This is a genomic window from Kitasatospora sp. NPDC097605 (genome assembly GCF_040302725.1).
GTDB lineage: Bacteria > Actinomycetota > Actinomycetes > Streptomycetales > Streptomycetaceae > Kitasatospora.
Genome location: NZ_JBEOSF010000008.1, coordinates 111,407 through 169,077, shown reverse-complemented (window position 1 = coordinate 169,077; position 57,671 = coordinate 111,407). Strand labels below are relative to the sequence as shown.

Below are 57,671 nucleotides of genomic sequence, written 5' to 3'. Positions count from 1 at the left end.
ATCATCGCCGCGTCCACGCCGTCGAAGGCGCCCGCGTCCAGCAGCAGCGCCTTGCCGGCCCCGCGCTCCTCGGCCGGTGCGCCGATCACCCGCAGGCTGAGCCCGAGCCGCTCCGCGTAGGGAGCGAGGCCGAGCGCGGCGCCGAGCCCGGCGGCGGCGATGAGGTTGTGCCCGCAGGCGTGGCCGAGGCCGGGCAGTGCGTCGTACTCGCAGACCACGGCGACGGTGGCCGGGCCGGTGCCGAGGCGCGCGTCGAAGGCGGTGGGCAGACCGTGCGCGCCCGGCGTGACGGCGTAGCCGTGGGAGCGCAGCAGTTCGGCGCACCACTCGGCGGCCCGGTGCTCCTCGAACGCCGTCTCCGGGTGGGCGTGGATGCGCCGGCTGAGCGCGAGCAGCTCGTCCCGGTGGGCGAGCACGCGCTCGCGCACCGCCTCCTTCAGCCCGGGGTCGGCCGAGGCCGGTTCGCTCATGGCCGGCTCGCTCGCGTTCAGGGGGGACATCGGCGCCTCCGGGGGCGTCAGGGCCTGCCTCCCGGCAGGCTGTTGACCAGACGATATGCAGATAGCTTAGGCTAACCTAAGTAGGCAGTAGCGTTCCGTTGCGCCGGACCCGAGGAGCTCTCAGAACCATGCGTCGCCACCAGGCCGCGTCCGACCCCGTCGCCGTCCCCGCCGACGTGCCGCTGCTCGCCACCCAGGCGGCGATCTGGTACGCCCAGGCGCTCGACCCCGACAGCCCGGTCTACAACACCGGCGACGCCGTCGAGATCACCGGCTCGCTCGACGCCGCGCTCTTCGAGACCGCCCTGCGCCGCGCCGTCGACGAGGCCGACGCGCTCAGCGCCGTCGTCGTCGCCAGAGGCGGCGGCGAAGCCCCGCACCAGCGCCTCACCCCCGGCCGCGGCTGGCCCCTGCACCACCTCGACCTGCGCGCCGACGCCGACCCCGAGGCCACCGCCGAGGCCTGGATGCGCGCCGACCTCGCCCGCCCCGTCGACCTCGCCGAGGGCCCGCTGTTCACCCAGGCCCTGATCCGCCTCACCGACGAACGCCACTGGTGGTACCAGCGCGTCCACCACCTCGCCGTCGACGCCTACGCCCTCACCCTCCTCACCGGCCGGGTCGCCGAGCTCTACACCGCGCTCACCACCGGCACCCGCCCCAGCGACCGCACCTTCGCCACCCCCGCCGAGGTCGCCGCCGAGGAGGCCGCCTACCGGGCCGGCCAGGAACACACCGCCGACCGGGAGTTCTGGCGCGAGCGGCTGGCCGGCGCCGACGCCCCGGCCACCCTCCCCGGCGGCACCCCCGCCGGTCCCGCCGGACTGCCCCGCCTCACCGCCGCCCTGCCCGCCGGCACCCTGCCCCGCCTGGAGGCCGCCGCCAAGGCCGCCCGCGCCACCTGGGCCGAGCTCGTCATCGCCGCCACCGCCGGCTACCTCCACCGCCTCGCCGGCACCGAGGACGTCGTGCTCGGCCTGCCGCTCGCCAACCGCCGCGGCCCCGCCGCCCTGCGCACCCCCATCGCCACCGCCAACGTCCTGCCGCTGCGCCTCGCCGTCCGCCCCCGCGACACCGCCGCCGAACTGCTGCGCCGCGTCGTCCTGGAGGTCCGCGACGTGCGCCGCCACCAGCGCTACCCGCTGGAGGACCTGCGCCGCGACCTCGCCCTCACCGGCACCCGCCGAGCCCTGTTCGGCCCGATGGTCAACATCAAGGCCTTCGAGGGCGACCTCGACCTCGCCGGCCTGCCCGCCACCGTCCGCAACCTCGCCGCCGGCCCCGTCGACGACCTCGCCCTCGCCGTCTCGCCCGGCCCCGACGGAGCCCTGCGGATCGGCCTCGAAGCCCACCCCGACCACTACGGCGCCGACGCCCTCGCCGCCCACCGCGACGGCCTGCTGCGCTACCTCGACGGCCTCACCGCCCTGCTGCTCGACGACCCGCACACCCCGATCGCCCGGATCGACCTGCTCGACGAGGACTCCCTGCGCCGCGCCACCGCCGGCCGCACCGAGCCCCCCGCCACCCGCACCGTGCCCGAACTGCTCGCCGAGCAGGCCGCCCGCACCCCGCACGCCATCGCCCTGCGCAGCGGCGCCACCACCCTCACCTTCGCCGAACTCGACGCCGCCGCCACCCGCCTGGCACACCGCCTCACCGCCCTCGGCGCGGGCGCCGGCACCCCGGTCGCGCTCGCCATGCCGCGCGGCGCCGACACCCTGGTCGCCATGTTCGCCGTGCTCAGGGCCGGCGGCGCCTGCCTCTCCCTCGACCTCGCCCACCCCCGGCAGCGGATCGCCGACATCCTCGACGACACCCGCCCCGTCTGCGCCGTCGGCACCGCCGAGGCCCTCGCCGCCCTCCCCGGCGCCGCCGACCGCCCCGCCGTCGCCCTCGACGACCCGGCCGTACGCGCCGAACTCGCCGCGCAGAGCACCGAACCGCTGCCCGCGCCCGAACTCGCGCACACCGCCTACCTGCTGCACACCTCCGGCTCCACCGGCCGCCCCAAGGGCGTCGTCGTCACCCACGCCTCGCTCGCCAACCTGCACGCCGGCCACGGCGAGGACCACATCGCCCCCGCCGTCGCCCGCACCGGCCGCGCCCACCTGCGCGTCGCCCACAGCGCCTCCTTCGCCTTCGACGCCTCCTGGGACCCGGTGCTGTGGATGCTCCACGGCCACGAACTCCACCTGCTCGACGACGACACCTACCGCGACCCGGCCGCCCTCGCCGCCCACGTCCACCACGAGCGGATCGACTACCTCGACGTCACCCCCTCCTACCTCGACGTCCTGCTCGCCGAGGGCCTGCTGGCCGAGGACCGGCACCGCCCCGCCGTGATCGCCGTCGGCGGCGAGGCCACCCCCGACCCGCTCTGGCGCCGCCTCGCCGCCGTCGACGGCCTCGCCCCCGTCAACCTCTACGGCCCCACCGAGACCACCGTCGACGCCTACTCCTGGACCCCCGGCCCGGACGGCGCCCCCGTCGGCCGCGTCGTGCGCGGCTCGCGCGCCTACGTCCTCGACGGCTCGCTGCGCCCCGCCCCCGACGGCGCCACCGGCGAGCTGTACGTGGCCGGCGCCTGTCTGGCCCGCGGCTACCTCGGCCGCCCCGACCTCACCGCCGAGCGTTTCCTCGCCGACCCCTACGGCCCGCCCGGCGGCCGGATGTACCGCACCGGCGACCTCGCCCGCCGCCGCCCCGACGGCACCCTGGAGTTCCTCGGCCGCGCCGACGACCAGGTGAAGATCCGCGGCTTCCGGATCGAACCCGGCGAGATCGCCGCCGTGCTCGGCGAACTCCCCGGCGTGGACCGGGCCGTGGTCATCGCCCGCCCCGGCCCGAACGGCAAGCGCCTGCTCGGCTACGCCGTCCCCACCGCCGGCGCCGTCCTCGACCCGGCCGCGCTGCGCTCCGCCCTCGCCGCCCGGCTGCCCGAGCACATGGTGCCCGCCGCCGTCCTCGTCCTCGACGACCTGCCGCGCACCGGCAACGACAAGCTCGACCACCGCGCCCTGCCCGAACCCGAGGCCACCGGGCCGCAGAGCGGCGCCGCGCCCGCCACCCCGCAGGAGGAGATCATCTGCGGGCTCTTCGCCGACCTCCTGGAGAACGGCGAACTCCCCTCCCGCGACGCCGACTTCTTCGGCCTCGGCGGCCACTCCCTGCTGGCCGGCCGGCTCGCCGCCCGGCTGCGCGAGAGCCTCGGGGCGGCCATCGGCTTCGCCGACGTCTTCCGCAACCCCACCCCCGCCGCCCTCGCCGCCCTGCTGCGCGAGCGCTCCGCCCCCGAACCGCGCCCCGCCCTGGTCCCGGTCGCGCGCACCGGCCACCTGCCGCTCTCCCCGGCCCAGCGCGGCCTCTGGTTCCACTACCGGCTCGAAGGCCCCAGCCCCACCTACAACATCCCGCTCGCCCTCACCCTCACCGGCCCGCTCGACCACGACGCCCTCGCGCTCGCCGTCACCGACCTCGCGGCCCGCCACGAGACCCTGCGCACCGTCTACGGCGAGTCCGCCGACGGCGAGCCGTACCAGCGGATCCTGCCGCCCGCCCCGGTCGAGCTGCACACCGGCACCGGCCCCCTCGCCGACGCCGTGCGGCACTCGTTCGACCTCGGCGCCGAACCCCCGCTGCGGGCCACCCTGTTCACCCCCGCCGAGGGCGAGGCGGGCGGCGCCCACACTCTCCTGCTGCTGCTCCACCACATCGCCGGCGACGGCGCGTCCACCACCCCGCTGGCCCGAGACCTCGCCACCGCCTACGCCGCCCGCCTGGCCGGCCAAGCCCCCGAACTGCCCGACCTCGACGTCCAGTTCGCCGACCACGTGGCCTGGCAGGCGCGGCTGCTCGGCACCGCCGACGCGCCCAGCCCGCTCGCCGTGCGCCAACTCGACCACTGGCGCAAGACCCTGGCCGGCCTGCCCGACCAGCTCGACCTGCCCACCGACCGCCCCCGGCCCGCCGTCGCCGCCCACCACGGTGCCACCGTGCCGTTCCGCCTCGACGCCGACGCCCACGCCGCCCTCGCCGCCCTCGCCCGCGCCACCGGCACCAGCGTGTTCACCGCCGTCCAGGCCGGCCTCGCCGCGCTGCTCACCCGGCACGGCTGCGGCACCGACATCCCGATCGGCACCCCCGTCGCCGGCCGCGACTCCGACGAGACCGCCGCCCTGGTGGGCTACTTCGTCAACTCCGTGGTCCTGCGCACCGACACCTCCGGCGAGCCGACCTTCCGCGAGCTGCTCGGCCGCGCCCGCACCGCCGTGCTCGGCGCCCACGACCACGCCGACCTGCCCTTCGACCGCCTGGTCGAGGAGCTCAACCCGCCCCGCTCGCTCGCCCGCCACCCGCTGTTCCAGGTCATGCTCGCCTGGCAGTCCGTCCCCGACCGGGAGTTCGAGCTCGGCGGCGGCCTCACCGCCACCATCGCCGCGATCCCCTCCGGCACCGCCAAGTTCGACCTCACCCTCAACGCGGGCGAACTGCGCGAGGGCGGCATCGCCGGCTTCCTGGAGTACCGCACCGACCTCTTCGACGAGGCCACCGTCCGGGCACTGGCCGAACGCCTGGCCCGGCTGCTCACCGCCGCCGCCACCGCGCCCGACACCGCCGTCGGCCTGCTCCCGCTGATCGGCGAACAGGAACGCCACCGCGCCCTGGTCGAGTGGAACGGCGCCCCCGTCGCCTCCGTGCCCGGCGCCACCCTTCCCGAACTCTTCGAGGCCGCCGCCCTCGCCGACCCCGAGGCCGACGCCGCCGGCTATGAGGGCGAGACCCTCACGTACGCCGAACTCGCCGCCCGAGCAGACCGGTTGGCCCGCCTGCTGGCCGCCCGCGGCATCGGCCCCGGCACCATCGTCGCACTCGCCCTGCCGCGCTCCCTCGACCTCGTCGTCGGCCTGCTCGCGGTCGCCAAGTCCGGTGCCGCCTACCTGCCGCTCGACCCCGAGTACCCGGCCGACCGGCTCGCCTACATGCTCGCCGACGCCGCCCCCGCCGCCCTGCTCACCGACACCGCCACCGCGCCCCGGATGCCCGAGCACCGGGTGCCGCAACTCCTCGTCGACGGCGGCGAGTCGGACGCCCTCCCGGCCGTCCCGCTGGCCCAGCACGAACGCACCCGGCCGCTGCGCGCCGAGGACACCGCCTACGTCATCTACACCTCCGGCTCCACCGGCCGTCCCAAGGGCGTGCCGGTCACCCACCACAACGTGGTCCGGCTGTTCTCCGCCACCGACCACTGGTTCGGCTTCGGCGCCGACGACGTCTGGACCCTCTTCCACTCCTACGCCTTCGACTTCTCGGTCTGGGAGCTGTGGGGCGCCCTGCTGCACGGCGGACGGCTCGTCGTCGTCCCGCACCTGGTCAGCCGCGACCCGGCGGCCTTCCTCGACCTGCTCGCCCGCGAACGGGTGACCGTCCTCAACCAGACGCCGTCCGCCTTCTACCAGCTCAGCGCCGCCGACCGGGAACGCCCCGGCAGCGAACTTGCCCTGCGCTACGTGGTGTTCGGCGGCGAGGCACTCGAACTCGGCCGCCTCGACGACTGGTACGAGCGGCACGCCGACAACGCGCCCACCCTGGTCAACATGTACGGCATCACCGAGACCACCGTGCACGTCTCCCACATCGCCCTCGACCGGGCGAGCGCCGCCGCCGGCACCAGCAGCACCATCGGCGTCAACATCCCCGACCTGCGGGTCTACGTCCTCGACCGGTACCTCCAGCCCGTCCCGCCCGGCGTCACCGGCGAGATGTACGTGGCCGGTGCCGGCCTCGCCCGCGGCTACCTCGGCCGCCCCGCGCTCAGCTCCGAGCGCTTCGTCGCCGACCCCCACGCCGAGCTCTTCGGCGAGCGCGGCACCCGGATGTACCGCTCCGGCGACCTCGCCCGCCGCCGCGCCGACGGCGTCCTGGAGTACTTCGGCCGGGCCGACCAGCAGGTCAAGATCCGCGGCTTCCGGATCGAACTCGGCGAGATCGAGGCCGTGTTGGCCGCCCACCCGGCCGTCGCCGACGCCGCCGTGATCGTCCGCGAGGACGTCCCCGGCGACAAGCGCCTGGTCGGCTACGCCGTCCTCGCCCCCGGTGCGGAGCAGGTGACGGCCGAGGAACTGCGCGCCCGCACCGCCGCCGACCTGCCCGTCCACATGGTCCCGTCCGCCGTCGTCCTGCTGGAGCGCCTGCCGCTCACCGCCAACGGCAAGCTCGACCGGCGCGCCCTGCCCGCCCCCGACGCGCCCGAGGCCGGCGCCGGGCGGCCCCCGCGCAACCCGCGCGAGCAGCAGCTCCGCGAGCTGTTCGCCGAGGTCCTGGGCGTCCCCGCGGTCGGCGTCGAGGACGACTTCTTCGCGCTCGGCGGCCACTCCCTGCTGGTCGTCCGGCTCGCCGGGCGGATCCACGCCGTGCTCGGCCTGGAGGTCGGCATCGGCACGCTGTTCCAGGCGCCCACCGTCGCCGCGCTGGACGCCGCGCTCGCCGCCGACGCCCCCGGCGCCGACGCGCTGGACGTCCTGCTGCCGCTGCGGCCCACCGCCCCCGGCCGGCGCCACCCGCTGTTCGCCGTCCACCCGGCCGGCGGCCTCAGCTGGTGCTACACCGGCCTGATCCGCAACCTGCCGGCCGACGTGCCGATCTACGGCCTCCAGGCGCAGGGCGTCGGCGCCGCCACCGCCGGCGAACCGCTGCCGGCCACGATGGAGGAGCTGGCCGCGCACTACGTCGACCGGCTGCGCGAGGTCCAGCCCGAGGGCCCGTACCGGCTGCTCGGCTGGTCCACCGGCGGCATCATCGCCCACGCGATGGCCGCCCGGCTGCAGGAACTCGGCTGCGCTGTCGAGCTGTTGGCGGTGCTCGACGCCTACCCGGCCGAGGGCTTCCGCGAGCTGCCCGTCCCGGACCAGGCCGAGGCCCTGGAGGCGCTGCTCACCATGGGCGGCTACGGACCGGCGGACCTCGACGGCCGACCGCTCGAACTCGCCCACGTCACCGAGCTGCTGCGCCGCGAGGGCAGCCCGCTGGCCGGCCTGGACGACGCCACCGTGGAGGCGCTGAACCGGATCTACCTCCACATCAACCACCTGGTGCGCGGCTACGACCACCGCCGCTTCGAGGGCGATGTGCTGTTCTTCCGCGCCACCGTCGACACCATCGACGAGACCCTGGTGCCCGAGCTGTGGACGCCGTACGTGTCGGGGCGGATCGAGAACACCGATGTCGCCTGCTCGCACAAGGACATGACGCTGCCCGAGCCGATCGCGCACATCGCGGGCGTCGTCGCGGAGCACCTCGCCGCGCTCGACTCCCGGCGCCTGACGAGTGACGACTGACAGCTGACAGATGACAGATTTCAGATAACAGATGACAGCTGACAGATTTTGAAATCTGTCAGCTGTCATCCGTCAGCCGCCGCCCCACCGACCCCACCGCCCGCACCGACCCGACCGTCTGGAGAACCCACCCCATGAGTGACGCCCCCGCCAACCCCTTCGACGGCGACGGCGAGTTCCTCGCGCTCGTCAACGACCAGGGCCAGCACTCGCTCTGGCCGGCCTTCGCCGCCGTCCCGGCCGGCTGGACCGTCGCCCACGGGCCGTGCGAGCGCGCCGCCGCCCTCGACTGGATCACCGCCCACTGGACCGACCTCGACCCGGCCCGATGAGCCGGCCGGACACCCAGCCCGGCGCCACTCCCGTTCCCGCGCCCGCCCCCGCCCCCGGCAAGCCCGCCGCCCCGGCCCGCCCGCTGTTCGCCGGGCGCCTCGCCGTGGTGCTCGTCTACACGGCCGCGATGTGCATGAACGGCCTGGACTCGACGATCGTCAACCCGGCCCTGTTCACCATCGCCGGGGACTTCGGCCGCCCGGTCTCCGCCGCCAACGCGGTGGAGACGGCCTTCCTGGTCGGCCTCGCCGTAGGCCTCCCGGTGGCCGGCTGGCTCGGCGACCGGTTCGGCGTGCGCCGGGTCTTCCTCGGCTCGCTCGCCGTGTTCACCCTGGCCAGCGCGCTCTGCGCGGCCGCGCCCGGCCTCGGCGCGCTCACCGCCGCCCGCGCGGTGCAGGGCGTGGCGGGCGGCCTGCTCACCCCGGTCGGCATGACCCTGCTGTTCCGGGCCTTCGAACCGCACGAGCGGGCCGGCCTCGGCAAGGTACTGATCGTGCCGACCGCGCTGATGCCCGCGCTCGGCCCGCCGCTCGGCGGCTTCCTCACCGAACACCTCTCCTGGCCCTGGCTGTTCCTGGTCAACGTTCCGATCGGGGCGGCGGCCGTGCTCACCGGCCTGTTCGGGCTGCGCGACCAGGAGGAGCCGCCGGCCGGCCGCTTCGACACCACCGGCTTCCTGCTCGCCACCCCCGGCCTCGGCCTGCTCACCTACGCGCTCGGCTTCGGCCCCGCGCACGGTTGGGGCTCCCCGGCGGTGGTGGCGTCCGGGGTGCTCGGTGTGCTGCTGCTCGGCCTCGCCGTCCGCCACCAACTGCGCGCCGAGGAGCCGCTGGTGGACCTGCGGCTGCTCGCCGACCGGGTCTTCGGCGCGGCGAGCTGGCTGGCCCTGCTGACCGCCGCCGGACTGATGGGCGCGCTGTTCGCCTTCCCGCTGCTCCACCAGGCGGCGCTCGGCGGCTCGGCACTGGACGCGGGCCTGAGCGTCTTCCCCGAGGCGATCGGCCTGATGGCCGCCTCCCAGGTGGTCGACCGGCTGCTGCCCAGGCTCGGCCCACGCCTGCTGGCGGTGCCCGCGCTGCTGCTGGCGGCCGTGGTGCTGGCCGCGCTGGCCGTGCCCGGCGTCGGCGAGAACGCCTGGGCCGTGCGGGCGCTGATGTTCGGCGTCGGCCTGATCCTGGGCACCGCCGTGCTGACCGTGCAGATCGCCGGGTTCGCGGACGTGGCGCCGCCGGCGATGGGACGCGCGATGGGCCTGTTCACCATCGTCCGCACCCTCGGCGGCGCCTTCGGCATCGCCGGCGCGGCAGCCCTGATCGGCGCCCTCTCGGAGAACGGCGCCGACGGCGTCCACGGCGCCGAGCCCGCCCCCTACCGGTTCGCCCTGCTGGCCACGGCCGCCGCCGTCGCCCTCGGCACCCTGGTCGCGGCCCGCCTCCCGAAGGAGCCCCCGGGCCCGCCACCGATGGACTGACCGCGCTGGACTGACCGAACTGGACTGACCGCACTGGACTGACACCCTGGAGCGACCGACGGCCCGCCCGGCTTCCCGGCCCGGCGGGCCGGGGCTTCCTCGGGGCCGGACTCACTCGGGCCGCGGCAGCTGGATCCTCTCCCGCCTGGTCGCGCCGATCACCTCGATGCCCCTGGTGCCCGTGATGCCGTCCAGCGGCAGCGCCTCGGTGTACGGCGCGGTGACGGGCAGCAGGAAGCCGGAGGGCAGCGAGCCGGTCACCTCGATGCCCCAGTACTCCGGCTGCCTGATGTAGACCAGCGGGACGAGGCGGACCGTCATGCTCTCGTAGGGCTTCTCGCCGCTGACGATCAGGATGAAGGTGCCCGGAACGATCCCCGGGACGGCCTTCGCCTCCTCGAAGTCGATCAGGCGCACGGACTCCGGCGCCGGTCGCTGACTGAAGTCCTCCGTCATGGTGACTCCTTTCGTCGCAGAGTGTCATGAATTGATCACTCGTTGACGCAGGGTAGTCGAGGATCGCCCGCGAACCATGTCTCCAACACGCCGTCCCGCGGGGTCGGAGCGGACCTCAGAACTCCTTGACCAGCCGTCGGTGCCCCGGCCCCCAGCGGTATCCCAGGGCCGTGTTCACCGCGACCATCGGCACGTTCCCGACCTCGACCTCGGTGTGCGCGGTCCGCACCCCGTGTCCGGCGAGGTGCCGGGCGGCGTGGAGCTTGAGCGCCCGCGCCAGGCCGCGGCCCCGCCACGGCCGCAGCACCCCGGTGTAGTCGATGCGGCAGGCCCGCGGGTCGGGGCGGGGGTGCACGACCGTCGCGCCGACGATCCGCTCCCCGCACTCGGCGGTGAACACCCAGTCGGGCCGGCCGTCGGTGCCGCCCAGGGCCTCGGCGCGCCACTGCTCGAAGTCCGGGAGGGCGTCGGCGAACCCCGGATTGTCGCGCAGGGTCTCCCGGTAGAGGCGGTGGAGCTGGCGCTCAGGCTCGGGCGCGACGGAGGTGGCGAGGGTGGCCAGGTGCAGGCCAGGCGGCGGCTGCGGGGCGGGCAGGTGGGGCCCGAGCGCCGCCACGGCCGACCGGATGTGGGCGTCCACTCGGTAGCCCCGGCCGAGCAGCAGGGCGGTCACGTCCGAGGGGCACGTCCCCCGGTTGTGCCCCGGCTCCCCGTACCCGTCCGGGAATTCGCCGAGCAGCCGGGAGGCGCCGGCCCCGCGCGCCCACTGCTCCAGCCCCTCGTAGAGCGGCAGCAGCCAGGCCGGGGCGCGTCCGGGGGCGCTGACGGCGAGCGAGGCGAGGTCGCCGGGCGGCGTCCAGGGGGCCCGCCAGGCGGTGGCGAAGGCGAGCAGGTCCCCGGACGGTCCGGGCTGGACCAGTCGCACCCGCCCGTGCCCGGTGAGCCGCCCCCGGTGGTCGGTGGAGAACACGTCCGCCTCCGGCAGCGCCGCGTCCCGCTCCCGGAGTTCGGCCACCGTCACCGGCTCGGGACGGTCGGCCGACAGCAGCTCGGCCAGCGGCGGGTAGTCGACGGCGGGCCGGAACGGGCGGATCACCCGCGACCACCCGGGACAAGTAAGTGCGTCACATGTGAAACCTTACTAGCGCCCCCGCTCGCCCGGCCGGCAGATTCCCGAGCGGCTTCGCGTGGACCCGGTTCACCTGCCCCTGTGTGGTGGTTCGGGCTGTCTGCCTTGAACGGCGGAGCGGCCGTTCGCCGTGGTGTGAGCGGGGACGGGACGGAGGCCCCCCGAGGACGGTGCGGGGGCGGTCACCCGGTGGGGTGGAGAATGCCGCAATCCCCGGGCGGGCGGGCGCGGTAGGCAGTACGGTGCCCGCATGACCGTGCTCGTCCGCCGTCGTCACATCGACTTCGGCCGCATCCACTCCACCGGCTGTCCGGTCATCGTCTGATCGTCCGATCACCCGGCCCGTCCGGCCGCGCCGTCCCGTACGGGCGCCGCCGAGGCCCGGTGTCCTCCCGTTCGCCGCACGGCGCCCGCCGCCCTCCGGGCCGGCCGCTCCCGCCCGCGCGGCGCCCGTTCCGGGCACGCACCCGACCTGCGTACCCGCGCGTCCCCGTGCCCGGCCGACTACGATCCGACCGCACCGAAAGGACGTCAGTCCGCCATGACCGACACCGCCACCGACCACTACCTGCGCAACAACGCCGATTACGCCTCGGCCTTCGGCGGGCCGCTCCCGCTCCCGCCGGCCCGCCGCACGGCCGTCCTGGCCTGCATGGACGCCCGGCTCAACGTCTACGGCGCGCTCGGCCTCACCGAGGGCGACTCGCACGTGATCCGCAACGCCGGCGGGGTGGCGACCGACGACGCCATCCGCTCGCTGGCGATCAGCCAGCGGCTGCTCGGCACGCGGGAGATCATCCTCGTCCACCACACCGATTGCGGCATGCTCACCTTCGCCGACGACGCCTTCCGCGAGTCGATCCGGGAGGAGACCGGCATCAAGCCCCCGTGGGCGGCCGAGGCCTTCGCCGACCTGGAGACGGACGTCCGGCAGTCGGCTGCCCGGATCCGCACCAGCCCCTTCGTCCCGCACACGAACGCCGTGCGCGGCTTTGTCTTCGACGTCGCGACCGGGCTCCTCCAGGAGGTCCTGCTCTGACCGGCGGCTCCGACCGGTGGCTCTGACCGGCGGCTCCGACTGGCGGCTCTGACCGCCGGCGTCCCGGTGCGACCGGCCGCACCGGGACCGCTCGTCAGTGCCTGTCCGGCCCGCCGCCCAGCAGGTGGACCAGGCCGTCGGCGAGGCCGCCGCGCCAGCAGGCGTAGTCGTGGCCGCCGTTGAACTCGCGGTAGGCGAGGTCGTAGCCGCGCGCGGTCAGCACGTCGCGCAGGTGGCGGTTCTGGGTGAGCAGCATCCACTCCTGCAGGCCGACCTCGACCCAGAAGCGGGCGCCCCGGCGCTCGGTGGCCGCGAACCGCCGGGTCAGCCACTCGCTGCCGCCGTCGAACTCGGTGCCGTCCGGCCACCAGAACGAGCCGGACTGCGACAGCACGTTGCCGAACCGGGCGGGGCGGCGGAAGGCGGCGAAGGCGGCGGTCAGGCCGCCCGCGCTCTGGCCGGCGATCACGGTGCGGGCCGGGTCGGCGGTGGCCCGGTGCTCGGCGGCCGCCCAGGGCAGGATCCGGTCGGCGAGCAGGTCGACGAAGTCCGGGTTGCAGCTGAGGTCGTCCGGCCGGCCGGGGCCCATGGTGTGCACGAACAGGGCGACGGTCGGCGGGATCAGGCCCTCGGCGGTCAGGTTGTCCAGGGTGTCGCCGAAGGACAGCACCTCGCCCCACATCTCGCCGTCCAGCAGGACCAGCACCGGGTACGGGCCGGCGTCGGCGCGGTGCCCGGCGGGCAGGTGGACGTCGATCCGCCGCCCGGCCGCCTCGGCGCGCACGGTGCGCCCGCGCGGCACGCCGTCGCGCCGGCGCGCGTACGGCTGGGCGGGCGCCTCGGGCAGGGCGAGCACCGAGGAGGGGTGGCGCCCGTCGCGTCCGGGCAGCCGGTCCCCGGTGCCGTGCGGGTCGGGGCGGGCGCCGTCCAGCACCCGCAGCCAGTCGGGCCGCCGGGTGCCGGGGACGGCGCCGCGTACCGGGTACAGCTGGTAGGAGGCCCGGTGGTCGGCGCGCAGCCGGTAGCGGCGCGACCAGCCGCCGGCCCGGCGCTCCATCAGGTGCGGGGTGAGGTCGCCGGCGTGCCGGTCCTTGTCGGTGACGGTGTGGACGAGCGCGAGCACGCCGTCGTACGGCTCCTCGCCCGGTTCGTCGCGCAGCACGAAGGTCACCCACCGGTAGGCCGGGTCGTCGGGGTCGGGGTCGACCAGCGGCGCGCCCTCGGCGGCCACCCGGGCCCAGAACTCGTCACCGCTGGCGGTCTGTTCGCTCGGCACGGAAAGAACTCCTCGAAGAAAGGGGGAAGGATCAGGCGGGGTTGCCCTTGCGGCCGAGCAGCACCCAGAGCAGGAAGGGGCCGCCGAGCACGGTGGTGACGATGCCCACCGGGATCTCGACGCCGGAGATCAGCACCCGGCCGAGGGTGTCGGCCAGTACGATCAGCACCGCGCCGACCAGCGCCGAGCCGAGCACCGGGACGCGGGCCGGGCCGGCCAGCCGTCCGGCGACCACCGGCGCGGCCAGCGCGACGAAGCCGACCGGCCCGCAGACGCCGACGGCGAGGCCGGCCAGCGCCACGGCGAGCAGCAGGCAGGCGAGCCGGACCCGGCCCGGGTCGACGCCGAGCGAGGAGGCCACGTTGTCGTCGAACCGCAGGACGGCGAGGCGCCGGGCCACCACCAGGGCGAGCGGCACCAGCACGGCGAGGCCGATCAGCACCGGGGTGGCCACCTCGTAGTCGCGGCCGTTGAGGCTGCCGGAGGTCCAGACGTACAGCGAGGACGCCGAGCTGAGGGAGCGCCGGGCCATCGCCACCTGGATGACGGCGGAGGCGAGCGCCGACATGGCGAGGCCCACCACCAGCACCCGGTAGCCGCGCGCGCCGAGGCCGCCGGAGACGACGGTGACCACGGCGACGGCGACCAGCGCGCCGACCGGCCCGGCCCACCAGGCGCCGAACGTGCCCGAGGCGGTGACCGAGATCAGCACGGCGGCGGTGGCGCCGTCGTTGACGCCGAGCAGTTCGGGGGTGGCCAGGCGGTTGCGGGCCAGCGTCTGGGTGAGGCAGCCGGCCAGGCCGAGCGCGGCGCCGGCGGCCAGGCCCGCGACGATCCGGCCGAGCCGGAACTTCTGCACCAGCAGCACGTCCAGCCGCTCGCCGTAGCCGAAGACGGCCTGGAAGGTGCGGCCGAGGCCGAGTTCGCTCTGGCCGGCGTGCGCGGAGACCACCACGGCGGCCAGCAGCACGGCGGCGAGGCCGAGCGCGGCCAGCGCGGAGCGGCGGGGGAGCAGCACGGACAGCGCGCCGCGCCGGATCACCAGGTCGGGCCGGGGCGCCTTCTCCTCCGGGTGGCCGTGGCGGCCGGAGGACTCGGCGGGCGCGGTGTCGGTCATGCCGAGCGCGGCCATCCGCCGGGAGCGGACGATGGCGATCAGGGTGGGCGCGCCGATCAGTGCGACGATCACCGAGACCGGGGCCTCGAACGGCCGGGCCACCACCCGGGCGAGCACGTCGGCGCCGGTCAGCACGGCCGCGCCGACGAGTCCGGCGAGCAGGGTGAGACGGCCGACCCGGGGCCCGGCGGCGGCGCGGGCCAGGAAGCCGGCGAGCAGGCCGAGGAAGGAGATCGGCCCGGCCAGGGCGACGGCGGAGGCGGTGAGCAGGGTGACGGCGAGGGCGACGGCGGCGCGGGTGGCGCCGGGGCGGTGGCCGAGGCCGCGGGCGAGGTCGTCGCCGAGCGCGAGCGCGGACAGCGGCCGGGTGGTGAGCACGGCGACCACGAAGCCGACGCCGAGCACCGGGGCGAGCTGGCGCAGCGTGGTCCAGCCCTCCACGCCGGCCAGTGAGCCGAGCACCCAGACCCGGTAGCGGTCGTACGCCTCGGGGGAGTTGACGATGAGGACGCCGGTCAGGCCGCCGAAGGTGGCGCCGACGGCGGATCCGCCGAGGACCAGCCGCATCGGGGAGCCGCCGCCCCGGCTGCCGGCGATCGCCAGGACCAGCCCGCTGGCCAGGACGGCGCCGCCGAAGGCGAAGGCGAGGTAGCCGTAGGAGGTCTGGACGCCGAGGACGGCGATGCCGAGCACGACGCCGAGCGAGGCACCGGCGTTGACGCCGAGCAGGCCGGTCTCGGCGAGCGGGTTGCGGGTGACGGCCTGCAGTTGGGCGCCGGCCACGCCGAGGGCGGCGCCGACCAGCAGGGCGGTCAGGGTGCGCGGCAGGCGCAGGTCGCCGACGACCAGGGCGAGCCGGCTGTCGGCGCGGGCGCCGTCGGTGTCGAGCAGGTAGTCCAGCACCCGGCCGGGGCCGACCTCGCCGGCGCCGACGGACAGCGACAGCGCGGTGAGCGCGAGCAGGGCGGCGAGGATGCCGCCGACGGCGGCCCAGGAGGTGCGGCGCGGCCGTTCGGCCGCCGGCGGGGCGGGGGCGGGGGGATCCGCGTCGGCCGCCTCGGCGGTACCCACTTGCGACAATGTCATAAGGTAAGGCTAACCTAATGGTCATCGCGGTCGGGCAGGTGTCCGACCCGGCGGCGGATCCGTTTGGACCGCCCAGGTTCGCGGCACCGCAGCACCGTTCCACCGCTCCACCGACCGCACCGCCCGTCTGCAACACCCCTGCCCGGAGGCCCCCATGTCGACCCGCCAGAGCCCGCTCCACCCCGCCCGCCGTCGCGCGGTCCAGGCGCTGGCCGCCACCGGGGCGGCCACGCTCCTGCTCGTCGGCTGCGGCTCGTCGGGCTCCTCCGACAAGGGCTCCTCCGCCGGCGAGGGCTCGCCGTCCGCGGCCTCCACCACCGCCGCGGGCGGCCCGGCCGCCGACGCGGCCGGCGGCAAGCGGACCGTCAAGGACGCCACCGGCACCGCCGTCGAGATCCCCGCCGAGCCCAAGCGCATCGTCACCCTCACCCAGGAGGACCTCGACGCGGTGCTCGCCCTCGGCCTCAAGCCGGCCGGCATCACCAACGGACAGGGCCTCAACGAGCCGCCGGCGTACCTGAAGGACAAGGTTCAGGGGATCCCGGTGGTCGGCAACCTGCTGCAGCCCGTCATGGACAAGGTGATCGCCGCCAAGCCCGACCTCATCCTGGCCGGCGACATGCAGGACCAGCAGGTCCTCAAGCAGCTGCGCGAGATCACCCCGGCCACCCTGGTCACCATGGCCCCGACCGACGACTGGAAGCTCTCCTTCCGCGGCATCGGAAACGCCGTCAACAAGCTGGAGCAGGCCAACAAGGTCATCGCCGACTACGACGCCAAGGCCGCCAAGGCCGGCGGCGAGCTCGGCGAGAACAAGGGCAAGGCCGTCTCCATCGTGCGCTGGAACCCGACCGGTCCCAGCTGGATGGAGAAGAAGCAGTTCGCCAGCGGCGTCGCCCTCGACATGGGCCTGACCCGCCCGCAGGCCCAGGACAAGGACGGCAACGCCCACACCCCGGCGCTGAGCCTGGAGAAGATCAACGAGATCGACGGCGACTGGCTGTTCCTCTCCACCCTCACCGACGACGGCAAGGCCGCGCTGAAGGACGTCCAGTCCAAGCCCGCCTACCAGGAGCTGAACGCGGTGAAGAACAACCACACCGTCACCGTCGACGGCTCGGTCTGGTCCACCCGCGGCGGCCCGCTCGCGGCCGACGTGGTGATCGGCGACATCGGCAAGGCGCTCGGCGCCAAGTGACCGCCGGCGGCGGGTGCCCTCCGCGGCACCCGCCGCCTCCCCGTCCGCTCATCCGCCCGTCCGTCCGCTCGTCCGTTCGGGCGAATTCGTCGAAGGAACCCGCCATGGAGTTGACGGTCGAGGGCCTCATGGCCGGGTACGGCCCCGGGCGCCCGGTGCTGGGCGGCGTGGACCTCACCGTGCCCGCCGGGCAGGTGGTGGCCGTCGTCGGCCCCAACGGCTGCGGCAAGTCGACCCTGCTGCGCTCGATGGCCCGCCTCCACCGGCCGGACTCCGGACGGGTGCTGGTCGGCGGCGAGGACATCTGGAAGCTGCGCCCCCGCCAGGCCGCCCACCGGGTGGCGCTGCTGCCGCAGAGCCCGCAGGCGCCGGAGGCGGTCACCGTGGCCGGGCTGGTCCGCTACGGCCGCCACCCGCACCAGGGCCTGTTCCGGCAGTGGTCCGCCGACGACGAGCGGCTCACCGCCGAGGCGCTGCGGGCCACCGGTGTCGAGGAGTTCGCCGACCGCCGGCTCGACCGGCTCTCCGGCGGCCAGCGGCAGCGCTGCTGGCTCGCCATGGTGCTCGCCCAGGACGCCCCCGTGGTGCTGCTCGACGAACCGACCAGCGCCCTCGACCTCGGCCACGCCGTCGAGGTGCTGGAGCTGGTGCGCGAGGTCGCGGCGGGCGGGCGCACCGTCGTCATGGTGCTGCACGACCTCGCGGCGGCGGCCCGCCACGCCGACCTGCTGGTGGCGATGCGCGGCGGGAAGGTGATCGCCTGCGGGCCGCCGCGCGAGGTGGTGGACGCGCCGCTGGTGCGGGCGCTGTACGACGTGGACAGCGATGTGCTCGCGGCCCCCGGGGACGGCGCGCCGGTGATCGTCCCGCGCGCGGGGACGCGCTCCGGGGCCGCCCCGGTCGGCTGACGCGGGCCCACCCGGTCCCTCGAACGGCCGGGCGGGCGCGGCGGGTTTCGGCCGGTGCCGCACCCCGGTGTGGTGTGCTGGACGGGCGTCCACCGGACGTCCGTGCCGCCGCCGCGCCCGCCGTCCCCGGGAGGGGTCACCGATGCTCCGTCGCTCCGCCGCCCTGTTCGTCGCCCTCCTGCTCGGCTCGGCCGCCGCCGTCGGCTGCTCCTCGGCCGCCGCGCCCGGGCACGCCGGGGCGCCGTCCCCGCCGCCCGGGACCGCGCCGGTGGCCACGACTCCCGTGACCACTTCGCCCGTGACCACTTCGCCCGTGGCCACGCCGACCCCGACCCCGACGCCGACCCCGGCTTCGACGCCGACCCCGTCCCCGAAGCCGGGCGCACCGGTCGCGGTGGACGTCGTGGGGACCGTCACCGACGGCCTGGCCTCCCCGTGGGGCCTGGCCGTCCTGCCGGACGGCGACCTGCTGGTCTCCGAGCGCGACGACGCGCGGATCCTGCGGGTCTCCGCGAAGGACGGCAGCCGGACCGAGGCCGGCACCGTCCCCGGCGTCACCGCCGGCGGCGAGGGCGGCCTGCTCGGCCTCGCCCTCTCGCCCGGCTTCGCCTCCGACCACCAGGTCTACGCCTACTTCTCCACCGCCTCCGACAACCGGATCGCCCGCCTCGACTACGACCCCGCCCGCCCGGCCGGCTCCCAACTCGGCGCGCCGGCCGTCCTGCTGACCGGGATCCCGCACGGCCCCCGGCACAACGGCGGGCGGATCGCCTTCGGCCCCGACGGCTTCCTGTACGCGGGCACCGGCGACGCCAGCGAGCGCCCGCTCGCCCAGGACCGCGACTCGCTCGGCGGCAAGATCCTGCGCCTCGCCCCGGACGGCACCCCGGCCCCCGGCAATCCGTTCCCCGGCTCCGCGGTCTGGTCGCTCGGCCACCGCAACGTCCAGGGCCTGGCCTGGGACCCGCAAGGGCGGCTCTGGGCCTCCGAGTTCGGCCAGGACACCTGGGACGAGCTGAACCTCGTCACCCCTGGCGGCAACTACGGCTGGCCGACCGTCGAGGGCGCCGCCGGCCGGCCGGGGTTCGTCGACCCGGTCGCCCAGTGGCACACCGCCGACGCCTCCCCGAGCGGCATCGCCCATGCGGCGGGCGGCGTCTGGATGGCCGCGCTGCGCGGTGAGCGGCTCTGGCGGATCCCGCTGGACGGCGGCGGGCTCGCCGCCCCGCCCCAGGACTACCTCTCCGGGGTGTACGGCCGCCTGCGCGCCGTGGTGGCGGACCGGGACGGCACCCTGCTGGTGCTCACCGACAACACCGACGGCCGCGGCGACCCGCACCCCGGCGACGACCGGATCCTGCGGCTGACCGTCAGCCCCTCCTGACCGTCAGCCCCTCCTGATCCACCGACCCCTTTCTGACCCGCTGACCCCTTCTGACCCGTCAACCCCCTCTGACCCGTCAACCCCGCCTGACCCGGACCCACGCTCGATCACCCGTTCGAGCGGTTTGAGTGCCGCCCCTTCCCGCCACCCGACGTTCCTACTGCTCAGTACCCCTCCCCGCGGGCCGCGTTGTCAGTGTGTCCCGTTACGTTCCTTCCATCACTGACCAACTGGGAGGAGAGCGGCCGTGGCGTGGGTGGAAACGGGAGCGGGTGGCTACCAAGTCGCCTTCGACGAGGAGGGCAAGGTGGTCTGCCGCAACGCGGCCGGCCGCCAGTTGAAGGCCGTCCCGCCGAAGCTGAACGACGACCCGGTGGTCGTCGGGCTCCGGCAGCTCACCGAGTGGCTGGAGGCGCACCGCCGCGGCTGCCTGGAGAGCGTCGAGCGGTGGATGGTCCGCTCGCTGCCGGTGCCCGCCGCCGTCGTCACCGCCGTCTGGGCGGACGAGGCCTGGCAGGAGGTCCTGCGCGACCTGGTGGTCACCGGGCCCGACGGCGCGGTCGCCGGCTTCCTGCGCGGCGCCGACGCCGAGCGCGGCCTCGGCCTGGTCGACCTCGACGGGGACACCGTCCGCCTCACCGACGGCGAACTGCGGATACCCCACCCGGTCCTGCTGGAGGACCTCGACGAGCTGCGCGAGTTCGCCGTCGAACTCGGCGTCTCCCAGCAGGTCCAGCAGCTGTACCGGGAGGTCTGGCACCGGCTCGCCGACACCGCCGGCACCGAGGTCGACACCTACGCCGGCGGACGCTACGGCGCCCTGCGCGACCTGCTCGGCCGCTGCGCCCGGCTCGGCTACCGGGTCCGGGGCGGACACGCCGTGCTGCCGGTCGTCGAGGACGGCCTCGCCCTGGAGGCCAGGGTCTGGGTCGGCGACTACTACGAGTACGACGAGTGCGAGACCGGCTCGCTCAGCTGGACCGGCCCGGACGGCAAGGTCCTGCCGCTGGCCGAGGTCGGACCGGTCGCCTGGTCCGAGGGGATGCGGATGGCCGCCGCACTGTACGCCGGCCGCGCGATCGAAGGGGAGGAAGCCGCATGAGCACCACCACCACCGGACCCGACCGCACCACCGGTGCGTCCGGCGCCGACGCCGCCCGCCACGAGCGCCTGCTGGAGGCCGGGGCGATCCTCGCCCCCGGCACCCTGGCCGGCGCCGGCGCCCCCGACAGCGCCGCCGACGTCCTCACCGCCCGCACCTACGCCCACCCCGCCCTCGACGGGCGCCGGGTCGTGCGCCTGGTGCCCGGCGCGCTCGGACCCGCCGAGGACGCCGCCGTCGACTTCCTCGGACTCACCCCCGACGCCGAGCCCGTCGAGGTCGGCCAGGTCCGCCAGGAGGCGCTGGGCTTCCCCGCCTGGGCGCTCGTCCACGACCCGGCCAACGGCCACCACGCGCTCGCCCTGGTCAAGGAGATGGAGCGGCTCGCCCGCCAGGCCAAGTCCAAGCCCGGCCACGCCAAGGACGGCTTCGACGAGCTGGCCACGCGGCTCGGCCGCGCCGTCCCGCACTTCCTGCCCACCTACTGCGAGCAGGTCGGCCGGATCTTCCTCGAACAGGGCAACCAGACCTACGCCAGCACCTTCTTCGGCAAGGCCCGCGAGGCCGAGCGCACCCACAACCTCACCGTCGACGAGGAGCGGCTGCGCGCCGTCTTCCTGGAGTTCGCCCTGGCCGGCGCGCTCAGCGTCAAGGCGCTGCGCCAGTACGTCAAGGAGCTGAGCGTCCGGCTCGACCCGCTGACCGCCTGGCAGCGGTTCCGCCAGCTGTGCACCGAGCGCTCCGCCGCCGGCATGGCCCCCTACGCCGGGGTCGCCGAGGACGCCCGCGCCCTGCTCAAGGCGGCCGGCCTGGACCGGGAGGAGCACGAGCGGGAGCTGCTCGTCGAACTGCTCGCCTCACCCGCCGTCAACCGGGCGCCCGCCACCTTCTGGAAGGCCTGGCGCGGCCAGGTCGTCGAGCTCGGCCGGGGCGACGCCGCCGTCCGCGCCCGCCTGCTGGAGCTGATGCCCGACCCGCCCGGCAACGACGACGCCGACGTCCAGGACGCCGCCTGGCTCGCCCTCCTCGCCGACAGCGACGCCGAGCGGCTGCTCACCGACCCGCCCGCGCCGGCCGCGGCCGGCGCCGAGGCCCCCGAGCCGGCCGCCGCCTGGCTGCAGCGCTGGACCAACCACCTCGGCCGGGGCTGGCGCGACCGGGACCTGAACACCGAGACCGTCGCCCTGGTCACCCGGATGCTGGAGCGGCTGCGCGCCGAGGCCGTCCCGGTCGACCTCTTCACCGGGGTGCGCCGCAGCGCCACCCAGCTCGAACTGCTCGACCTGCTGCTCGCCGAGGGCGTCCTGGTCGCCGACCCGGCCGACAACCACAGCTTCCAGATCCAGCCCTGGGTCGCCGGCTCCTCCGCCGACGGCCGCACCCTGGCGGCCGTCGCCGCCGACCCGCGCTTCCGGCCCGCGCTGCGCGCCGCCGTCCCCGCGGTCTGGGACACCGTCGACAAGCGCGGCCTCGCCGCCCGGCCGGTGCTGCGCGAGCTGTTCATCGAGTGGTCCGACGCCCGGGTCGACGAGCTGGAGACCGTCCGCGGCCTGGAGAGCGCGGCCGCGATGCTGCGCGCGCTGAGCTCCCACCGCACCGGCATCCGCGACGAGAACCCGGCCGCCGCCGCTCGGATCGCCGGCCTCGACGTGACCGGGCTGCTCGCCCGCGCCCTGCGCGGCGGCATCCTCGACGAACTCGGCTGGCCCGCCCTGGACGAGGCGCTCGCCAAGCTCGGCGTCGAGGCGGGCGACACCCCCGGCTTCGGCAACGGCCGCAACCTGCCCGACAAGCTGGTGCTCCAGGAGGCCTGGCCGCACCTGGTGCTCTGCCGGGGCAACCAGGTCGTCGTGGCCGGACCGCAGGGCATCGTGCTCGAACACACCCTGCGCATCCCCCACAAGCTGGAGAGCCACCAGACCCCCCAGTTCCGCTTCGTCGACGGCGAACTCCTGGTCGCCTGGCACCAGGACGGCAATCAGCGCGCCTACTGGTCCGGCCGGCCCGCCGAGACCTTCGAACTCGGCGGCGAGACCATCGTCCGCTACTACGGCGGCAACGACGAGATCGAGATGCCGTCCATCCCGCTGCCCGGCGGCGGCCGCACCGGCGGACACCGTCCGCTGCACGCCGGCGACACCAAGGTGTCCGACCAGGACCACACCCTCACCGACGGCACCGGCTACTGGACCGCCCGCTGGAACCGCGGCCAGGTGCTGCACGAACTCGACGCCGCCACCGGCACCCTGGGCCGGGTCTCCGAGCCGCCGCGGATCGCCGCCGGCGCCGCCGCGGGCCGCCTCGACGTCGGCCGCACCCGGCTGCTGCCGCTCCAGGAGGGCCTGACGGACACCCCGCTCGGCACCGACGGCACCGTGCTCGGCAGCTGGGTGCGGGTCGACGGCCGGCGGGTCACCACCGGCACGGCCGACGGCACCACGCTCGTCGCCGTCCACGACGGCGTCCAGACCCTGATGTACCCGCGCGGCCGGCTCGCCCTGCCCGGCGGCGCCCGGCCGCTGGTCCAGGACGGCCACCAGCGTCACCTCGCCCTCGGCCTGACCACCGAGGACTCCGCGGCGGAGGGCACCGTCACCGCCGATCCGACCGGCCTGACCTGCGACCTGGTCCCCGGCCGCCCCGGCGGCCTGGACGCCGCCGGCACCGCCATCGTGCCGCCGCTCGCCCACTGGCACGCCCTGCGCCCGCGCGACGAGCAGGGCTCCACGGTGCTGCGCACCGTCACCGACGAGCAGGCCGCCCGCCTCGTCGATGCCGCCTGGCCGGCCGACGCCGAGCCGGTCCCCGCCGGGGAACAGCGCTGGATCACCGTCCAGGGCGTGCGCCGTCCCGTCGTCAGCAGCGGCAAGGCGGTCCAGGAACTCCCGCTCGACGCCGTCGCGGAACAGCTGCCCGGCATCACCCACCGGTGGCTGCTGGCCGGTGTCACCGGCCTCGCCCGCGCCGCCGCCAACCTGCTCGACTCGATCGCCCGCTACCTGCCCCAGCCCGAGAACACCGGCCGCGCCACCGGCTCCTCCGACGCCCCCGGGTACGCGTACCGGCCCGAGCACGGCATCGACCACGAGCTCGAATCGGCCGCCACCCTGCTGCTGCCCGGCATCGGAGGCTTCGGCCGCTCCTGGGAGCGCAGCACCAACTACCGCGTGCTCAACAACCTCCGGACGGTCACCGCCGTCCTCGCCGAGCCCCCCGCCGCCGACGGCGACGGCTGGAGCACCCCGCACCGGATCGACCTGCACGGCGACGACACCCACCACGGCTGGCTGAACGCGCTCGGCAACCTCGCCACCCTCGCCTACGCGGCCGCCGCCCCGCTCACCTCCGCCGAGCACCGCGCCTCGCTCGCGCTGCTGCTCACCGAGCTCACCTCCGGGCCGCTCGCCGACCGCGGTGCCACCCTGCGCCAGGTCCGCCTCACCGAGCCGCTCACCACCAGCGGGAGCACCCACGAGGAGAAGCACGATCGCCGGGCCGGACAGGTCTGGCGGCACGGCGAGCGCACCGTGATCATCCTCGGCTGCAGCCACCACGCCGACGACAAGGTCTTCTGGCTCGCCGCCGACCACGACCCGAGCGGCGCCTTCGGCCCGGTCGCCCACTTCGGCACCGGCTTCGAGCGCGTCACCGAGGACACCGTCACCGCCGACTGGGTCGCCCGGTTCACCGCGCTGCTCGCCGAGCGCGGCGCCATCACCCACCGCGCCGAGCGCGCCGCTGACTTCGGTGAGCGCACCGGCATCGGCGCGATCCGCTCCACCCTGCTGTTCAGCCCCACCAGCGCCCTCATCCAGTGGTACGGCTCGCCGCTGCCCGCCGCGGCCCTCAAGGAGTACGGCCTCAAGTCCGCCGAGGCCAAGGCCGCCCGCGACTGGCTGCGCGGGCGCGAGCGGAAGGTCCTCGCCGAGGTCTGGGCCGCCCTGCTGCCCGAGGACCCGGAGGACCTCTGGACCACCGGCCCGGACAGCGCCGCCGGCGCTGCCCGCTGGACCGAGCGCCTCGGCCGGATCGTCACCCTGCCCGACACGGACCAGGCCGCCGTCAGCGGCACCAGCGCCGAGAACGTCGAGGAGGTCCTCAACTTCGCGACCACCCCGTGGCTCAGCCGCACCACCCGTCAGCGGCTGCGCGCCGAGGGGACGGCGGGCACGGTCGGACTGCTGCCCGACGACCCGGACGCCCTGCCCGGCTACAGCAGCCTCTCCGAATTCGTCGACGCCCTCGCCTGGCTCGCCTACCGGCTGTCCTGGAGCAGCCCGCTGCGCGCGCTGCTCGCCCCGGCCGTCCGGGCGCTGCGCACCCGCCTGGCCGACCCGGAGCTGCTGCTCGCCTACGATCTGCGCCGCAACAGCAAGGGCGATCCGCTGGCCGCCGTCCTGCGCACCCGCTACGGCTTGCCCGCCGAGGGCGGCGCCGACGCCGACGGGCTGGTCCGCTGCGGTGACGCCATTGTGCTGTCGCCCGGCCACGACCACAACGCGGCGGAGTACATCTGGTGGCGCCCGGCCGGTGTCAGCGGGCCGCAGGACCCGGCGCTGGAACTGCTCGCCGGCCTGGCCGACAGCCACTGGCTGGCCCGTCAGCGGACCGTGCTCACGGCCCTGCTGGACGGCGGACTGGAGCGGCTGGTCGCCCTGCCGGACCTCCCCGCCGAGGCCGCCGCCGCGCAGGCCGCGGACGGCGGGGCCGAGTTCTGGCCCCACCACCCGCTGCTCACGGTGCCGGAGCTGGTCACCGAGGTCGCCAAGACCCAGGAGCTCGGCGAGGACGCCGCCGTGCTCTACCTCCAGCTGCTCGCCCTGCCCGACCCGACCGACCGCAACGTCGCCCGCTGGACGGGCTGGAAGCCGGCCCGGCTGAAGAAGGCCCGCGCCGAACTCCTCGCCTCCGGGCTGGTCGTGGAGGCCAAGCGGGCCCGCGCCGGGCGCACCCTCTTCCTCCCCTGCGGCTGGCAGGAGGCCAAGGCCCCCGGTCTGCCCGTCGAGACCTGGAAGGCCGGCCTCTACGACCTGCCCACCCACCACGCCGCGCTGCCGCAGCTGTCCGTCCCGGAGCTGTTCACCCGGGCCTGGCGGCGCGTCACCGACGGGGACGTCCCCGGCTTCGAAGAGCTCCAGACCGGCAAGCGCAGGAAGGCCCGCCGATGACCACCACCACCCATGCTCCCGGCGCCGCCCGGCAGGTCGTCCTGCCGGAGGAGCGGTACGCCGCCGAACTGGAGTTCCTCGCCGCCCACGACTCCGGCCCGCGCCCGCCCGGCTGGCGGCTCACCCCGCGCGCCGTCGTCACCTTCGTGATGGGCAGCGACGGCGAGAAGCTCAAGGCCGGCCGCAAGAGCCTGGCGATCGAGCAGAAGTTCGTCGGCGAGCGGGCCCTGGTCGAACGCTGCGTCGTCACCCTCGCCGGGGAGCGCGGCCTGCTGCTCGTCGGCGAGCCCGGCACGGCCAAGTCGATGCTCTCCGAACTGCTCGCCGCCGCCGTCTGCGGCACCAGCGCGCTCACCGTCCAGGGCACCGCCGGCACCACCGAGGACCAGCTCAAGTACGGCTGGAACTACGCCCTGCTGCTGGCCAAGGGCCCCAGCCGGGAGGCCCTGGTGCCCTCCCCGGTGCTCACCGCGATGACCACCGGCGCGGTCGCCCGGGTCGAGGAGGTCACCCGCTGCCTGCCCGAGGTCCAGGACGCGCTGGTCTCGCTGCTCTCCGAGCGGCGGGTCGCCGTCCCCGAACTCGCCGGCAGCCCCGACGGGCAGCTGCACGCCGTCCCCGGCTTCACCCTGATCGCCACGGCCAACCTGCGCGACAAGGGCGTCAGCGAGATGTCCGCCGCCCTCAAGCGGCGGTTCAACTTCGAGACGGTCGGCCCGATCGGCAGCCTCGCCGCCGAGGTGGACCTGGTCCGCCGCCAGTCCACCGCCGCCGTCGCCCGCGCCGGGGCCGCCTACGCGGTGGACGACGCGGTGCTGGAGGCCCTCGTCACCGCCTTCCGGGACCTGCGCACCGGCCGCTCCACCGAGGGCTGGGACGTCGAGCGCCCCTCCACCGTGATGAGCACCGCCGAGGCCGTCTCGGTGGCCACCGCCCTCGGCGTCACCGCCGCCTACCTGCCCGACGGCGGCGACCTGCTCGGCCGCCTCCCCGGCCAGCTCATCGGCGTCGTCCGCAAGGACGACCCGGCCGACGCCGCCCGGCTGCTCGGCTACTGGGACGGCCCGGTCCGCCGCCGCGCCGAACAGGGCGCCGCCACCTGGCGCACCCTGTGGGACCTGCGCTCCGCCCTGGAGCACTGAGCCCCCGCCGGCCCGGCGCCCCCGCGGGCGCCGGGCCGGTCCGGTCCCCTCGACCCCGAACTCCTGAACTCCTGAACTCTCCCGAACTTCCACCGAGAGGTGAACACATGAGCAGCGCGGTGCCGCCCGGCGGTGCGGGCCCCGGCCTCGACGACCCGCGCGGGACGGTCGAGGCCCAGGCCGCCCGACTGGCCGCGTCCGGCCTCGACACGCCCGGCCCCTACCTGATCGGGGTGCGCCACCACGCGCCCTCGCTCAGCGCCGTCGTGCCCGCCCTGCTCGATGCCGCCGCGCCCGAGGTGCTGCTGGTCGAGCTGCCCGCCGAGTTCCAGCCCTGGCTCGACCTGCTCGCCGACGAGGCCACCAAGGCCCCGGTCGCCCTCGCCGCCGCCCCCGCCGCCGACCGCTCCGACGAGCACGCCGACGGCATCGGCGCCGAGGCCGGCCACGGCACCGGGCTCGCCTTCTACCCCTTCGCCGACTTCTCGCCCGAACTGGCCGCCCTGCGCTGGGCCCGCCGCCACGGCGTCGAGACCGTCGCCTGCGACCTGCCGCTCGCCGTCCGCGACCGGTACACCGGGCGCGAGCACGGCCGCACCGGCGCCGAGACCCGCCCCGGCGTCGCCGACGCGCTGCGCCACCGCCTCACCGGGCGCGAGGACGACGAGGACCTCTGGGACCGCCTCGTCGAGACCGCCGCCCCCGGCTCCACCCCGGAGGCCGTCCGGCGCGCCGCCCTGCTGGTCGGCTGGGCGCTGCGCCGCGACGCCGAGGACGGCACCGGCGTCGACCCGTACGACCTGCGGCGCGAGGCCTGGATGCGCGAGCGTATCCGGGAGGCGGGCGCCGGCGGCCGCCGCGTCGCCGCCGTCATCGGCGCCTTCCACGCCCCCGCGCTCACCCCGGACGGGGCCGGCGCGGAGCCGGCCGAGCCCGCGGAGTCGTCCACCGAGCCCGTTCCGGACGCCCGTCACGTCGTCTCCCTGATCCCGTACACCTACCCGCTGCTCGACGCCCGCTCCGGCTACCCCGCCGGCATCCGCGACCCCGAGTGGCAGCACACCGTGCTCGACGCCGCCGGCGACCCCGAGCGCCTCACCGAGGCACTCGTCCGCACCGCCGTGCGCATCTGCGAGGCCCTGCGCACCCAGGACCACCCCTCCGGCCCGGCCGACGCCCGCGAGATCGTCCGCCTCGCCGGCGACCTCGCCCGGCTGCGCGCCCTCGCCGCCCCCGGGCGCGGCGAACTCGTCGAGGCGGTGCAGACCGTCCTCGCCCAGGGCGAACCCCTCGGCCGGGGACGGGCGGTGGCCCGCGCACTGGAGAAGGTCCTGGTCGGCACCCGCACCGGCGAGCCCACCCCGGCCGCCCCGCGCAGCGGCCTCGCGCCCGCCGTCGAGCGACTGCTCGCCGACCTCGGCCTCCCGGGCCCCGCCGACACCGCCGAGTCCGCCCCCCGCGAACTGCGGCTCGACCCGCTCCGCTCGTCCCTCGACCGGCGCCGTGAACTCCTCCTCCACCGCCTCACCGCCTGCGGCGTCCCCTACGCCGAAGCCGTCGAGACCACCGGCGCGGGCGGCACCGAGACCCTCACCACCCGCTGGCGCGTGCGCTGGACCCCGGCCGTCGCCGCCATGCTGACCGTCGCCGGCACCCGGGGCGTCACCCCGGCCCAGGCCGCCGAGGGCGCCCTGCGGGAACGGCTGCGCCGCGAACTCCAGGCGGACGGCCCCACCGCCGGCGAAGTCCTCCAGGGCCTCGCCGACGCCGCCGCCTGCGGCCTCCCCGCCCTCACCGACACCCGCCTCACCCAGCTCACCGCCGTCCTCCCCACCAGCGGCACCCTCCCCGACCTCCTCAACGCCCTCGCCCTCCTCGACCGCCTCACCGCCACCCACCACCCCACCCCACCCGACCCCACACCGGGGAAGCCGTCGCCCGCCACGGCCGCCGCGGCTCCGCCGGTCAGCGGCGCCTCGGGGGAGGTGCCGCCCGGCACGGTCGCTGTGGCTTCGCCGGTCAGCGGCGCGTCAACTCCTTCCACCCCAACGCCCACGCCGCCCGACGTCACCTCGGGGGAGGTGCCGTCCGGCAGGGCCGGTGCGGCTTCACCGGTCAGCGGCGCGTCGGCTGCTTCCGGCCCCACCCCAACAGTCGCGTCTCCCGACGTCAGGCCGGGGGAGGCGCCTCCCGGTGCGGCTTCTGCGGCTTCGCCGGTCATTGGCGCGTCGGTTGCTTCCGGTGCGGCCCCGGCGGTGATGGTGCCTGGCGCCGTGTCGGCGGAGGCCTCGCCCGGGGCGGCCGCTGTGCTCGGGGGTGAGGGGGTGCCCGCCGTCGTGCAGGCGGATCCGGTGCTCGCTGTGCTGGCGGCGGCGGCCGAGGTGGTCACGGTGGCGGCGGTGCGGCAGTTGGAGGGGCTGGGCGGCTCGGACGAGCCGGACGACGCCCGGGCACTGGTCGAGCTGGCGCGGCGGGCGGACCTCGGCGGGGGCGTGCGGCTCCGGCAGGCGCTGACCGAACTCGCCGACGGCGGAAGCCCCTTGGTGCGCGGTGCGGCCGGGGCGGTGCGGGTGCTGATCCGGCAGGAGGAGCCGGCGGTCTTCGGTGACCGGGCCGCCTCCTGGGTGGACGGCGCCACCGGACCCGAGGCCCGGCACGCCCTCGGGCGGTCCCTGGTGGGGCTCCTCACGGCCGCCGAAGGGCTGTTCTCGACCGCCCCCGAGGTGCTCGAACCCGTACTGGAGCGGGTGGTCACCCTCGCCGACGGTGCCTTCCTGGACCGCCTGCCCGCCCTGCGCGGCGGGTTCGACACGCTCAGCCCGGCCGCCCGCGACCGGCTGCTGCAACTGGTCGAGGAACGCCTGGGCACCCGCCTGGACACGCTCCCCGAGGAGGTGCCGCCCGCGCTGCTCGCCGAACTGTCCCGCGCCGACCTCGCCGCCCGCGCCGCGCTCGCCCGCCGAGGCCTGCTCCCGGCCCTCCTCCCGGCACCCACCGCGGAGGAACCCGCCCCAGGGCGCACCCCCACCCCCGGCCCCACCCCCGACCCCGCCCACGCCCTCGGCCCGGCCGAGCGCTGGCGGCTGCTGCTCGGCCGGCCGGGCAGCGGTGGCCTCGGCGGCCGGGCCGCCCGCCTCGCGACCGCGCTCGACGAGCTGTACGGCACCGGCCACGGCGAGGGCTCCGGCCCCGGACTGGAGAGCCGGGGCGGACGCGAGGCGCCGTACCCGGGCGTGCGCGAGTGGACCGAGGAGCTGACCGCGCTGTTCGGGCCGGGCCTCCGGGAAGAGGTGCTGGCGGCCGCCGTCGCCCAGGGCCGCGGCGATGTCCTGGAGGCGATCGACCCGGGCGCCGTCCGCCCGTCGGTCGACCTGCTGCGCACCGTCCTGGAACACGCGGGCGGCCTGCCCGAGGCCCGGCTGGCCGGGCTGCGGCCGCTGGTCCGGCGCCTGGTCGACGAGCTGAGCCGGGAGCTGGCCACCAGGCTGCGCCCCGCCCTCACCGGGATCAGCGTGCCGCGCCCGAGCCGTCGCCCCGGCGGCGGCCTGGACCTGCACCGGACCATCCGCGCCAACCTCGCCACCGCCCGCCCGGCCGACCCCGCCGGCGGTCCCGCCGGTGCGGAACCGGGCGCCATGGTGATCGTGCCGGAGCGGCCGGTCTTCCGGACCAGGGCCCGCCAGGCGTCCGACTGGCGGCTGATCCTGGTCGTGGACGTCTCCGGCTCGATGGAGGCGTCGACCGTCTGGGCGGCGCTGACCGCGTCGATCCTGGCGGGGGTGCCCTCGCTGAGCACCCACTTCGTCGCTTTCTCCACCGAGGTGGTCGACCTGACCGACCGGGTGACGGACCCGCTGGGTCTGCTCCTGGAGGTCAGGATCGGCGGCGGCACGCACATCGCGGGTGGTCTGAAGTACGCGCGGAGCCTGGTGACCGTGCCGTCCCGCACGCTGATCGCGGTGGTCAGCGACTTCGAGGAGGGCGGCCCGGTGGGCGGACTGCTCGCGCAGACCCGGGCGCTGGTTGACTCCGGCTGCCACCTGCTGGGCTGCGCCGCACTGGACGACACCGGGACGGCCCGGTACTCGAAGGCGGTCGCGGGCCAGCTGGTCGCGGCCGGAATGCCGGTGGCGGCGCTCAGCCCGCTGGAGCTGGCCCGCTGGGTGGGGGAGAAGGTCCGATGACGGAGGTGGCAGGGGCAATGACGGAGGCAGTGACGGAGACCGGGACCGGGACGGGTGCGCAGTGGCCGGCGGTCCGGCCGGAGGTGGTCGCCGAGGTGGTGGCCGGGCTGTCGGCCCGGCTGCAGAAGCGCCTGGACGCCGCCGCCGCCAAGCTGGCCGACCGGCCGGTGGAGCGGACGGGCGAGGACTGGCGGATCGCCGTCGACGAGGAGGCCGTGCTCGTCCTGCACGCGCCGGGCGGGGTGGTGGCCGACCAGGCGGACGTGCGCTGCGGGTGCCTGCTGGCGCCCGCCTGCGTGCACCGGGCGGCGGCGGTCACGGTCTGCCCGCTCGCCGACGAGTCGCCCGCCGAGGCCCCGTCCACGGATCAGGAGGAGCAAGCGGACCAGCCGGACCGGGCCCACCAGACGGACCGGGCGGCCCCGCCCCTCTCCGCCCCGCCCGCCGAGACCCTGACCGCCGCCGAACGGGCTGCCGTCGAGCATCTGCACCGGGTGGGTGCCGCCGTGCTGGCGGCGGGTGTCGGCGGTGCGGGCGCGGTGCTCCAAGCGGAGTTGCTGCGCGCGGCCCACCGGGCCCGGCTGGCCGGTCTGCACCGGCCGGCGGCCGCGGCGGTGGCGGTGGTCACCCGGATCCGCGCCGCCCGCTCGGGCGAGCCGGACCACCGGCTCGCCGACCTGGTGGCCGGCCTGCGTGAACTCCTCGGCCTCAGCACGGCCCTCGCCCACGCCGCCACGTCGGAAGCGACGACGCCCGAGGCAGCCGGCCAGGGCGTCGCCGAGCTGCGCGGGACGGCCCGCCAGTCCTACGCGCCGGCAGGCGGCCTGCGCCTCTACGGGCTGTTCGCCGAGCCGGTGCTGACCGCCACCCACGCGGGGGTGCTCACCTGGGCGGTGGACGCGGGCGGCGGGCTGCACACGATGGCGGAGATCATGCCGCACACCGACGCCGCGGCGGCGGCGCCGCAGGCGGTCGGGGCCGGGAACCGGGCGGTGCGGCTGGGGGACGCGCTGATCAGCCACCGCGAGTTCACCCGGGCCGGGCTGGCCGTGCAGGGGGCGACCCGGTCGGTGGCCGGACGGCTCGGGGCGGGCGCCTCGGTCCGGGCGGTCCGCGCGGCGGGCGCGGCCTGGACGGCGGAGCCGCTCGCGGGGCTCTGGGGCGAGCCGCCGGCCGCCCAGGTGGCGCGGGCGCTCGCCGCGGGGGCGCTGCCGCCGGAGGTCCGGCCGGCCGGGAGCGAACTGCTGTTCCTGGACGTGACGCTGCTCGGCGCGGTGCCGTACGGGCCGGGCGGGGAGTCCCGGCTGCTGGCGGAGTGCGAAGGGGCGGTGGTGGCGCTGCGCGCCGCGCACGACCATCCGGGGCTGGCGCACCGGGGCAACCTGGCGCTGCTCGCCACCGCCCCCGGCCTGCGGCTGCGGGTGATCGGCCGGCTGGAGCGCTCGGCGCGCCCCGAGCTGCGGCTGCTGGCCATCGGTGTGCCGCCCACGGACGGGCCCGCGCCCGGGGACGGGCCGAGCGACGAGCCGAGGGACGAGCCGCGGGACGAGCCCGGGAACGCGCCCTCCCTGGCGCTGCCCGCCGACCGCGCGGGCCGGGTCAACCTGGGCCTGGAACGGCTCCAGACGGCGGACCTCGCCTTCCCTCCCATCGACCCCGCCGACCCCACCTGGCTCCCCGGTCCTCCCGGGCACGCCGTCGCCGCGGCGCCGACCACCCCCGTGCACCTGCTCGCCCGGCGGGTGGAGCAGGCGGTGACCGGCGGCCGGGCGGCGCTGGCGCTGGGCTCCCGGGTGGTGGCCGCCGACCGGACCCGGCTGCGGTCGGCGGGGCTGGCCACGGGGGCGGCGCTGCTGGACGGGCTGTTCGCGACGGCGCTGGACCAGCCACGCGACGTCTTCGGCCGGGTGGTCGCGGACGACCACGGCGCCTTCGCGGCGGCCTGGCTGGCGGCGGCCTGGTACGAGGAGGAGCTGGCCTCGGCGCTCTGTGTGACCGCGTGGTCCGGATCGCCGGAGGTCGGTTCCCGGGAGGAGGCCCGGGACCGGACACAAGGAGAACCGAAGAACTAGTTGCACAAGCAGGTAAGCCGCGCCGAATGGCATAATTGGGTGGGGAGGACCGTTCCAGCGGGAACACAGACCCTCGCCCGACCGAGTACCACCCGAGCAGAGAGAGGCGAGCCATGGGGATCCAGGACGACGCCGCCGAGATCCGCGCCGGCGGCTGGCGCACGCTCGCCGCGCTGCACGGGCTGATCGACTCGGCGCTGGAGAAGGCGCTGCAGGCGGAGCACCGGCTCTCGGTGGTCGAGTACACCGTGCTGGAGGCGCTGTCGCGGCAGGACGGCTGGCACATGCGGATGCAGCAGCTGGCCCGCGCGGCCGCGCTGAGCAGCAGCGCGACCACCCGGCTGGTGAGCCGGCTGGAGGACCGCGGGCTGCTCAGCCGCTACCTCTGCGCGGACGACCGGCGCGGCATCTACACCGAGCTGACCCCGCAGGGGCGCGAACTGCTGGCCGCCGCCCGGCCGTTGCACGACGCGACCCTGGAGGCGACGCTCACCGAGGCCGCCGACCTCCCCGAGCTGGCACCGCTGGTCCGGGCCCTGTACGACCTGGAGCTGACCCCGGCGTCCCCGGCCAAGGCCTGACCGCACCGGCCCGCCGCCCACCGACGTCCGCCCGTCGACGGCCGCCCGCCGCCCACCGACGGCCTGCCCGCACCGGCTCGCCGCCCTCACGGATGGGCGGCGAGCGCCTGCCGGTGGACCCGGTCGAGGAGGGCGAGCAGGAGCTCCTTGCTGGACGCGCGCTCCCGGACGTCGCAGAGCACCACGGGCACGTCCGGGTCGAGGTCCAGCGCGCGGCGGACGTCCTCGGGGGCGCAGTCGCGGCGTCCGTAGAAGCAGTTGACGCCGATGGCGAACGGGATGCCACGCTGCTCGAAGAAGTCGACGGCGGCGAAGCTGGACTCCAGGCGCCGGGTGTCGGCCAGCACGATGGCGCCGAGCGCGCCGAGCGCCAGGTCGTCCCACATGAACCAGAAGCGGAACTGGCCGGGCGTGCCGAACAGGTAGAGCACCAGGTCCTCGCGGACGGTGATCCGCCCGAAGTCCATCGCGACGGTGGTCGTCGACTTGTCGTGGACGCCGTCGAGGCTGTCGACCCCGATGCTGGCGCGGGTCATCCGCTCCTCGGTCTGCAGCGGTTCGATCTCGCTGACCGAGCCGACCATGGTGGTCTTGCCGACGCCGAAGCCGCCGGCGACGAGGATCTTGACCGCGCCCGGCACCAGGCTCTGGGTCGTCACGTCGGGTCTCCTGAAGGGAACTGGGCGAGGTGGTGGCTGGCGTGCCGGCCGGATCAGAGCCGGCGGACGCCCTCGATCACGGCCTGGATCAGCGCGATGTCCGGCGCATCGGCAAGCTCGACGGGCGCCCGGGTGAGGATCATCCGGGCCTCGGCGAGGTCGTCCAGCAGCACCTTGACCACGCTCACCGGGAGGTCCAGGACGGCCGCGATCTCGGCCACCGCGAGCGGGCGTTCGCGGCAGAGGTGCAGGATCGCGGCCGGTTCGGGCGTCATCCGGCTGGTGTCCGCGCGCGGGTCGGCGGTGACCACCAGGGTGATCAGCGCGAAGCCGTCACGGACCGGGCCGGTGCGCCCGTTGGTGATGGCGTAGGGGCGGACCAGATGGCCGGCCTCCTTGTCGAAGAACCAGGCCTCGGCGGCGTCGACGGTCACGCACCGCCACCCGCATCCGGTTGGCCGGCGTCGACGCGCGGCGCCGCGGTGAGGTACTGGCCGACCTGCTTGACCAGCATGTTGATCTCGTAGGCCATCAGCCCGGCGTCGACCGCCTCACTGGTGAGCACGGCGAGCCGGGCGCCCTGGCCGGCGGTCGTGACGAACAGGAACAGCTGGTCCATCTCGATCACGGTCTGCCGCACCCGCCCGCCGTTGAACCGCTGGCCGGCGCCGCGGGCGAGGCTCTGCAGGCCGGAGGCGACGGCCGACAGATGCTCGGCGTCGGCCCGGTCGAGCCCCTGGGAGAGCCCGACCAGCAGGCCGTCCTCGGACAGCACGATGGCGTGCCGGGTCTCCGGGACCCGCGCCACCAGCTGGTCCAGCAGCCAGTTGAGGTCGCGCTCGGTGTCGGTGTGCTGGGTCATCACTGCTGTTCCTTAGCTGGGGAAGGCACGTGGGGGTCGGGTGCGGCGGCGCGGGCCGTGCGGGTGCCGCGCTGGATGGCGGCCATGGTGGCCCGTGAGCGCTGCGGGGAGGGGTCGTCGGCGGCCTGCGCGGAGGCGTCGCCGGGCGGCCCGTACGGGGTGGCGGAGGTCCCGTGGGCCTCGCGCAGCTGTTCGGCGAGGCTGGCGTTGCGGACCCGTTGGGGCAGGACTCGCGGCGTGCGCAGCTCGCCCTCGGGCCCGTAGCGCGCGTGGGTCTCCTCGGCTCGCTGGTGGGTGGGCGCCGCGGGCGCGGCCGACGGCTCACCGGCCCCGCTCCAGGCGCCGGCCGTGGCGTCGAACAGCGCGTCCGGGCCGGGTTCGCCCGGCGGCTCCTGGTAGGGCCAGGGCCGGCTGGGCCGGGCCACGACCACGGCGCCCGGCAGGCCGGGGATCGTGGAGCCCACCGGCAGGCCGCCGTTGACCGTCGGATCGTCCTGGCCCTGCGGGTCGCCCCCCTCGGGGTAGTGCGCGAGCAACTCGCCGATCACCACGTCGCCGTCGCCGTCGCCGTCGCGGCCGAGGCCACCGCCACCGAGGCCCCCACCGAAGCCGTCACCGCTGATCGCGAAGCCACCACCCGCCGCCGGCGCGATGCCCCTGAGCCCGTCGAGCACCCCGGCGAGCGCGCCCGACAGGTCCGCGCCGACCGCGCCCGTCCCCTCGGCCGTTCCCGCCTCAGCCTCCGCCCCCGCCTCAGCCTCCGCCTCGGCCTCGGCCTCCGTTCCCGCCTGCGCCCCCGCCCCCGCCCCCGCCCCCGTCTCCGGAGCCGTCGTCGGCGCGAGGGCGGGCGACCGGGTGACCCGCGCGCCCGCCGGCAGGCCGGCGAAGTCGGACGGCGGCTCGGCCTGCTGCAGCAGCGCCGCCGGCACCAGCACCACCGCCCGGGTCCCCCCGTACGGCGAGGGGCGCAGGGTGACCTGGACATCGTGCCGGGCGCCCAGCCGGGCGACCACGAAGAGCCCGAGCCGCAGGTCGTCGCCGAGCGCGGAGACGTCCAGCTCGGGCGGGTTGGCCAGGTAGTCGTTGAGCCGCTGGTACTCCTCCTCGACCATGCCGAGGCCGCGGTCCTCGACCTCCACCACCAGGCCCTTGGGGACCTCCTGCGCGGAGACCTGCACCTGGGTGTAGGGCGGGGAGAAGGTGGTGCCGTTCTCGATCAGCTCGGCGATCAGGTGGATCACGTCGGCGACGGCCTGGCCGCTGAGCGAGGCGCGGGGCACGCCCTGGACGACCACCCGCGAGTAGTTCTCGGTCTCGGAGACGGCGCTGCGCAGCACGTTCACCATGGGCACGGCGTTGCGCCAGCGCCGGGCGGGCAGCGCGCCGCCGAGGATGACCAGGTTCTCCGCGTTGCGCCGCATCCGGGTCGCGAGGTGGTCGACGGCGAACAGCTCGCGCAGCAGCTCGGGCTCCTCGTGCTCGCGCTCCAGCGCGTCCAGCATGCTGATCTGGCGGTGGATCAGGATCTGGGTGCGGCGCGCGATGTTGAGGAAGACCTTCTTCGTCCCCTCGCGCCCCTGCGCCTGGTGCACGATGGCGGCGACGGCGGCCTGCCGGGCGGCGGCGAGGCCGTCGGCGGCCTGCTGGAGCTCGTCGCCGGTCCGCCGGGGCGGGGTGCGCGCGGGCGGGGCCGGGACCGGCTCGCCGGCCTTCAAGCGCCCGACGACCCCCGGGATGTCGTGCTCGGCGAGCGTCAGGGCGTCGGCCTGCAGCGCGGCGATCCGGGCCGGCAGGACGCGCGCGGCGCGCACTCCGCGCACCAGGCTCGCGAGCAGGACGACGGCCACGGCGGCGCTGCCGGCGTACAGGGCGGTGCGCTCCCCGGCGTCGCGCAGCAGGTAGGCGGCGTAGCCCCAGGCGCCGGCGAGGCCGAGGCAGGGGAGCAGCGTGAGGCTGAGGAGCGAGCTGCGTAGGGAGCCGGACCGGCCGGCGCGGTGGCCCGTCCGGGGGGCCGATATGCCTGGCATCTGATTCCTTGTAGCAGGGCCGAACGGCGGGGGGTGCGGGTGCGGTCCGACCGGGCCCGCTGGGGCGCCGCGGCCGGCGGTGCCCGGCGGGTCGCCGGAGGTGGCCGCCCGCGGGGTCGCCGTCAGGGCGGATGCGGCACGGCCGCCGACGTCAGGCACGCTACCAGCCCCGGGTGACCTTCGGGCAACATCAACTGACCATATGTGAAGGCGCGATGACGGTGTGTCGGGGCTCCCGGTGGCCCTCCGTCCGGGTATTCGCACTGGTCAGCGAAGCGATGGGGGGAGTCCCTGGCGGTTTTCCGGCGACCGGGGGGCGGTCGCCGGAAGACCGTCAGGGACAGGTCAACGGCGGGTATCCCGGAAGGCCGCGCCGACCGGGCGGCCCCGGGCGTCAGCCCGCCAGGGGCATCCGCAGCACCGAGGACTGGTCCTCGCACACCTCGGCCTCCGCGCGGGCCTCCAGCTCGGCGGCCTCGCTCCACGCCCAGCCCGCCAGATCGGCGAGCTCGGCCGACCACTGCTTGCCGTAGGTGCCCGAGGCCACCTGGCCGAGCCGCAGCCGCTGGACGTCCGAGGTGCCGGCCGGCGGGTAGATGTGGGTGGCGTCGCGCAGGTAGCGCTCGATGTGGAAGTCCGTCTGCAGGCCGCGGGCGGCGTGGATCTCCATCGCGTTGCGCGCCGAGTCCAGGGCGTACTCGGTGTTGATCAGCTTGGCGTTCATCAGCTCGGCGTCGCAGGCCTTGCCGTGGTCCAGCAGGTGCGAGGCGTGGTACGCGGCGAGCTTGGCCGTCATCAGCCGGGACTGCATCTCGCCCAGCTTCAGCGCGATGTTGGGCAGATGGGAGAGCGGCTTGCCGTAGAGCACGCGCGACTCGGCGAACCGCACGGTGTCCTCGACGATCGCCACGTGGATGCCGAGCGCGACCGCCGCCAGGTTCAGCCGCCCGTACAGGGTGGAGGAGGAGTAGGCGACGTCCAGTCCCTGGCCCTCCTGGCCGAGCAGGTTGGCGGCCGGGATCCGGCAGTCCTCGAAGACGAGTTCGCCGAAGCTGAAGCCGTGCAGTCCGCTCTGCGAGCCGAGGGTGCCGGCGCGGAACCCGGGGCGGTCGCTCTCCACCAGGAAGGCCGAGAGCCCCCGGCTGCCCTTCCCGGTGCGCAGCACCACGCCGTGCACGTCGCCGATGTGCGAGTTCCCGACGAACCACTTGCGCCCGTTGAGGACGTACTCGTCGCCCTCGCGCCGGGCGGTGCCGCTCATGCCGAGCACATGGCCGCCGGACTCCGGTTCGGTGACGGCGATGGTGGGCAGTGACGACCCGTCGGCGAACTTGGGCAGCCAGTAACGGCGTTGGGCGTCGTCGCCGAAGTGGATGACCTTGGCGACGCCGAGCTGCGAGGCCTGCGCCATCGCCCCCATGGCGCCGCTGACGCGTGACAGCTCCTCGACGATCACGGTCTTGGCGAGATGTCCCAGCCCCAGCCCGCCGAACTCGCGCGGGATGGTGATTCCGATCCAGCCGCGGCGGGCGATCTCCCGCGCGAGTGCGAACTCGACCTGGCGCCCGGCCTCCATTCTGGCCACTTGCGGGCGCACCTCCTTCTCCGCGAACTCACGCACCTCCGCGCGGAGGTGCTCGTGTCGTTCGTCGGTGAAGTAGTCCATCGCCATGCCCCGGTCCTCTCGGGTTCAGTTCGTTCGGTGGATGTGCCTCCGTCCGTGCCGCCGATCCGCGTCGGCCGCCGAGGGTGTGGGGGAGGAGAAGGCGGCGGCCGGTGCCCATGGCTCAGCCGGTGCGTGCGGAAGTGCCGGCGGTGGCCCACGCTGCCCTTGGGGACCGCCGATTTTCGGCAGGCCTCATTGTCATATGTCCGCCGGTAGTGCTCTATGGAGGATCTTGGATTGGCGCGATCAGGTCGTTCCGGGGTCGGCGAGGATTGAAGCGCCGGAAGGTGGGGATACGACGTTCCCGCGATTGCCGGATCCGCTGGATCCGTTGCTTCCGCTTCCGGTTCCCCCTTCGTTTCCGGCCGGAGGCCCGCGGGTCTCCTCCCGGTCGACCAGGTGGCTTTGACGGAGCATCATCACCTGGGAGGGTGCGGGCCGGGAGCGCCGAAGGCGCCGGATGTCTGATTACATGTGCGCCATGACTGATGTGATGAGCACTCAAGGCCAGTTCCCGGGTGCCGCCGGGGAGTCGGAGCGGGCCCGCAGGCTTCGCAGCCTGGGCCTCGACGAGCCCGCCGCGGACGAGGCCTTCGACCGCTTCGCCCACCTGGCCGCCAGCATCACCCGCGCCCCCATCGCGATGGTCAACTTCATCAACGACGAGCGCCAGATGTTCCGGGGGCTCTACATCCCGCCAAACTCCCCTTTGATTCCGGCCGACGATGGCTCTTCCTGGGCCGATCGGGGCATCGCCTTCGATCTGCCGACCCGTCAGATGCCCATGAGCCACGGCTTCTGCCCGCATGTCGTCGCCCAGCGCTCCCCCCTCGCGCTGGACGACATCCTCGCCTACCCCCGGTTCGCCGGTAACCCGGTCGTCGACGAGCTGGGGGTGCGCGCCTACCTCGGCGCCCCGCTCGTCGACGACACCAACACCGTCATCGGCACCGTCTGCGTCCTCGACCACGAGCCCCGCCAGTGGGGCCGTGAGCGCCTGCGCGACATCCAGCACCTCGCCGAGGCCCTGCTCTCCGAGATCCGGCTGCGCGACAACCTGGTCGCCCAGCAGCAGGAGATGTTCGCCGCCTTCGACGGCTCGCCCTTCCCGATCATGCTCACCGACGGCCCCGGCCAGGAGATCCGCTACGCCAACGCCCAGCACGCCGACGTCTTCGGCGCCCCGGCGGCCTACGGCGGCATCGGCCAGGCCTACCCCCAGCTCGGCGCCGCCGGCCTCCAGCGCGTGGTCACCGAGGCCTACCGCACCGGCCGCGCCACCGTCCTCAACGACGTCCGCGTCCAGTCCCCGCGCCCCGACGCCCAGCGCGGCCAGCAGATCTTCAGCTTCACCTGCAGCCCGCTGCGCATCGCCCGCACCGGCCAGGTCACCGGCGTGCTGACGGTCGGCATGGACGTCACCGCGCAGTCCCGCACCGAGGAGGAACTCGGCACCCTGGCCGCGCTCCTGGTCGACCGGCTCCAGCAGAACGGCGCCCCCGTCGGCCGGACCGGCGCCGGGGAGACCGGGCTCGTCCTGCCGGCCTGAAACCCGCCGCCCGGGCCGGCCCGTCCGGCCCGGCCCGTCCCGCGCTCGCGCCCGGCCCGTCCGGCCCCGTTCGGTTCGTTCCGTCCGGCCCCGTTCGGTTCGTCCCGTCCGCACCACCGCATCCACCACCGCGGTGGGGCGCCTCTCACCCCCGAGGAGAGGCCCCCCGCCACGGTGCCGTCCCGGGTCAGCGCCGCCCAGCCGTCCGCGGCGGCGCCGTCCGGGTGAAGGCCGTCCGGGTGAATCGCCGGGCGCCGCCCCGCCGCGCCCACCCGCGCGACGGCGGCCGATGGTAGGCATGGGCCGCATGCAGTGGTTCGCCGCCCCCGAGTACTGGCTCAGCAGGCTGCTCGTGCAACGGCTGCTGGCCGCCCTCTACCTCACCGGCTTCCTCGCCGCGGCCCTCCAGTTCCGCGCCCTCATCGGCAGCCGCGGCATGCTCCCGGTCCCCCGCTTCACCGCCAGGGTCCCGATCCGGCACGCGCCCGGCCTCTTCCACCTCCACTACAGCGACCGCTTCTTCGCCGCCGTCGCCTGGAGCGGCGCCGCGCTCTCCGCCGCGCTCGTCGGCGGCCTCGGCGACGCCCTCCCGCTGTGGACGTCCATGCTCTGCTGGACCGCGCTGTGGGCCCTCTACCTCTCGATCGTCAACGTCGGACAGACCTGGTACTCGTTCGGCTGGGAGTCGCTGCTGCTGGAGGCCGGCTTCCTGGCCGTCTTCCTCGGCAACGCCGACACCGCCCCGCCCACCCCCGTGCTGTGGCTGCTGCGCTGGCTGGTCTTCCGGGTCGAGTTCGGCGCCGGACTGATCAAACTGCGCGGCGACACCTGCTGGCGCGACCTCACCTGCCTGCGCTACCACCACGAGACCCAGCCCATGCCCGGACCGCTCAGCTGGTTCTTCCACCACCTGCCCGACCCGCTGCACCGCGTCGAGGCGGCCGCCAACCACGTCACCCAACTCCTCGTCCCGGTCGGCCTGCTCCTCCCGCAGCCGGTCGCCACCTACGCCGCCTGCGTCGTCGTCGCCACCCAGCTCTGGCTGGTCGCCTCCGGCAACTTCGCCTGGCTCAACTGGCTCACCATCGCCCTCGCCCTCGCCGCCGTCGACCCCGCCCGCCTCGGCCTGCCCGTCCACCCGCGCCAGTACCCCGCCGCACCCGTCTGGTTCGAGGCCCTGGCGCTCGCCGTCACCGCCGCCGTCCTCGTCCTCAGCTACTGGCCCGTGCGCAACATGGTCTCCCGCCGCCAGGTCATGAACCGCTCCTTCAACCGCCTCCACCTGGTCAACACCTACGGCGCGTTCGGCAGCGTCAACCGCACCCGCCAGGAGGTCGTCGTCGAGGGCACCGACGAAGCGGCGGTCACCCGGCACACCGTGTGGAAGGAGTACGGGTTCAAGGGCAAACCCGGCGACGTGCGACGCGTCCCGCGCCAGTACGCCCCCTACCACCTGCGGCTCGACTGGCTGATGTGGTTCGCCGGCATCTCGCCCGGCTACGCCCGGCCGTGGTTCCTGCCGTTCGCCGCCCGGCTGCTGGTCAACGACCCGGACACGCTGCGCCTGCTGCGCCACAACCCCTTCCCGGACCGCCCGCCGACCCACGTCCGGGCGACCCTCCACCTCTACCGGTTCACCGATTGGCGGGAACTGCGGCAAACCGGCGCCTGGTGGCACCGCACGGCGCTCTACGAGTACCTCGCGCCGGTCGACCTCGCCACCCTCGCCCGCGCCGGCCACCGCCCGCCCGGCCGGCCGGCGCCCGCACGGCGGGCGGACGGCGGTCACCGGTGAGCGGCGCGGCACGGGCGCGGCACCGCCGGACGGCCGACGGCCGACCACCCGACCGGCCCTCCCGGGTGGCGTCCGGGCGGGCGGTACGGCACGCCACACCGGCCCGAGGGGCGGTGGGTGCGTGCATGGCTCGAACGGGCACCCGTATTCTTGGCCTCCGACCGGTAGCCCGACCGCGCGCCCCCGGCACCTCCCTCCGAGGCCCACCGCGCACCCGGACCGCCGCCCCCTCGCCGCCCGTCCACGCCCCCGCCGCAGCCGCCCAGAACCGGACCTCACATGACAGTGCTTCACTCCCGCAACGCCGACGCGGCCGACGCAGCCGGCTCCGCAGACGTCAAGGACACCACGGACACCAAGGCCGCCACGGAGACCGCCGACAGCACGGACCGCACGGACAGCACGGACACGATGGACACCAAGGACAGCACGGAGCAGGCGGAGACCGCGGACGCCGCACCCGCGGCCGACACCGACCTGCGCGAGGACCTCGGCCGCTACGCCGAGCTCGGCGCGTTCACGCTCACCGCCGGGACCCACCCCTGGTACGCGGCCGTCGACACCATCGCCACCCCCGAGGAGGCGCGCGCCGCCTCCACCGTCCTCGCCGAGCTGCGCGGCCACGACCTCCAGCAGGTCTGGGACGACGTCAACGCGCTCGCCGCCGACGTCAAGCTCGACGCGCCGGACACCGTCGGCAAGACCGCGGTGCTCGTCGAGATGCTCCAGCTCGTCCGCCGCACCTCGACCGTGCTCGCCCCCGCCGCGTACGACGCCGACCTCGAAGCCCTGATCGCCGCCACCGCCGACCGCAACTGGCGGCGCGAGCGCGGCGTCAAGCTGTCCTGGCTGCGCGGCCGCTCCCTGCGCAAGCAGGCCGGCGCCCTCGCCGCCACCACCAACGGCCGCCCCCGCGCGCAGGACCTCCACGAGGCGCTCGCCTCCGCCGAGGTCGAGCGCCGCGCCTGGGCCGCCCTGGCCCCCGCCGGCACCCTGCCCACCGCGCCGTCCGACGCCGACCTGGCCCACCGCACGGCGCAGACCTTCGAGGCCATCAGCACCGGCGTGCGCGAACTCGACCGCCTGCTGCCCGGCCAGGACCTCGACGCGCTGTCCTTCCCGGACCTCGTCGACCTGGTCGAGCGCCTCGCCGCCGACGAGGGCACCCTCTACCGCCTCCCCACCCTGCGCGGGCTGCGCGCCACGCTGGAGGACGGCGGCCTGGCCGACCTGCTCACCGAGCTCGCCGCCGCCCACGCCGACCGCCGCGCCGCCGAGGCCGCCTACGCCGCGCGCCAGGCGCTGGCGGGCGGCCAGCGCGACGGCCTGGCGACGGAGACGACGGAGACGGCGGAGGAGCCCGAGGCCGCCGTGGCCGAGGACACCGCCGAGGACACGGCAGAGAGCACGGACGAGAGCACCGACGAGGCCGCCGTCGAGCCGACCGCCGAGACCGAGGCAGTGGCCGAGGCCGCGTCCGACCCGGCGGAGGCGGAGGCGGAGCCCGAGGAGCAGCCGCTCACCGTCACCCTCCCCGCCCCCTCCCCGGCCGCCGACGACCTGGTCGGCATCACCGCCGCCCCGCCCGTCCAGCCCTCGGCCCCTGACGCCGAGGCCATCGCCCCCGCCCCGGTCGAAGCCGACCCGGAGGCCGCCCCGGTTGAGGCGGAGGCCGTTGTCGCCGACACGGAGCCGGCGTCGGTCGAGGTCGAGGTCGAGCCGGCCGCCGAGACGCCGGTCGTGGCGGAGCCGGTCGTGGAGACCGCGGTCGAGGTCGAGCCGGTCGCTGAGGTGCCGGTCGAGGTCGAGGCTGAGCCGGCGGTGGAGACCCCGGCCGAGGTGACGGCCGTTGTCGCTGAGGCGGAGGTGGCGCTGGCTGAGGTCGTGGCGGAGCCGGTCGTGGAGACTGTGGTTGAGGCTGAGCCGGTCGCTGAGGTGCCGGTCGAGGTCGAGGCTGAGCCGGCGGTGGAGACCCCGGCCGAGGCGGCGGCTGTCGTCGCTGAGGCGGAGGTGGCTCTGGCTGAGGTCGTGGCGGAGCCGGTCGTGGAGACTGTGGTTGAGGCTGAGCCGGTCGCTGAGGTGCCGGTCGAGGTCGAGGCTGAGCCGGCGGTGGAGACCCCGGCCGAGGCGGCGGCTGTCGTCGCTGAGGCGGAGTCGGTGCCGGTCGAGGTCGAGCCGGTCGCGGAGACCCCGGCCGAGGCTGAGCCCGTCGCGGAGGTATCGGTCGAGGCTGAGCCGGTCGCCGAGGTTGGGGCTGAGCCCGTTGCGGAGCCCGTCGCCGAGGAGCCGGTCGAGCCGGCCGAGGCTGCTGCGGAGACCCCCGCGGAGCTGACGGACGTCGTCGCCGATGCGGAGCCGGCTGCGGCTGAGGTTGAGCCGGTTGTCGAGCCGAGCGTCGAGGTCGTCGCGGAGTCCGTCGTGGAGGCCGCGGCCGAGGAGGCACCCGAGCCGGTGGCGGAGGTCGTGGCCGAGGCCGAGGCCGTCGAAGAGGCCGTCGAAGAGGCCCTGACCGAGCCGGTCGCCGAGGTCGCCGTCGAGGCGCCGGCCGATGAGGTGGCCGAGCCCGCCGCCGAGGCCGGTGGGCGGCCGGAGAAGCCGGACTTCACGCCGGGGCGGCCGGTGACCGCGTACTCGGCGGAGGAGTTGCTCGCGATCGTGCGCTGGGTCGACGGCGACGGGGTCGAGCGGAGCGACGAGGAGCTGCTGCGGGCGGCGATGAAGGAGCTCGGCTTCGCCCGCCTCGGGCCGCGCATCAAGGAGGCGCTGGGCGCCGCCGTCACCGCCGCACGCGGCTGACGACCACCGGGAAGGCCCCGGGGCACGGCCACCGACCGCGCCCCGGGGCCTTCCCCGTGTCCACCCACCGAAATCCGATTGCCGGACGGACTTGGGCTGTTGAGACTCGGCGATGGTCGGACCATCCGATCGACGCCGACAGAGCGGAGCCCGCCCGTGCCCGACGCCCTGCGCCCCCGCGCCCTCGCCCCGGGGGACCTCGTCGCCGTCGCGTCGCCCGCCGGACCGCTGGAGGCCGACGCCGTGCCGCTGCTGGAGCGCGGGATCGCCACGCTCACGGCCATGGGCTTCCGGGTGCGCCGCACGCCGCTGACCGAGCCGGGGCGGCGCCGCTGGTGGGCGGCGGCCGGGCCCGGGGCGCAGGCCGAGGAGTTCAACCGGCTGCTGCGCGACCCCGAGGTCCGGGCGGTCGTCGCGCACACCGGCGGGCAGGCCACCGCCGGCTGGCTGGACCGGCTGGACGTCGACGCCGTGCGCGCCGACCCCAAGCCGGTGCTCGGATGCAGCGACGTCTCGCTGCTCCTGCTCGCGCTGCACGCCCGCACCGGCCTGGCCGGTCTGCACGGCGACATGGCGACATACGGTCTCGGCGGCTCCTGGCACGCCGCCGCGCCGACGGCCGCGCCGGCCGCCGGGACGCTCGCCGGCCTCTACCTCCGTGCCCTCACCGACCCGGTGGTGCCGCTCGGTGCGCTCCCGGAACTCGGCGCGCCCGGGGGCCGGGAGTGCTGGCGGCCCGGCCGGGCCTCCGGGCCGCTGCTCGGCGGCCTGCTCGGGCGCCTGGTCGCGCTCCAGGCGACACCCTTCGCGCTGCCCGCCGAACGCTTCGACGGGGCGGTGCTGTTCTGGGAGGAGGTGGAGCGCCCGCTGTCGGCGGTCTGGCAGGACCTCCACCTGCTGCGGATGTCGGGGGTGTTCGACCGGATCGCCGCGCTGGTCGTCGGCGTGCCGCACCGGGTCACCGCGGCCGGCTGCGCGGACGACGCCCCGGCGCCGTCGCTGCGCGAGGTCGTGCTCGACGTGCTCGGCGACCGGCCGCTGCCGGTGCTCGGCCAGGTGGAGCTCGGCCACGCCGGCCCCAACCTGCCCCTGCCGCTCGGTGTCCGCGCCACCGTCGACGCCGCCGCCCGCACCCTGAGCGTGGACGAACCGGCCGTCGCCCCGCGCTGACGCGGGGACATGGTTGCGGACACGGCGACGATCCTGCGGCACCCCCGGCCCGGATGCCGGTGGGACCGGTGGGCGGTGGACACCGAGGGTCCTGAGCACTGGCTCGGGGTCGACCAGGTCGACGCCGCGTCGGCCTGGGTGAGGAGAACGGCCCGGCAGTCGTGGCGGCAGCCGCCACCTCGGTCGAACTGAAGCGGGCCGCGGGGGAGACCTGGACGATCCACCTCGCCGAGGGATGGGTGGAGGCAGCCCGCTCGGGTCACCTCGCCGACCACCCGTGGGCCGACGCCCGGGCGAGCTGCGCCGCCAGGACGGCCGGGGCCTCCACCAGGGACGGGCCGTACCAGGTGAGGTGGCGGCCGCTCACCAGGGCGGCGGGGATGCCGGAGAAGGACTCGGGGCCGTCGTCGGCGGTGAAGCGGTAGGGCTCGTCGGGCAGCACCACCAGGTCGGGGCGGGTGGCGAGCAGGTCGGGGAGCGGGACGGCGGGGTAGCGCTCGGGGCGGTCCGGGTCCTCGGCGTGCGGCAGGCGCAGGCCCAGGCGGTGCAGCAGGTCGCCGGCGAAGGTGTCGTGACCCAGCACCATCCAGGGGCGGCGCCAGATCGGCACCACCGCGCGGCGGGCCGGGCCGGGCAGCGGGCGGACGCCGGCCCAGCCGGCCTCGGCGGCGTCCAGCCAGGGCGGGCGGGGCAGGCCGCAGCCGACGGTGAGCAGCCGGTCCAGCGAGCGGAGCGCCTGGTCGAGGGTGCGGATGTCGGTGACCCAGACGGGCAGGCCGGCCGCCCGCAGGGCGTCCAGGTCGGGTCGGCGGTTCTCCTCGGCGTTGGCGATCACGAGGTCCGGGGCGAGCGCCACGATCCGGGCCACGTCCGGGTTCTTGGTGCCGCCGATCCGGGGAACCTCCAGGCCGGCGGGGTGGCTGCACCAGTCGGTGGCCCCGGCCAGGAGCCCGGCCGCGGTGGCGGCGAGCGCCTCGGTGAGCGAGGGCACCAGCGACACCACCCGCCGCACCGGCCCCGCGCCGAGCGGCACCGGCGAACCGAGGTCGTCGACCACCGGCGGGCCGCCGGGAACGGGGAGGGAGGTCATCACCCCACCCTAGCCACCCCGGTGGCTTCCCGGCGGGTGTTCGATCCACGCCCGGACGGGCAAACTCCCGGGAACCGGCCGGGCACGGCGGCCGACTATCTGGTCCGGGTTCACAGGACGGACCCGAGCACGACCATGGACCAGGAGAGTCACTGATGCGCCCTCGCGTCTTCTGCGGTATCGCGGCCGCCGTCGCCCTGTTCGCCACGGCATGCTCCGGCGGTGGTGACGGCGGCGGGGACAACGCGGGGGGCGGGAGCACGCAGCAGGCGGGGGCCGGCGGCGCGTTCCCGGTCAAGGTGGCCGACTGCGCGGGCAAGGAGACCACCGTCAAGCAGGCGCCGCAGCGGATCGTCACCAGCAACGCGGCCTCGCTGGAGATGCTGCTCCAGCTCGGCGCCGGCGAGCGGGTCATCGGCACCGGCTTCCCGCCGCGCAAGGGCAGCCTGCCGGCGGCCCTCGCCGAGCAGGGCGCCAAGGTGCCCGCGCTGGGCGACACGCTGATCCCCAAGGAGAAGCTGCTCGGCTCCGGCGCCGACCTCTACGTGGACACCTTCGGGCCGATGCCGGCGATGGGAGCGGCGGGCGCCGGGCCGAGCGAGGAGGAGCTGAAGGCGGTCGGCATCCAGCACGTGCTGCTGCTCTCCACGGCCTGTACCACCGGCCCCAAGGCCCCGCAGGGACCGCGCACCGACCTCGCCGCCGTCGAGGACGACATCCGCCGCCTCGGCGCCGTCACCGGGACGGGCGCCCGCGCCGAGGAACTGGTCGGCGCGATGGAGAAGCAGATCACCGACGTCAAGAACGCCACCGCGGGCGTACCGGAGGCGCAGCGTCCCGGGTACTTCCTCTTCGACTTCGACGCGGGTACAAAGCAACCGATGGCCGTCTGCGCCAAGCAGGTCGCCAACGCGGTGATCACCCTGGCCGGCGCGCGCAACGTGTTCGCCGACTGCGACGCCGACTTCCGGCCCGTCTCCTGGGAGGACGTGGTGGCGAAGAACCCGGACTGGATCCAGCTCGCGGTGCGCAACCGCGGCAGCGAGGAGGCGAACAGCAAGGCCTTCGACGAGGCCGAGGCGTTCCTCAAGGGCTTCCCCGCCACCCAGGGGCTGAAGGCCGTGCAGGAGGGGCACTTCCTGCGGATCGGCTCCGAGGTCACCACGATCGCCGGGACCCGCACCGCCGACACCGTGCGGCAGATCGCCGCGACGCTCCACCCGGCGCTCGTCAAGAACGGGCAGTAGCCGATGGCCGGGGCCACCACCTCCACCACCACCGCCGGCGGCGCCGTGCGGCGCGAACGCGTCCGGGCACTGCGCGCCGGACCGCTCGCCGCGTTACTCACCGCCGCCCTGGTCGTCGCGCTGACCGCCGCCGTCTCGCTCGGCGCGGTCGACATCCCGCCCGGCGAGGTGTGGGAGGTGGTCGGCCGCCGGATCACCGGGCAGCATCCGGCGCCCGGCAGCCGCGACCTCATCGTCTGGCAACTGCGCGTGCCCCGCGCCCTGCTGGCGGCCGTCGTCGGCGCCGGGCTGGGCGTGGTCGGCACCGCCGTGCAGGCCCTGGTCCGCAATCCGCTCGCGGACCCGTTCCTGCTCGGCATCTCCTCCGGGGCCTCGCTCGGCGCGGTCGGCGTCATCGTGCTCGGCGCCGGCCTCGGCCTGGAGCTCACCATCGGCGGCATCGCCGGGATCACCGTCTCGGTGGCCGCCTTCCTCGGCGCGCTCGCCGCGTTCTCCCTGGTGTGGGTGCTGGCCCGGCGCGGCGGCGGCTTCTCCCCGCTGCGCCTGGTGCTGGCCGGCATCGGCATCGGCCAGTTCCTCACCGGCCTCACCAGCTACCTCGTGCTGCAGACCGGCGACGAGCAGCAGACCCGGGGCGTGCTGTTCTGGCTGATGGGCAGCCTGAGCGGCGCCACCTGGAGCCAACTCGCCGTCCCCGCCGTGGCCGTGGCCCTCGGGACGCTGCTGCTCCAGGGCCGCGCCCGGGGGCTGAACGCGATGCTGATGGGCGACGAGACGGCGGCCGGCCTCGGCGTCGACGTCACCCGGCTGCGCCGCGAGATCTTCGCCGTCACCAGCGTGCTCACCGGCGTCCTGGTCGCCGTCTCCGGGGCGATCGGCTTCGTCGGGCTGATGGTCCCGCACGTGTGCCGGATGCTCGTCGGCGGCGACCACCGCCGCCTGCTGCCGCTGTCCGCCCTCACCGGCGCGGTGCTGCTGGTGGTCGTCGACCTGCTCGCCCGCACCGCGCTGGACGGCCAGGAGGTGCCGATCGGCGTGGTGACCGCCCTGCTCGGCGCGCCCACCCTGCTCTACCTGCTGGACCGACGACTGGAGCGGAATTGAGAATCGCCGTCGAAGACGTGAGCGTCGCCCTGTCGGGGCGGACGGTGGTGGCCGGCGTCCACCTGGTCGCCAAGGAGGGCGAGATCGCCGGCCTGGTCGGTCCCAACGGCAGCGGCAAGTCCAGTCTGCTGCGCACCGTGTACCGGCATCTGCGGCCGAGCGCGGGGCGGGTGCTGCTGGCGGGGCGGGAGCTGTCCGAGCTGAGCCCGGCGCAGTCCGCCCGGCACATCGGGGCGCTGCCCCAGGAGCGCGGCGGGGACTTCGAGTTGACCGTCCGCGAGGTGGTCGCGATGGGCCGAACCCCCTACAAGCGGGCCTTCGCCAAGGACGACGCCGAGGACCACCGGCTGGTCGGCGAGGCGCTGGAACGGGTCGGGATGGCGCACGCGCCGGACCGCAGGTTCGCCCAGCTCTCCGGCGGGGAGCGGCAACGCGTCCTGCTGGCGAGGGCGTTGGCCCAGCAGCCGGACGTCCTGGTGCTGGACGAGCCGACCAACCACCTGGACGTCCGGCACCAGGTGGAGCTGTTGGCGCTGCTGCGCGAGCAGCGACGCACCACGCTGGTCGCGCTGCACGACCTGAACGCGGCCGCCTCGGTGTGCGACCGGCTGCACGTGCTGCACCGCGGCACGCTGGTCGCCTCGGGGGAGCCGCGCGAGGTGCTGACCGCCGAACTGCTCGCCGAGGTGTTCGGCGTCCGGGCGGCGGTGGTCGAACACCCGCTGACGGGTGACCCGTTGATCGCGTTCGACCACCGCACGCCGGCCGGGCCGGAGGCCGGGGCGGGCACGCCGCTGCCCGGGGTGGGTGACCGGGTGCTCGCCGAGCTCCCGGTCACCGCCGCCCCGGCCTCAGTCGAGTGTCAGGAGGTCTCGTAGTGGCTGGGGCGGCCGTTGCGCTCGACCAAACGGCCGACCTTGGCCGCCTCCTCGGCGCGCAGCAGTTCCCACTCGCCGTCCTGGCGGTGGAGTACCGAGGAGTGCCACGGCGTCATCCACATGTCCGCGTGCTCCAGCAGCCGGATGCCGAACTTCAGCACGCCGACCTTCTGCGGGTGGATGGAGAGCCGGAACGAGCGGGGGTGCTGCTCGGCGATGAGGTCGCCCCAGGCGCGGCTGCGCTGGATGACGCCGTAGGCGCGCTGGCGGCAGTCCTTCTGCAGGGCGGACTTGGTGCCGGTCCAGCCGAAGGTGTCCTCGGTGAGGAAGCGGGTGATGCCGCGATAGAGCTTGGCGGTCTCCTCGTCGGTCAGCACCTGCTCGCGCAGCTCCTCCTTGGTGGGCGCGTACTGGGCGTGCACCCGGGCGCGCTTCTCGTCGAAGGGCAGGTCACCGAGGACGGCCCGCAGGTCGAAGGTGTCGAGGTTGGTCAGGCCCTCGCGCTCGATCAGCGCGGCCAACTCGTCGGAGTACTGGTCGATGTGGTCGTCGGGCACGTGGATGAGGTCGCCGAAGATGTGGCCGTCGGAGCAGATCAGGATCTTGGCGCCGGGCTCGTAGAGCTTGCCGATCTCCTCGGCGAGCCGGTTGAGGAAGGTGAGCGAGAGCCGCTCGCCCTCGTCGGGCAGATGGCCGAGCACCTTGGCGAGGTTGGGGGACTTGCAGGGGAACCCGGGCAGGGTGAACAGGATCGGGTCCCCGGCCGTGATGAAGTCCGCCAACTGCTCCATCTGGAGCGGGAAGTCGGCGGGGGCGGCGTCGACCTCCGGGTCGGAGGCACGGCGGTGCGGGAGGAGCAGATCGAGGATCTCGGCGGAGAGCCGGGTGACGGTCTGCTGGTCGGGGGCGGTGTACCCGGTGCTGCTCTGCACGGTGGTCACATCGCTCTCGTTGCTGTCGGCCTGGGAGTTGCTCGGGTCAGTGGCGACGGTGCCGGCGGACGGCATGGTGGTCCTCCATGGAACGGTGATCGGGCTTCGGGCAGGCGGAGCCACGCCCCGGCGGTGGTCGCCGGGACGCTGTGGTGGATGCAGGGAGGATCGTGGTCGGCCCTTCGGGAGTGCTCAGATCCGCCGGTCGTAGGCGACCGGCAGCCGGTTGACCCCGCGGGCCAGGACGGCGGGCACCCAGGCGAGCGCGTCGATGCGCTCGTCGTCGGCGACGGACGGGCGGAGCCCGGGCAGTCGGGTGAGCAGGGTGCCGATGGCGATCTGCAGCTCGGCGCGGGCCAGGGCGGCGCCGGGGCAGAAGTGGATGCCGTGGCCGAAGGCCAGGTGGGCGTTGGGGGAGCGGTCGAAGTCCAGGACGTCGGTGTCCGGGAACTGTTCCTCGTCGCGGTTGGCGGCGCCGAGCGAGACGATCACCGAGTCGCCGGCCGGCACGGTGGTGCCGTGCAGGTCGCTGTCCTCGGCGAAGAAGCGCCAGGTGGTGAGCTCGAACGCGCCGTCGTAGCGCAGCAGTTCCTCGATCGCCCGGGTGAGCAGACCCGGCTCGGTGGTGGGCGAGTCGGGGTCGAGCGCGGCGCGCAGCCGGTCGAGCTGCTCCGGGTGGCGCAGCAGGGTGATCAGCATGGTGGTGATCTGGTTGGTGACCGGCTCCTGGCCGGCGACCAGCAGCTGGAACACCATCGAGTCGAGCTCCTCGGGGCTCAACTCGCCGGAGTCGCACGCGGCGACGAGCCGGCCGAGCAGGTCCACGCCGGTGGCGGCGGGGTCGTGGGTGGCGCGCTTGTGGGCGACCACCTCGGCGATGTAGGTCTGCAGGCCGCGCAACCGGCCCTCGTACGCCGGTCGGCCCGGGTCCTGCGGGCCGACCGGTTGCACCACCTTGCCCCAGTCGCGGTCGAACTTTACGGCCAACTCCTGCGGGAGGCCGATCACTTCGGCCAAGACCCGGAAGGGGTAGTGGGCCGCGAAGCCGGCCACCAGGTCGGTGCCGCCGGCCGGGGCGGTCGGCGGCAGCTCGTCGATCAGGGTGTCGGCGAGCTCCTGGATGCGCGGGCGCAGCGACTCCACCCGGCGCGGTGAGAAGGCATCCAGGACGAGCTTGCGCATGGTGGTGTGCTTCGGCGGGTCCTGGTGCAGCAGGTGCACCTGGAGCTGCGAGTGCTGCGGCTCGGGCATGATCGAGGCGAGCCGGCGCCAGTCGTCGTTGCCGAGGTCGTGGTTCTTGCCGAGCCGGGGGTCGTTGAGCGCTTCGTGGGCGGCCTTGTAGCCGGTGACCAGCCAGGCGCCGACGCCGCTCGGGAAGGTGACCCGGTGGACGGGGCCGGCCGCCCGCATCTGCCGGTACAGGGGATAGGGGTCGCTCTTGTACTCCTGGCCGAACAGCGGCACGGGGTCGGGGAGTTCGTCGTAGCCGAACGGGCAGCGGGGCCCGTCGGGCGCCTCGCCCGCCGCGGTCGGGTCGTGGACGGTGTCGGTCATTGCGGATGTTCCTCCGGTGTGGATCTGCCGTGTGCGAGCCGCGCGATGACGATCCGTCACGCACGGGTGCCGATCGTCCGGTCGGTGCCGGTGGTGCTGGTGCTGCTCTCGGTGCTGGTGGTGCGGTCGGTGGGCTTGTGGCCCTTGGTGGTGCGGTGGTGCAGGGTCAACAGGGCCGCGGCGGTGGCGGCGGCGACACTGGCGAGGGTCAGGCCCGCCCGCACGTCGCCGATCTCGGTGGTGGCGAAGAGGGTGGCGGCGGTGCCCAGCGCGGGGCCGAGCGCGAAGCCGAGGCTGCGGGCGAGCTGGACGGCCGAGCCGGCGGTGGCGAGCTGGTCGCGTGGCGCCGCGGTCATCACCAGGGCCTGGACCGGGCCGCCGTTGAGGCCCATGCCGATGCCGCCGATGGCGAGCCGCAGGGCTATGTCGGGCGAGGACCAGTCGGCGTCCACCGGGATGAGCAGCAGCATGCCGAGGGCCGTGACGGCGGCGCCGGTGATCGCGGTCGGGCGGGCGCCCCAGCGGTCCGCGAGCCGTCCGCCGAAGCGGCCGGCCACCACCATGCCGAGCGGGAACGCCAGCATGGTGAGGGCGGTGGTGGTCGCGCTCTCCCCGTCCTCCCGGCGCAGGTACTGGGCGAGCAGGAAGTGGTTGGCGGCGAAGCCGGCGGCGAGCGCCAGCACCGAGCCGTTGACGGCGGCGGTGCCGGAGGCGCGCATCACGGTGGCGACCGGGCGCCCGCCGGGGCGGCGCAGCCAGAACAGCACCAGCGGCGCGGAGGGCAGCGCGAGCAGCAGCCAGAGCGGGGCGTCCGGGGCGAGGGTGAGGCCGAGCAGGACGGCGGCGATGGCCGAGCCGATCAGCGCGGCGTCGCCGAGCGAGCCGCGGTCGGGCAGCCGCAGCCGCTTGCCGCCGTGCGGGGCGTTGCGGTGGGCGATCAGCCAGGCGGCCAGGCAGATCGGCAGCTTGACCAGGAAGATCGCCCGCCAGCCGACGTGGTCCAGCAGCACGCCGCCGATCACCGGGCCGAGGACGGCGCCGAGCGGGCCCAGGGTGGCGGGCACGCTCATCGCCCGGCCGCGCAGCTCGGGGCGGACGGCGGTGGCGGCGAGGACCGGCATCAGGACGAACAGCACGGCGCCGAAGGCGCCTTGGGCGAGGCGGGCGGCGATCAGCCAGCTCGCCCAGGGCGCGGCGGCGGCCAGGGCGCTGAAGAGCGCGAAGCACGCGACGGAGAACAACAGCGCGGCGCGCAGGCCGACTTGGTCCAGCCACCGCCCGGCGGGAAGCAACAGGGCCACCAGGGGGAGCTGGTAGCCGAGCACGGCCCACTGGGCGGTGGTGCGGGAGACGTCGAAGGCGTCGGCGATGTCCGTGAGCGCGAGGTTGACCACGTTCATGTCGAGCATCGCGACGAAGGAGAGCAGGCCTGCGGCGAAGACCAGGCTCCACCGGTCCGCCGCCCCGGCCGGGCTGTCACCCGGTGCGCCGGCGGCGGGCGACTGCTGCGTTGCCATGGGTCATCCTCCGTTCCCCCGTGCTGTCCGGACACCACCTCGGCGGCGGCGTCCGGTACAGCAGTCGGAGGTACCCGGGCCCGAGTTCCGAACAGGTGGGGGATTTTTGCGGCTTGGCCGGATCATGACGGCGGTGGCCGATCTTGTCCGGGGGCGGAGGGCTGACATGTGACCGCTGACAGATGACAGCTGACATATTTCAGATGACAGATAACAGCTGACGGATAACAGATTTTGAAATCTGTCATCCGTCAGCTGTCAGCGGCCCGGTGTCACGGGCGCTGTCGGGCGCTGTCGGGCGCCGCCCGGGAGCCGCCCGGCCCGCCGCCGTGTCAGCCGACGGCCGCCAGCTCGACCGGTGCCGGCTCCCCGGCCTCGGCCGCCCGCAGCCGGGCTATCAGCTCCTCGCGGGCCCGGGCGACCCGGGAGCGGACGGTGCCGACCGGGCAGCCGGCCACCTCGGCGGCCTCGGCGTAGCTCAGCCCGACGACCTGGGTGAGCACGAAGGCCTCCCGCCGCTGGGCGGGCACCCGGTCCAGCAGGTCGCCGAGCGCCACGCCGTCCTCGAAGCCCGCGGCGGGCGCGGTGCCCTGCCGCTCGGCGGCCTCCTGCCAGTCCGGCAGCGCGGCGCAGCGCGGCCGGGCGGCTGCGGTGCGGTAGCGGTCGATGACGGTCCGCCGGGCGATGGACAGCAGCCAGGTGCGGGCGGAGGAGCGTCCGGCGAACCCGGGCAGGCTGCGCAGGGCCCGCAGGAAGGTCTCCTGGGCGAGGTCGTCGGCGGACTGCACATCGGTGAGGTGGGCGACGAAGCGCCACACGTCCCGTTGGGTGGCCCGGACGAAGGCCTCGACATCGGCGGAGCGGCCCTCGCGGGCGGCCAGCGCGAGCGCGGTCAGCTGCTCGTCATCCACGACGGCCCCCCACCCGGTCGGTCCCACCCGGAAGGAGGTACGGGACGATGGTCATATGAGATGCGCGCAACTCCGTACCGCTCTGTCCGCCCGCCTCGACGGCGAACCGGCCGGTCTTCCGGACCGCCGGCTGGACAGGCACGTCGCGCGCTGCGCGGCCTGCCGGGAGTGGCTGGAGCGGGCGGAGCGACTGCGCGGCCCGCTGCTCGCGGGCGCGACCGACGGGCCGTCGGCGGACTGGACCGCGAAGCTCCTCGCGCGCCTCGGCACGGAGGGCCCGGACGCGATCGAGGACGGTGGAGCAGGAGAGGGCCGCCCCGGGCAGGGGGGCGACGGGCGGACGCGGTAGGACGGTGGCGCCGGGCAGGGCCGGTGCGCCGTCGAAGTCAGGCATGAAGGGGTCCTGAGGGGAAGACGGGGTGCGGTGCCGTTGCGGGCGGCACCGTCGGCGTCGGTGGGCGGCCGCGCGAGCCCGGCCCGGCCGGGGGAGCGGCGGGACGGTCGGCGCGCGCGGGCCCGGACCCCGGCGGCGGCCTCCACCGGTACCGGCGGCGCCCCGCCCCGGCGCACCGGCCGGCCGCGGCGACCCCGGCCGTCCCGGCGGAAGGCACGGGAGGGCGGTGGTGCGCGGTCGGTCGGCGGTCGTCCGGGGACGGGCGGCGGTACCCGGCGGCGCGGCTGCGGCGCGGGGCGACCTGCCCACCGCGTGGCGGACACCGGCGGTGTCCGGGAACGGCGGCGGGCGCGTCAGCGGGCGAACGCGGCCACGGGAGGTCCGCGCCGGACCAGGGCGTGCGAGAGCAGCACCGACCGCGGCAGCCGCGCCCGGTGCCCGACGGGTCCGGGCGTGCCAGGCGGCCGGTAGCCGGCCGGGCGGGCGAACAGGACGAGCAGCGGCGCCAGCAGCGCCCCCGCCAGCACCGACCCCAGCGCGCCGAGCAGTTCGAACAGCCGCACCAGCGCCGTCTCGCCGCGCCAGAGCAGCAGCGCGCAGGCCAGCGCGGCGACCACGTGGGCGGTGATCATGCCGGTCGACATGCCGTGCGCGGCCATGTCGTGGCCGCCCATGCCGCCCATGCCGCCGGTGCCGCCCACCCCGGTCGACCCGCCCGTGCCGGTCATCCCACTCATCCCGGTCATGCCGTGCCCGGTCATCCCGGACGTGGTCATCCCGGACGCGGCCGCCGAACCCGAGCCCGGCACCGGAGTGCCCGTGGCGGACGAGAGGTCGGGAGCGGCGGCGGCCGCGCCGTGCGTGTGGGAGACGGCCGCGGTGCCGGACGGCGGGACGTCCGGGTCCAGCCCGGCCATCAGCGCCAGGTCGTCCGAGGACAGCCCGGTGGGCGTCGCGTCCGGATTGCACAGCAGCAGCGAGGCCCAGTCCGTCGCCGGCGCGCCGGCGAGGCCGCGGCCCCCGAGCAGCGAGCCCGCCTGTTCGAACGTCAGGTGCAGCGCCGTCTGCGCCGCCACCATCCAGCAGCTGATCACCGTGAGCCCCCGCCGTCGGCCGGCCAGCAGCCAGGTGAGGCCGAGGGTCAGACCGAACGCGCCCACCAGGACCGGGGCCGAGACCCCGGAACCCGCCATGGCGACGTGCGCCGTGGCGGCCAGCGCCACGCAGAGCGCGGCGAAGACCACGGCGCGCAGCGAGCGGATCCGGTCGGTCATCACGATGACACTCATCGTCGCACCCGCCTCCGCCGACCTGTACCGCGCCCTCCGGTATTGGCCGGTTCCGTCCCTGTCGGGGCATGTCCGGCCCCTCGGAGGCGGTCCCCGCGGGCAAGTCGTTCGGGCACCCGCGCCGCCCCGGACGGGTGGGAACACCGGTGGGGGCGGTGACGGTGGGGTGGCCGGATCCCGACGGTGTGTGAGTGACCGCCGTGAGCGGTGTGCCGGACTGGTCCGGAAGATGCTCTTCATGCCGTCATATCGGTTTGACACATCCGGTGCAGATACGTACTGAATGTGACGCCCCGAATGTGACGACGCACACACGGGCGCCGACGGCGACAGGCGACAGGAGACCCGGCATGGACACCACCGCACCCGAGGCCGTCCCCGCACCCGAGGCCGTCCCCGCACCCGAGGCCTGCCCCGCCGTTCCGGCCGACACCGTCCCCCCGGCCGACGCCGACCTCGCCGACCTCGCCGACCCGGCGTTCTGGCGGCTGCCCGACCGCGACCGCGCCGCCGCCTTCGCCGGACTGCGCCGCCTGCCCGCCCCGGCCCGCTTCGGCGACGCCCCCGGCTTCCATGCCCTGGTCCGGCACGCCGACGTCGTCGAGGCCAGCCGCAACCCGGCCGTCTTCCTCAGCGGACCCGGCGTCACCACCCCCGAACCGGCCCGCTGGGTGCGCCTGCTGTTCGGCGACTCGATGGTCAACCTGGACGACCCCCGCCACGCCCAGCTGCGCCGCATCGTCTCCCG

38 protein-coding genes (2 of these 38 running past the window's edge) are annotated in these 57,671 nt (G+C 75.6%); 22 read left to right on the top strand and 16 right to left on the bottom strand.

The window, feature by feature from the left end:
* Window positions 1-500, bottom strand: the 5' end (the start) of a protein-coding gene (locus ABTX81_RS12220) for a M20 family metallopeptidase (protein WP_350543529.1). The gene continues 673 nt to the left of window position 1, outside the view; only the first 500 of its 1,173 coding nucleotides appear in the window; its start codon is at window positions 498-500; the stop codon falls past the left edge of the window.
* A gap of 128 nt (window positions 501-628) precedes the next feature.
* On the opposite strand from ABTX81_RS12220, the gene ABTX81_RS12215 reads away from it, so the two are divergent.
* From ABTX81_RS12215 to ABTX81_RS12205, 3 genes are all read left to right on the top strand, one after another.
* Window positions 629-7,837: a non-ribosomal peptide synthetase gene (locus tag ABTX81_RS12215; protein ID WP_350543527.1), complete on the top strand. Its 7,209-nt coding sequence runs from the start codon at window positions 629-631 to the stop codon at window positions 7,835-7,837.
* Window positions 7,838-7,971: 134 nt separating this feature from the next.
* Window positions 7,972-8,169 (top strand): MbtH family protein, encoded by a 198-nt coding sequence (locus ABTX81_RS12210; protein ID WP_350543525.1) that lies wholly within the window; start codon window positions 7,972-7,974, stop codon window positions 8,167-8,169.
* Window positions 8,166-9,641, top strand: coding sequence for a DHA2 family efflux MFS transporter permease subunit (locus ABTX81_RS12205; protein WP_350543523.1), 1,476 nt, complete (start codon window positions 8,166-8,168; stop codon window positions 9,639-9,641). Before ABTX81_RS12210 ends, ABTX81_RS12205 begins: the two co-directional genes overlap by 4 nt.
* Window positions 9,642-9,752: 111 nt before the next feature.
* Here the strand turns inward: ABTX81_RS12205 and ABTX81_RS12200 are convergent, their stop codons facing one another.
* Together ABTX81_RS12200 and ABTX81_RS12195 are read right to left on the bottom strand one after the other, a co-directional pair.
* Window positions 9,753-10,097: a hypothetical protein gene (locus ABTX81_RS12200; RefSeq protein ID WP_350543521.1), complete on the bottom strand. Its 345-nt coding sequence runs from the start codon at window positions 10,095-10,097 to the stop codon at window positions 9,753-9,755.
* 115 nt (window positions 10,098-10,212) lie between these two features.
* Window positions 10,213-11,193 (bottom strand): GNAT family N-acetyltransferase, encoded by a 981-nt coding sequence (locus ABTX81_RS12195; protein ID WP_350543519.1) that lies wholly within the window; start codon window positions 11,191-11,193, stop codon window positions 10,213-10,215.
* 574 nt (window positions 11,194-11,767) lie between these two features.
* On the opposite strand from ABTX81_RS12195, the gene ABTX81_RS12190 reads away from it, so the two are divergent.
* Window positions 11,768-12,265 (top strand): beta-class carbonic anhydrase, encoded by a 498-nt coding sequence (locus tag ABTX81_RS12190; RefSeq protein WP_350543517.1) that lies wholly within the window; start codon window positions 11,768-11,770, stop codon window positions 12,263-12,265.
* Window positions 12,266-12,359: 94 nt separating this feature from the next.
* On the opposite strand, the gene fes is transcribed toward ABTX81_RS12190, so the two are convergent.
* Complete coding sequence (fes, locus tag ABTX81_RS12185) at window positions 12,360-13,541, bottom strand: enterochelin esterase (RefSeq protein WP_350543516.1); 1,182 nt, start codon at window positions 13,539-13,541, stop codon at window positions 12,360-12,362.
* Between the two features lie 31 nt (window positions 13,542-13,572).
* Complete coding sequence (gene fhuB, locus ABTX81_RS12180; RefSeq protein ID WP_350543514.1) at window positions 13,573-15,744, bottom strand: Fe(3+)-hydroxamate ABC transporter permease FhuB; 2,172 nt, start codon at window positions 15,742-15,744, stop codon at window positions 13,573-13,575.
* Between the two features lie 154 nt (window positions 15,745-15,898).
* Here fhuB and ABTX81_RS12175 point away from each other — a divergent pair, with 154 nt between their 5' ends.
* The 9 genes from ABTX81_RS12175 to ABTX81_RS12135 all read left to right on the top strand — a co-directional run bounded on the left by ABTX81_RS12175 (window position 15,899) and on the right by ABTX81_RS12135 (window position 33,483).
* Window positions 15,899-16,942: an ABC transporter substrate-binding protein gene (locus ABTX81_RS12175; protein ID WP_350543512.1), complete on the top strand. Its 1,044-nt coding sequence runs from the start codon at window positions 15,899-15,901 to the stop codon at window positions 16,940-16,942.
* A gap of 104 nt (window positions 16,943-17,046) precedes the next feature.
* Window positions 17,047-17,850 (top strand): ABC transporter ATP-binding protein, encoded by an 804-nt coding sequence (locus tag ABTX81_RS12170; RefSeq protein ID WP_350543510.1) that lies wholly within the window; start codon window positions 17,047-17,049, stop codon window positions 17,848-17,850.
* Window positions 17,851-17,992: 142 nt separating this feature from the next.
* Window positions 17,993-19,234 (top strand): PQQ-dependent sugar dehydrogenase, encoded by a 1,242-nt coding sequence (locus ABTX81_RS12165; protein ID WP_350543508.1) that lies wholly within the window; start codon window positions 17,993-17,995, stop codon window positions 19,232-19,234.
* Window positions 19,235-19,481: 247 nt separating this feature from the next.
* On the top strand, window positions 19,482-20,336 hold the full coding sequence (locus ABTX81_RS12160; protein WP_502892753.1) for a DUF4132 domain-containing protein: 855 nt from the start codon (window positions 19,482-19,484) through the stop codon (window positions 20,334-20,336).
* On the top strand, window positions 20,333-25,504 hold the full coding sequence (locus ABTX81_RS12155) for a hypothetical protein (protein ID WP_350543506.1): 5,172 nt from the start codon (window positions 20,333-20,335) through the stop codon (window positions 25,502-25,504). The genes ABTX81_RS12160 and ABTX81_RS12155 overlap by 4 nt, the downstream gene beginning before the upstream one ends.
* Window positions 25,501-26,646: an ATP-binding protein gene (locus tag ABTX81_RS12150; protein WP_350543505.1), complete on the top strand. Its 1,146-nt coding sequence runs from the start codon at window positions 25,501-25,503 to the stop codon at window positions 26,644-26,646. The genes ABTX81_RS12155 and ABTX81_RS12150 overlap by 4 nt, the downstream gene beginning before the upstream one ends.
* A 107-nt stretch (window positions 26,647-26,753) precedes the next feature.
* Complete coding sequence (locus ABTX81_RS12145; RefSeq protein ID WP_350543503.1) at window positions 26,754-30,830, top strand: vWA domain-containing protein; 4,077 nt, start codon at window positions 26,754-26,756, stop codon at window positions 30,828-30,830.
* Between the two features lie 17 nt (window positions 30,831-30,847).
* Complete coding sequence (locus tag ABTX81_RS12140; RefSeq protein ID WP_350543501.1) at window positions 30,848-32,902, top strand: hypothetical protein; 2,055 nt, start codon at window positions 30,848-30,850, stop codon at window positions 32,900-32,902.
* A gap of 113 nt (window positions 32,903-33,015) precedes the next feature.
* Window positions 33,016-33,483 (top strand): MarR family winged helix-turn-helix transcriptional regulator, encoded by a 468-nt coding sequence (locus ABTX81_RS12135; RefSeq protein WP_350543499.1) that lies wholly within the window; start codon window positions 33,016-33,018, stop codon window positions 33,481-33,483.
* An 86-nt stretch (window positions 33,484-33,569) separates the two neighbouring features.
* Here the strand turns inward: ABTX81_RS12135 and ABTX81_RS12130 are convergent, their stop codons facing one another.
* The 5 genes from ABTX81_RS12130 to ABTX81_RS12110 form a co-directional block, all read right to left on the bottom strand.
* On the bottom strand, window positions 33,570-34,142 hold the full coding sequence (locus ABTX81_RS12130; protein ID WP_350543497.1) for a GTP-binding protein: 573 nt from the start codon (window positions 34,140-34,142) through the stop codon (window positions 33,570-33,572).
* Window positions 34,143-34,195: 53 nt separating this feature from the next.
* Window positions 34,196-34,576 carry a DUF742 domain-containing protein gene (locus ABTX81_RS12125; RefSeq protein ID WP_350543495.1) on the bottom strand — a complete coding sequence of 127 codons (381 nt, stop codon included), beginning with the start codon at window positions 34,574-34,576 and terminating at the stop codon, window positions 34,196-34,198.
* A complete protein-coding gene (locus tag ABTX81_RS12120) occupies window positions 34,573-35,004 on the bottom strand; it encodes a roadblock/LC7 domain-containing protein (protein WP_350543493.1) in 432 nt (143 codons plus the stop codon). Before ABTX81_RS12120 ends, ABTX81_RS12125 begins: the two co-directional genes overlap by 4 nt.
* The gene (locus ABTX81_RS12115; protein WP_350543491.1) at window positions 35,004-37,031 is read right to left on the bottom strand and encodes a sensor histidine kinase; all 2,028 of its coding nucleotides are present in this window, start codon (window positions 37,029-37,031) and stop codon (window positions 35,004-35,006) included. The genes ABTX81_RS12120 and ABTX81_RS12115 overlap by 1 nt, the downstream gene beginning before the upstream one ends.
* A 394-nt stretch (window positions 37,032-37,425) precedes the next feature.
* A complete protein-coding gene (locus tag ABTX81_RS12110; protein ID WP_350543702.1) occupies window positions 37,426-38,697 on the bottom strand; it encodes an acyl-CoA dehydrogenase family protein in 1,272 nt (423 codons plus the stop codon).
* A gap of 481 nt (window positions 38,698-39,178) precedes the next feature.
* Between ABTX81_RS12110 and ABTX81_RS12105 the strand changes: the two genes are divergently transcribed.
* The 4 genes from ABTX81_RS12105 to ABTX81_RS12090 all read left to right on the top strand — a co-directional run bounded on the left by ABTX81_RS12105 (window position 39,179) and on the right by ABTX81_RS12090 (window position 46,007).
* The gene (locus ABTX81_RS12105) at window positions 39,179-40,246 is read left to right on the top strand and encodes a GAF domain-containing protein (protein ID WP_350543489.1); all 1,068 of its coding nucleotides are present in this window, start codon (window positions 39,179-39,181) and stop codon (window positions 40,244-40,246) included.
* Between the two features lie 307 nt (window positions 40,247-40,553).
* Window positions 40,554-42,041 (top strand): lipase maturation factor family protein, encoded by a 1,488-nt coding sequence (locus ABTX81_RS12100; RefSeq protein ID WP_350543700.1) that lies wholly within the window; start codon window positions 40,554-40,556, stop codon window positions 42,039-42,041.
* Window positions 42,042-42,320: 279 nt separating this feature from the next.
* Entirely contained in the window at window positions 42,321-44,837 is a 2,517-nt protein-coding gene (locus tag ABTX81_RS12095) for a hypothetical protein (protein WP_350543487.1), read from the top strand.
* Between the two features lie 156 nt (window positions 44,838-44,993).
* Window positions 44,994-46,007, top strand: coding sequence for a S66 peptidase family protein (locus ABTX81_RS12090; RefSeq protein ID WP_350543485.1), 1,014 nt, complete (start codon window positions 44,994-44,996; stop codon window positions 46,005-46,007).
* Window positions 46,008-46,266: 259 nt separating this feature from the next.
* Here the strand turns inward: ABTX81_RS12090 and ABTX81_RS12085 are convergent, their stop codons facing one another.
* Window positions 46,267-47,097, bottom strand: coding sequence for a helical backbone metal receptor (locus ABTX81_RS12085; protein ID WP_350543483.1), 831 nt, complete (start codon window positions 47,095-47,097; stop codon window positions 46,267-46,269).
* 155 nt (window positions 47,098-47,252) lie between these two features.
* Between ABTX81_RS12085 and ABTX81_RS12080 the strand changes: the two genes are divergently transcribed.
* Genes ABTX81_RS12080 through ABTX81_RS12070 form a run of 3 tightly spaced genes read left to right on the top strand, consistent with a single transcriptional unit; the run spans window position 47,253 to window position 50,326 of the window.
* Window positions 47,253-48,344: an ABC transporter substrate-binding protein gene (locus ABTX81_RS12080; protein WP_350543481.1), complete on the top strand. Its 1,092-nt coding sequence runs from the start codon at window positions 47,253-47,255 to the stop codon at window positions 48,342-48,344.
* Between the two features lie 3 nt (window positions 48,345-48,347).
* On the top strand, window positions 48,348-49,448 hold the full coding sequence (locus ABTX81_RS12075) for a FecCD family ABC transporter permease (RefSeq protein ID WP_350543479.1): 1,101 nt from the start codon (window positions 48,348-48,350) through the stop codon (window positions 49,446-49,448).
* Entirely contained in the window at window positions 49,445-50,326 is an 882-nt protein-coding gene (locus ABTX81_RS12070) for an ABC transporter ATP-binding protein (protein ID WP_350543477.1), read from the top strand. The genes ABTX81_RS12075 and ABTX81_RS12070 overlap by 4 nt, the downstream gene beginning before the upstream one ends.
* Here ABTX81_RS12070 and ABTX81_RS12065 read toward each other — a convergent pair.
* From ABTX81_RS12065 to ABTX81_RS12050, 4 genes are all read right to left on the bottom strand, one after another.
* The gene (locus ABTX81_RS12065; RefSeq protein ID WP_350543475.1) at window positions 50,311-51,333 is read right to left on the bottom strand and encodes an L-tyrosine/L-tryptophan isonitrile synthase family protein; all 1,023 of its coding nucleotides are present in this window, start codon (window positions 51,331-51,333) and stop codon (window positions 50,311-50,313) included. The genes ABTX81_RS12070 and ABTX81_RS12065 overlap by 16 nt on opposite strands.
* Window positions 51,334-51,450: 117 nt before the next feature.
* The gene (locus ABTX81_RS12060; RefSeq protein WP_350543473.1) at window positions 51,451-52,812 is read right to left on the bottom strand and encodes a cytochrome P450 family protein; all 1,362 of its coding nucleotides are present in this window, start codon (window positions 52,810-52,812) and stop codon (window positions 51,451-51,453) included.
* Between the two features lie 56 nt (window positions 52,813-52,868).
* A complete protein-coding gene (locus ABTX81_RS12055; RefSeq protein WP_350543471.1) occupies window positions 52,869-54,329 on the bottom strand; it encodes an MFS transporter in 1,461 nt (486 codons plus the stop codon).
* A gap of 332 nt (window positions 54,330-54,661) precedes the next feature.
* Complete coding sequence (locus ABTX81_RS12050; RefSeq protein ID WP_350543469.1) at window positions 54,662-55,240, bottom strand: sigma-70 family RNA polymerase sigma factor; 579 nt, start codon at window positions 55,238-55,240, stop codon at window positions 54,662-54,664.
* Window positions 55,241-55,295: 55 nt separating this feature from the next.
* On the opposite strand from ABTX81_RS12050, the gene ABTX81_RS12045 reads away from it, so the two are divergent.
* Entirely contained in the window at window positions 55,296-55,589 is a 294-nt protein-coding gene (locus tag ABTX81_RS12045) for a zf-HC2 domain-containing protein (protein WP_350543467.1), read from the top strand.
* A gap of 398 nt (window positions 55,590-55,987) precedes the next feature.
* Here the strand turns inward: ABTX81_RS12045 and ABTX81_RS12040 are convergent, their stop codons facing one another.
* Entirely contained in the window at window positions 55,988-56,923 is a 936-nt protein-coding gene (locus ABTX81_RS12040) for a hypothetical protein (protein ID WP_350543465.1), read from the bottom strand.
* Window positions 56,924-57,273: 350 nt separating this feature from the next.
* Between ABTX81_RS12040 and ABTX81_RS12035 the strand changes: the two genes are divergently transcribed.
* On the top strand, window positions 57,274-57,671 hold the beginning of the coding sequence (locus tag ABTX81_RS12035) for a cytochrome P450 (RefSeq protein WP_350543463.1). 919 nt of this gene lie beyond the right edge of the window; only the first 398 of its 1,317 coding nucleotides appear in the window; it begins with the start codon at window positions 57,274-57,276; its stop codon lies beyond the right edge, outside the window.

Bases quoted from the DNA above. Each gene is read 5' to 3' on its own strand.
- ABTX81_RS12155 (WP_350543506.1), top strand. From the start codon at position 20,333: ATGAGCACCACCACCACCGGACCCGACCGCACCACCGGTGCGTCCGGC.
- ABTX81_RS12040 (WP_350543465.1), bottom strand. From the start codon at position 56,923: ATGAGTGTCATCGTGATGACCGACCGGATCCGCTCGCTGCGCGCCGTG.
- fhuB (WP_350543514.1), bottom strand. From the start codon at position 15,744: ATGACATTGTCGCAAGTGGGTACCGCCGAGGCGGCCGACGCGGATCCC.
- ABTX81_RS12210 (WP_350543525.1), top strand. From the start codon at position 7,972: ATGAGTGACGCCCCCGCCAACCCCTTCGACGGCGACGGCGAGTTCCTC.
- ABTX81_RS12060 (WP_350543473.1), bottom strand. From the start codon at position 52,812: ATGACCGACACCGTCCACGACCCGACCGCGGCGGGCGAGGCGCCCGAC.
- ABTX81_RS12110 (WP_350543702.1), bottom strand. From the start codon at position 38,697: ATGGACTACTTCACCGACGAACGACACGAGCACCTCCGCGCGGAGGTG.
- ABTX81_RS12075 (WP_350543479.1), top strand. From the start codon at position 48,348: ATGGCCGGGGCCACCACCTCCACCACCACCGCCGGCGGCGCCGTGCGG.
- ABTX81_RS12165 (WP_350543508.1), top strand. From the start codon at position 17,993: ATGCTCCGTCGCTCCGCCGCCCTGTTCGTCGCCCTCCTGCTCGGCTCG.
- ABTX81_RS12100 (WP_350543700.1), top strand. From the start codon at position 40,554: ATGCAGTGGTTCGCCGCCCCCGAGTACTGGCTCAGCAGGCTGCTCGTG.
- ABTX81_RS12190 (WP_350543517.1), top strand. From the start codon at position 11,768: ATGACCGACACCGCCACCGACCACTACCTGCGCAACAACGCCGATTAC.
- ABTX81_RS12105 (WP_350543489.1), top strand. From the start codon at position 39,179: ATGACTGATGTGATGAGCACTCAAGGCCAGTTCCCGGGTGCCGCCGGG.
- ABTX81_RS12055 (WP_350543471.1), bottom strand. From the start codon at position 54,329: ATGGCAACGCAGCAGTCGCCCGCCGCCGGCGCACCGGGTGACAGCCCG.
- ABTX81_RS12150 (WP_350543505.1), top strand. From the start codon at position 25,501: ATGACCACCACCACCCATGCTCCCGGCGCCGCCCGGCAGGTCGTCCTG.
- ABTX81_RS12080 (WP_350543481.1), top strand. From the start codon at position 47,253: ATGCGCCCTCGCGTCTTCTGCGGTATCGCGGCCGCCGTCGCCCTGTTC.
- ABTX81_RS12115 (WP_350543491.1), bottom strand. From the start codon at position 37,031: ATGCCAGGCATATCGGCCCCCCGGACGGGCCACCGCGCCGGCCGGTCC.
- ABTX81_RS12205 (WP_350543523.1), top strand. From the start codon at position 8,166: ATGAGCCGGCCGGACACCCAGCCCGGCGCCACTCCCGTTCCCGCGCCC.
- ABTX81_RS12085 (WP_350543483.1), bottom strand. From the start codon at position 47,097: ATGACCTCCCTCCCCGTTCCCGGCGGCCCGCCGGTGGTCGACGACCTC.
- ABTX81_RS12135 (WP_350543499.1), top strand. From the start codon at position 33,016: ATGGGGATCCAGGACGACGCCGCCGAGATCCGCGCCGGCGGCTGGCGC.
- ABTX81_RS12170 (WP_350543510.1), top strand. From the start codon at position 17,047: ATGGAGTTGACGGTCGAGGGCCTCATGGCCGGGTACGGCCCCGGGCGC.
- ABTX81_RS12145 (WP_350543503.1), top strand. From the start codon at position 26,754: ATGAGCAGCGCGGTGCCGCCCGGCGGTGCGGGCCCCGGCCTCGACGAC.
- ABTX81_RS12200 (WP_350543521.1), bottom strand. From the start codon at position 10,097: ATGACGGAGGACTTCAGTCAGCGACCGGCGCCGGAGTCCGTGCGCCTG.
- ABTX81_RS12120 (WP_350543493.1), bottom strand. From the start codon at position 35,004: ATGACCCAGCACACCGACACCGAGCGCGACCTCAACTGGCTGCTGGAC.
- ABTX81_RS12215 (WP_350543527.1), top strand. From the start codon at position 629: ATGCGTCGCCACCAGGCCGCGTCCGACCCCGTCGCCGTCCCCGCCGAC.
- ABTX81_RS12045 (WP_350543467.1), top strand. From the start codon at position 55,296: ATGAGATGCGCGCAACTCCGTACCGCTCTGTCCGCCCGCCTCGACGGC.
- ABTX81_RS12140 (WP_350543501.1), top strand. From the start codon at position 30,848: ATGACGGAGGCAGTGACGGAGACCGGGACCGGGACGGGTGCGCAGTGG.
- ABTX81_RS12175 (WP_350543512.1), top strand. From the start codon at position 15,899: ATGTCGACCCGCCAGAGCCCGCTCCACCCCGCCCGCCGTCGCGCGGTC.
- ABTX81_RS12065 (WP_350543475.1), bottom strand. From the start codon at position 51,333: ATGCCGTCCGCCGGCACCGTCGCCACTGACCCGAGCAACTCCCAGGCC.
- ABTX81_RS12095 (WP_350543487.1), top strand. From the start codon at position 42,321: ATGACAGTGCTTCACTCCCGCAACGCCGACGCGGCCGACGCAGCCGGC.